The sequence below is a fragment of the Methylobacterium sp. yr668 genome, from assembly GCF_900116245.1.
Lineage (GTDB): Bacteria > Pseudomonadota > Alphaproteobacteria > Rhizobiales > Beijerinckiaceae > Methylobacterium.
In genome coordinates this window covers 178,952-224,613 of record NZ_FOZY01000009.1, presented here as the reverse complement: position 1 = coordinate 224,613, position 45,662 = coordinate 178,952, and the positions used below count along the sequence as shown (strand labels likewise).

General features: G+C 73.0%; 31 protein-coding genes. 11 read left to right on the top strand and 20 right to left on the bottom strand.

Going from position 1 to position 45,662, the window contains the following annotated elements:
* Positions 1 to 2,193: beta strand repeat-containing protein (locus BM419_RS33240; RefSeq protein ID WP_280141964.1), on the bottom strand; the 2,193-nt coding region annotated here is incomplete at its 3' end.
* Between the two features lie 538 nt (positions 2,194 to 2,731).
* Positions 2,732 to 3,537, bottom strand: a protein-coding gene (locus BM419_RS14485; RefSeq protein ID WP_091926816.1) for an IS5 family transposase whose coding sequence is annotated in 2 segments (ribosomal slippage) — positions 2,732 to 3,204 and positions 3,204 to 3,537 — 807 coding nt in all. Because the reading frame shifts where the segments join, the coding sequence is not laid out codon by codon here.
* A gap of 138 nt (positions 3,538 to 3,675) precedes the next feature.
* On the opposite strand from BM419_RS14485, the gene BM419_RS14480 reads away from it, so the two are divergent.
* Complete coding sequence (locus BM419_RS14480; protein ID WP_091926815.1) at positions 3,676 to 5,028, top strand: IS701 family transposase; 1,353 nt, start codon at positions 3,676 to 3,678, stop codon at positions 5,026 to 5,028.
* On the opposite strand, the gene BM419_RS14475 is transcribed toward BM419_RS14480, so the two are convergent.
* Positions 4,948 to 5,460 carry a Ros/MucR family transcriptional regulator gene (locus tag BM419_RS14475; RefSeq protein WP_244540771.1) on the bottom strand — a complete coding sequence of 171 codons (513 nt, stop codon included), beginning with the start codon at positions 5,458 to 5,460 and terminating at the stop codon, positions 4,948 to 4,950. The two genes, BM419_RS14480 and BM419_RS14475, sit on opposite strands and share 81 nt — an antisense overlap.
* 1,240 nt (positions 5,461 to 6,700) lie before the next feature.
* On the opposite strand from BM419_RS14475, the gene BM419_RS14470 reads away from it, so the two are divergent.
* Positions 6,701 to 7,231 (top strand): lysozyme inhibitor LprI family protein, encoded by a 531-nt coding sequence (locus BM419_RS14470; RefSeq protein WP_175556307.1) that lies wholly within the window; start codon positions 6,701 to 6,703, stop codon positions 7,229 to 7,231.
* A 147-nt stretch (positions 7,232 to 7,378) separates the two neighbouring features.
* Positions 7,379 to 7,909, top strand: coding sequence for a lysozyme inhibitor LprI family protein (locus BM419_RS14465; protein ID WP_244540775.1), 531 nt, complete (start codon positions 7,379 to 7,381; stop codon positions 7,907 to 7,909).
* Positions 7,910 to 7,998: 89 nt separating this feature from the next.
* Here the strand turns inward: BM419_RS14465 and BM419_RS14460 are convergent.
* Positions 7,999 to 9,095, bottom strand: a protein-coding gene (locus tag BM419_RS14460; protein WP_091926811.1) for an IS630 family transposase whose coding sequence is annotated in 2 segments (ribosomal slippage) — positions 7,999 to 8,564 and positions 8,564 to 9,095 — 1,098 coding nt in all. Because the reading frame shifts where the segments join, the coding sequence is not laid out codon by codon here.
* Between the two features lie 129 nt (positions 9,096 to 9,224).
* Between BM419_RS14460 and BM419_RS14455 the strand changes: the two genes are divergently transcribed.
* The 3 genes from BM419_RS14455 (at position 9,225) to BM419_RS14445 (ending at position 14,010) form a co-directional block, all read left to right on the top strand.
* Positions 9,225 to 11,177, top strand: coding sequence for an FAD-binding monooxygenase (locus BM419_RS14455; protein ID WP_091926810.1), 1,953 nt, complete (start codon positions 9,225 to 9,227; stop codon positions 11,175 to 11,177).
* Positions 11,178 to 11,191: 14 nt separating this feature from the next.
* Positions 11,192 to 12,118, top strand: coding sequence for an alpha/beta hydrolase (locus tag BM419_RS14450; protein WP_091926809.1), 927 nt, complete (start codon positions 11,192 to 11,194; stop codon positions 12,116 to 12,118).
* Between the two features lie 791 nt (positions 12,119 to 12,909).
* Complete coding sequence (locus BM419_RS14445) at positions 12,910 to 14,010, top strand: adenylate/guanylate cyclase domain-containing protein (protein ID WP_091926808.1); 1,101 nt, start codon at positions 12,910 to 12,912, stop codon at positions 14,008 to 14,010.
* A 32-nt stretch (positions 14,011 to 14,042) separates the two neighbouring features.
* Here the strand turns inward: BM419_RS14445 and BM419_RS14440 are convergent, their stop codons facing one another.
* The 11 genes from BM419_RS14440 to BM419_RS14390 form a co-directional block, all read right to left on the bottom strand.
* On the bottom strand, positions 14,043 to 14,441 hold the full coding sequence (locus tag BM419_RS14440) for a hypothetical protein (RefSeq protein WP_091926807.1): 399 nt from the start codon (positions 14,439 to 14,441) through the stop codon (positions 14,043 to 14,045).
* Entirely contained in the window at positions 14,438 to 15,178 is a 741-nt protein-coding gene (locus tag BM419_RS14435) for a hypothetical protein (protein ID WP_091926806.1), read from the bottom strand. Before BM419_RS14435 ends, BM419_RS14440 begins: the two co-directional genes overlap by 4 nt.
* A complete protein-coding gene (locus tag BM419_RS14430) occupies positions 15,175 to 17,025 on the bottom strand; it encodes a reverse transcriptase family protein (RefSeq protein ID WP_091926805.1) in 1,851 nt (616 codons plus the stop codon). The genes BM419_RS14435 and BM419_RS14430 overlap by 4 nt, the downstream gene beginning before the upstream one ends.
* A gap of 310 nt (positions 17,026 to 17,335) precedes the next feature.
* Entirely contained in the window at positions 17,336 to 19,000 is a 1,665-nt protein-coding gene (locus tag BM419_RS14425) for a hypothetical protein (protein WP_091926804.1), read from the bottom strand.
* Positions 19,000 to 22,119 (bottom strand): hypothetical protein, encoded by a 3,120-nt coding sequence (locus tag BM419_RS14420; protein ID WP_091926803.1) that lies wholly within the window; start codon positions 22,117 to 22,119, stop codon positions 19,000 to 19,002. Before BM419_RS14420 ends, BM419_RS14425 begins: the two co-directional genes overlap by 1 nt.
* A gap of 196 nt (positions 22,120 to 22,315) precedes the next feature.
* Positions 22,316 to 24,301, bottom strand: coding sequence for an SWIM zinc finger family protein (locus BM419_RS14415; RefSeq protein ID WP_056530662.1), 1,986 nt, complete (start codon positions 24,299 to 24,301; stop codon positions 22,316 to 22,318).
* Positions 24,302 to 24,310: 9 nt separating this feature from the next.
* Positions 24,311 to 25,441, bottom strand: coding sequence for a VWA domain-containing protein (locus BM419_RS14410; RefSeq protein WP_056530666.1), 1,131 nt, complete (start codon positions 25,439 to 25,441; stop codon positions 24,311 to 24,313).
* Positions 25,438 to 29,316: a DUF4132 domain-containing protein gene (locus tag BM419_RS14405; RefSeq protein WP_056530668.1), complete on the bottom strand. Its 3,879-nt coding sequence runs from the start codon at positions 29,314 to 29,316 to the stop codon at positions 25,438 to 25,440. Before BM419_RS14405 ends, BM419_RS14410 begins: the two co-directional genes overlap by 4 nt.
* A gap of 14 nt (positions 29,317 to 29,330) precedes the next feature.
* Positions 29,331 to 33,206: a DUF4132 domain-containing protein gene (locus tag BM419_RS14400; RefSeq protein ID WP_056530671.1), complete on the bottom strand. Its 3,876-nt coding sequence runs from the start codon at positions 33,204 to 33,206 to the stop codon at positions 29,331 to 29,333.
* Positions 33,207 to 33,253: 47 nt separating this feature from the next.
* Positions 33,254 to 35,509 (bottom strand): DUF5682 family protein, encoded by a 2,256-nt coding sequence (locus tag BM419_RS14395; RefSeq protein ID WP_244540770.1) that lies wholly within the window; start codon positions 35,507 to 35,509, stop codon positions 33,254 to 33,256.
* A 53-nt stretch (positions 35,510 to 35,562) separates the two neighbouring features.
* Positions 35,563 to 36,672: an ATP-binding protein gene (locus tag BM419_RS14390; protein WP_056530677.1), complete on the bottom strand. Its 1,110-nt coding sequence runs from the start codon at positions 36,670 to 36,672 to the stop codon at positions 35,563 to 35,565.
* Positions 36,673 to 37,286: 614 nt separating this feature from the next.
* Here BM419_RS14390 and BM419_RS14385 point away from each other — a divergent pair.
* From BM419_RS14385 to BM419_RS32400, 3 genes are all read left to right on the top strand, one after another.
* Complete coding sequence (locus BM419_RS14385) at positions 37,287 to 37,583, top strand: hypothetical protein (RefSeq protein ID WP_056530680.1); 297 nt, start codon at positions 37,287 to 37,289, stop codon at positions 37,581 to 37,583.
* Positions 37,584 to 37,723: 140 nt separating this feature from the next.
* Entirely contained in the window at positions 37,724 to 37,936 is a 213-nt protein-coding gene (locus tag BM419_RS14380) for a TOBE domain-containing protein (protein WP_020095100.1), read from the top strand.
* A 105-nt stretch (positions 37,937 to 38,041) separates the two neighbouring features.
* A complete protein-coding gene (locus BM419_RS32400; protein WP_020095101.1) occupies positions 38,042 to 38,185 on the top strand; it encodes a hypothetical protein in 144 nt (47 codons plus the stop codon).
* A gap of 45 nt (positions 38,186 to 38,230) precedes the next feature.
* On the opposite strand, the gene BM419_RS14375 is transcribed toward BM419_RS32400, so the two are convergent.
* The 5 genes from BM419_RS14375 to BM419_RS14355 form a co-directional block, all read right to left on the bottom strand.
* Positions 38,231 to 41,470 (bottom strand): efflux RND transporter permease subunit, encoded by a 3,240-nt coding sequence (locus tag BM419_RS14375; protein ID WP_056530683.1) that lies wholly within the window; start codon positions 41,468 to 41,470, stop codon positions 38,231 to 38,233.
* An 11-nt stretch (positions 41,471 to 41,481) separates the two neighbouring features.
* Entirely contained in the window at positions 41,482 to 42,855 is a 1,374-nt protein-coding gene (locus BM419_RS14370) for an efflux RND transporter periplasmic adaptor subunit (protein WP_056530686.1), read from the bottom strand.
* Between the two features lie 134 nt (positions 42,856 to 42,989).
* A complete protein-coding gene (locus tag BM419_RS14365) occupies positions 42,990 to 43,361 on the bottom strand; it encodes a hypothetical protein (RefSeq protein ID WP_020095104.1) in 372 nt (123 codons plus the stop codon).
* 63 nt (positions 43,362 to 43,424) lie between these two features.
* A complete protein-coding gene (locus BM419_RS14360) occupies positions 43,425 to 44,465 on the bottom strand; it encodes an AraC-like ligand-binding domain-containing protein (protein WP_056530689.1) in 1,041 nt (346 codons plus the stop codon).
* A gap of 254 nt (positions 44,466 to 44,719) precedes the next feature.
* On the bottom strand, positions 44,720 to 44,899 hold the full coding sequence (locus BM419_RS14355) for a hypothetical protein (RefSeq protein WP_020095106.1): 180 nt from the start codon (positions 44,897 to 44,899) through the stop codon (positions 44,720 to 44,722).
* A 208-nt stretch (positions 44,900 to 45,107) separates the two neighbouring features.
* On the opposite strand from BM419_RS14355, the gene BM419_RS32395 reads away from it, so the two are divergent.
* Both BM419_RS32395 and BM419_RS14350 read left to right on the top strand, forming a co-directional pair.
* Positions 45,108 to 45,284, top strand: a complete 177-nt coding sequence (locus BM419_RS32395) for a hypothetical protein (protein ID WP_020095107.1) — start codon at positions 45,108 to 45,110, stop codon at positions 45,282 to 45,284.
* A gap of 36 nt (positions 45,285 to 45,320) precedes the next feature.
* Positions 45,321 to 45,563, top strand: coding sequence for a hypothetical protein (locus BM419_RS14350; protein ID WP_056530693.1), 243 nt, complete (start codon positions 45,321 to 45,323; stop codon positions 45,561 to 45,563).
* The last annotated feature ends 99 nt before the right edge of the window (positions 45,564 to 45,662 follow it).

Below are 45,662 nucleotides of genomic sequence, written 5' to 3'. Positions count from 1 at the left end.
CAGGAGCGTGCCGGGGCCGGCCTTGGTCAGGCTGGTCGGGCTCGCGGTCTCCAGGATGGCGCCGGCGTAGGTGGAGGCGGCCGCGCTGGCGACCGTGAGGGCGCCGTTGCCCAGGACGGCGGAGGCCGGTCCGGCGAGGTCGGTGAGCGTGAGGGCGGTGCCGCCGAGGTCGAGGGCGCCGGTGTTGGTCAGGCCGGTCAGCCCGGCGAGCGGGCCGGTGATCTGCACGAGGCCGGTGTTGGTGAGCGTGCCGTTGAACTGCCCGGACAGGCGGGCGACGCCGGTGTTGGTCAGGTCGGCGGTGAGGGTGCCGTCGCTGGCGACGAGGCCGGCGTTGCTGAGGCCGCCGGAGGCGGTGAGGCTGGCGCTCTGGGCGACGGCGACGAGGCCGGCATTGGCGAGGGGGCCGGCGAGGCTGTAGCTGCCGCCCGTGGTGACGGCGAGCGTCGCGCCGGCGGCGTTGGCGAAGGGGCCGGTGCCGGCCACGGATCCGGCGACGGCGAGCAGGCCGGCATTGTTGGCGATGGGGCCGTCGATGCGGCCGGCGCTGGCGAGCACGGTGCCGGCATTGGTCAGGCCGCCGCTGATCGTGCCGCTGGTGGCGAGGAGGCCGGTGTTGGCCACGCCGCCGCCGATGGTGCCGGCGTTGCTCAGGCTGCCGCTGCTGATGACGCCGCCGGCGATCGCGCCGGTGTTGAGGGCGGTGCCGGTGTTGGTCAGACCGCCCGCGAGGGTGCCGGCGTTGACCAGGCTGCCGCTGTTGGTCGTGCCGCCGGCGATGGTACCGGCGTTGACGGCCATACCGGCATTGGCGATCGCGCCATTAATGGTACCGCTGTTGGCGAGCACGCCGAAGTTGCCGACGCTGCCGGCGACGAGGCCGGCATTGAGAAAGCTCGCACCTGCACCGACGAGGACCGGTGCGATGAGGCTGCCGGTGGCAGTCAGGGCGAGAGTGCCGGCGCTGATGACAGCGCCGCCGGTAAATGTGTTGGCGGCCGACAGCACGGCGGTCCCGGAGCCGGACTTGATCAGCACGCCCGGCTGGCTGCCGTCGGCAATCGGCCCCGCGAAGGTGGCGGTGCCGACGTCGATCTGCAGGGTGCCGGGGCCGGCGAGCGTGATCGGGCGGGCGGTGGCGAAGCCGTCGGCGAGGACCTCGAGGGTGCCACCGCCGAGGGTCAGGCCGGTACCGGCGGCGCCGAGATTAGCGTCGCGGGAAACGGCCAGGGTGCCGCCGAGGATGGTGGTGCCGCCGGCATAGGTGTTGGTGCCGGCAAGTTCGAGGGTGCCGAGCCCAACCTTAATCAGGCCGCCAGGCCCGGAGACGTCGCCGCCGAGGCTCGCAACATCGAGCGGGTTCAGCGCCGTCGTACTCATCAGGAAGACGGGAAGGCCGGTCGTGAATTGCGAGGCCAAGCTCAAGCTTCCCTGCAGTGCGATCATCGGCTGGGCAATGAGATCTGCACTTTCGGGGGCAATGCGCTGGTAACCCGCGAACCCGCTATCGGCGTCATAGATGAGATTGAAGCCGCGGAGGATCGTGATCGTCGTGTTGATATAGGTTGCGCCGGTATCAGGCACCGGCGTGCTCTCCGCATAGACCTCGCCCACCGGCGCAAGCGGATTGCGCGTGTCACCAACGCTGAAGCTGTAAAGCGCTACAGGCGGGCTCGTACGACCCGGCATGTAAACTGTTACGAGAGTTCCCTTGGGGATCCTCGCATGGGGTGTGAGGCTGCTGCCATCCGGGAGGATGATGTAGGAGTCGTAGAGGCCCGTATCAGGCAGAACAGTTCCGGAGCCGATGGCGCCCCCAGCCTGCAGGTCGCCCGGCGTCATCTGCCATTCGATGGCGTTCCCCGATTTCGGGCCGGCAGTTAACCTAAGGAACGTCGTCCCTTGTGTATTTGCGGCGGTAAGTCCAAGTTGTATTCCGTCCTTAGTTATAATGTAGCCACGCACAAGCTTGGATGCGTCGCCAGTGGCGATATAGTTGATATTGAGCAACGGATTTGCATCGGGTGTCCCATTCGGGAAACCCTTTGCCTCACGGCCGAAGCCGACACCAAACATCTGTGTCTTAATTTCGCCGGTTACGGCAACGCCGCCCACTGTTTCCGCCGTCACCTGCAGTATGGGTACGCGCGCGGCAGCGACAGGTTTTTTCGTTGCCGGGTCGTAAAGCTGCACGGTGGTCTCGTAGAGCTGACCTGTTAAGACACGCTGGCTGCTAGAATATGTGATCTGTCCCGGTCCGATCGGCGCTTGGCCAGGAGCAGGTTGCCAAACTTTAGAGTCTTTTCCGATGGCTATACCCGTCGAACCAGTATCGAGCATGAAATTGCTTGGGCTCATGCCGTCGATACCGACACTCAGCGTTGCTCCGGGGCTATTGTTGCCAAATTCGTCCTTTGCCTTCCAGATAATTGGAGACGCAAATGGGATAGCAATACTGGTAGATTTGTCCGAATATAAGCCCCACGGCAGTCCCTCAGCGCTCCCGGCCGTGGCGGGCATCGAGAACGCCATACCCGCGAGCAGCGCAGCACGATAACGATAGGCGTCTGTCAAAATCATCCAATAAGACTTCTAAATATACGATCGGGAAGATTCAGAAAAGAAACGGAAACATTAACAATCGGTAAACCGTCTCTTAGGGAGTCATCCTCGTTTGTCGATCCGGAAGCTTTGCGCGTCCCAAAACGGCATTTCTCGACCGGTATAAGAGTCAGGGACAAAACCGGTTGATCTGTGCCCTGCAGATGAGGACACAGGCGAGGGTCGTGAATGCGAGATGCAGGTCGACGCGTCGCTCGTATCGGATGGTCAGTCGGCGGAAGCGGGCGAGCCAAGCCAAGGTGCGCTCCACGATCCAGCGATGGCGGCCGAGGTGCTGGCTGCTCTCGATGCCCCGTCGCGCGATCCGTGGTGTGATGCTGCGGGCCCGGCACTCGCGCCGGCAGCGACGGTGATCGTAACCCTTGTCGGCGTGCAGCTTGTCCGGTCTGCGTCGCGGGCGACCACGCCGGCCGGTGCGCACGCCTGGCACCGCGTCGAGGGTCGCCGCCAGCATACGGCTGTCGTTGCAGTTGGCCCCGGTCAGCGTCAGACCGAGCGGCGTGCCGTTGGCGTCCACGACAAGGTGGCGCTTCGTCCCCGGCTTGCCCCGGTCCGTCGGGTTCGGGCCTGTCGCGGAGCCCCCTTTTTCGCTGACAGGCTCGCACTGTCGAGGGCCGCGCGCGACCAGTTGAGCGCATCGGCGTCCTGAAGTTGCTCCAGCATCACGCGGTGCAGGGCGGCCCAAACACCGGCTGCCTGCCACGTGCCGAGCCGCCGCCAACTCGTTTTGCCGCTGCATCCCACCTCAGAACGCGGCAGGTGCTTCCACTGCATGCCCGTACGCAGAACCAGGATGATGCCAGCCAGCGCCGCCCGATCCGAGGCACGCGGCCGACCGCCTTTCGGCTTCTCAGGCTCAAACGGCAGAAGCGGCTCGATCACCGCCCACAGGTCGTCGGGTACGAGAGCGTCCATGCCCACCCAACCCGCTACCTGCGGTTTTGTCCCGCGCTCTAAGCTCGACTTTGGCCATTTGCGGCGCGTCGAGTGGGCGGAGGTGACGAAGCGGGCGTGACGGATAGGCTGGTGGCGTCCCCGCCAAGAGACACCGCCATGCTGCCCCTGCCCGCCCGCTTCGCCGGGATCATCCTGGCGTTCGCACCGCTGTTCGTCCACCGCTCGTGGCGACACGCTCAGAACCTGCTAATCGGCGCGATCCTGACGCCGGGGCGGCGCACGGTGACGAGCGTCCTGCGCATCATGGGCCGCGCGCAGGAGCGGCGGTTCGTGAACGTCCACCGCATCCTCAACCGGGCGGCGTGGTGCCCGCGCTCCGGCAGCCGTATCCTGCTCGGGCTCCTCGTCGATGCGTTCGCGCAACGTGGCCCCGTGGTCCTGGGATTGGACGACACGATCGAGCGCCGCCGCGGCAAGCGGATCGCGGCCAAGGGCATCTACCGTGATCCAGTTCGCTCCTCCGACAGCCATTTCGTCAAGGCGAGCGGGCTGCGCTGGATGAGCCTGATGGTGCTCGCCCCGATCCCCTGGGCGGGGCGCGTCTGGGCGTTGCCGTTTCTGACCGCGCTGGTGCCATCAGAGCGCGCCTGTCGCGAACGGGGCCGTCGGCACAAGCCTCTGCTCGACGTCGGACGCCAACTCGCTCTCCAGGCTCGCCGCTGGCTGCGCGCACGCGACCTCGTGGTGGTGGGCGACAGCGGCTTCTCGGCCTTGGTGTTCCTCGACGCGATGCGCCGCGCCCGCATCACGGCGATCACCCGCCTGCGGCTGGATGCTGCTCTCTACGAGCCGGCCCCACCGCGGCCGCCCGGCACGATCGGACGCCCGCGGACCAAAGGCGCGCGGCTGCCGACGCTCGCCGCGATCCTTGCAGCCAAGGACACGCGCTGGCACGCAGTCGTGGTGCCTGGCTGGTACGGGGCGGGCGAGCGCACCCTTGAGATCGCCTCCGGGACCGCCGTGTGGCGGCACGGCGGTCTGCCGGTCGTGCCGATCCGATGGGTGCTGGTGCGCGATCCCGAGAGCCGCTTTGCACCGCAGGCCCTGCTCTGCACCGAACCGGTGCGCGAGCCCGCGCAGATCGTCGGATGGTTCGTACGTCGCTGGACTGTTGAGGTCACCTTCCAGGAAGCGCGCGCCCATCTCGGTGTCGAGACGCAGCGGCAGTGGTCGGACAAGGCCATCGCCCGCACAACGCCCTGCCTGCTCGCCCTGTTCTCGATCGTCACGCTGCTGGCTGCACGGCTCCCGGTCCACCAACGGCAACGGATCGCGGCCGCCGCGTGGTACCCCAAACCGCGCCCGACTTTCGCCGATGCTCTGGCCGCCGTGCGCTATGCGATCTGGCGGGAGCGGACTTTGGCAATATCACCGCGCCGACGCGCCCGAACAAAACCCCGCCTCCGTTTGCCAGCGCCCTGGGCCTATGCCCTCTGCCACGCCGCATGAGTGGCCAAAGTCGAGCTTAGTGCTCGGCGTCGTTGACGATGCTGCTGCTCGCCTGCCAGCCGCCTGGGCGCCGTGCACGCCTAGCCCGATCGCCTTCGCGAGCGCCGAGTGCTTTGCAGCATAGCCGGCGACGACCATGGGATAGTCGTGGGGCAGGCTGAAGCGTGCGCGGTAGCTGTCCGGTGTCAGACCGTAGGCCGTGAGGTGCCGCTTCAGCGTCCTGTATTCGCAGCCGTTGATGAAGCTGATCAGCCTGTCCGGGTGGACGGACTTGCGGATCTGGGCGGGCGTCGGGGCGGGGCGGTCGGGCTCCGGCTCGGCGACGATCGGCGGGCCCGCATCGCCCAGCGCGAGCAGGCCGTCGCGGACGGTGCGCATCAGGCCGGGCAGATCGGCCGCGGCCACCGCTTGGCGGCTGACGAAGGCCGCCACGATGCCGGTAGTGGGCTGAGGAGGTCGTCGGGGGAATCGGACATGGGGCTCTCCTGATCAGAGGGTCGATCGCGAGGACCGGGCAGATGAGGAGCGGCCACGATCAGGCCGCGGAGGTTGCCGTGGGCGGCAGCGGGCTCCCAAAGCGCCAGCCGTCCTGGCCGCCGATGTGGATGGGGGTTCATCATCGGCCTGCCGAGGCGCCGGTAGTTTGCGGCCCACGCTTCCCATCCGGGCGAGTCGTCGCGGACGAAGACGCGGCTGTGCGGCGCCCTGGGCTGGGCAGCGGGGCGAAGTCGGTCTGGCGCAACCACGTCTGCGACGCGAAGGCGTAGCCCGGCTTGCGCTGAGCGTGTGCCGCGTAGGCCCGTGCCGCGGCGATCGCCGCGAGTTGCTCGGATTCGGACAGCGCCTCGAAGACGGCGCGGGCATCCCGGGCCCGGCTCCCGACGAGGCCATCCGGCCAGACCGTGACGAGATGCTCGAATCGTACGGCGACCGGATCGAGCTGGCCGCCGGCGGCTGGTCTTCCGCCGGTCCGTGACCCTGCAACTCCGAAGCTACCACCGTCGCTGCCAAGTATTTTGAATACGGGCTCCTTGCCGCTGCTGTGAGAGAGATGCTCTTCAGCGCGGAGGCCGAATGAGGCGCCGCAGCTGACGTGTTCTGAAGCACCTAAGCTCTCCGAGGTCGGAGATATGTACTCCCGCAGCGAACCGGCAAAATCAACCGGATCGCCCCAGATCAAATTAGATCTGTTCAATGCGCCATCTGTTAACGAAAGCAGCAATCCATGAAGTCTATTGTTGTTGCCGCAGCCATTTCGATCGCCTCGATCGGCGCGGCGAATGCGGGACCTATCATCGCCCTGGATAAGGCATTCACAACCTCCGATCAGCCCCTCGTGTCCAACGTCGCTTGGCTCAGCCGCTACGGCAAACTCTGCTATCACGGCACGAGGTGGATCCCCGCTTGCCATGCCACCAATCGGCCGGTTGGCTACATGAGAGGTCACTGGAACGCGACCCGTACTCGCTTCATTCCAGGGCGTTACTATTGAGGCGCCGGAAACCAAGTGATCCAACCTGCGCCTCCTGTGAGGCGCGGTCCGGCCATGTGGCAATTGCCGCAAGCGCAGCTCGTGCTTCAAGATTACAAATGCTACGCGATCAACACAACTCAAAATTACGGCCGGAAATCTGTGGCTTGTTGCAGTATTACAGTCAGATCAGGTAGCAGTATGAGCAAGGCCGCTCTTCGCACCCTTGCCGGTGCATTTGCTGGCGCAGTGGCCAGCGTGACTTTGGTGCCCATGGCCCTTGCAGCGCCAAGTGCGCCCGCCGCTGAGACATGTGACTCGGACGACCCAACCATATGTCTGAGCCGCCATGGCGAAGCGGCTGTGAATATGTTGTCTAAGGCTTACGCCGACGCATCCAAAAAGGTCGCTCCGATGTGCTTCGAGGTGATCGGCCCGGCCATCGGCGATTGCTTGGAGCGTGCTCAACGAGTCGCGGACAAGGAGCTCAATGAGACCTACGCCCGTGCGATGAAGTCGATAGGCAGCGACGATGACGCAGCCCGCAAATGGCGCGAAAAACTCAAGCTCGCACAACAGGCTTGGCTTCGATTTCGGGATGCCGACTGCGGCGATGTCATATCATTCGAGTGGATGGACGGTACAGGCGCCGGTCCACCGGGATCAACCTGTCTGGTCGCGCATACCATAGAGCGAGCAGCAGAACTTAAGCGGCGCTACGACCGCGAATAGATTTGAGACGCGGACTTTGGGCCCCTCCTGGCCTTAACGCCCCCGTTTCTAGCCCTCGATGGATTTAGTTTGAGATGGATATACACCGCGCCGGACGAATAGGCGCATACGCTAAGGCAGCACCCGCGGAATATAAAGGTGTCGACGATGAAGGCTCTCGCTCTCTCTATTATTTTATCTGCCGGCTTTCTTAGCGCGGCATACGCTGCGCCGAATGATGCGACGCCATCAGCCTCGAAAGAACCGCCGCCCTTGGCCTGCATGGATGACAATACAATAGACGCCTGCCTGAACCGTCATGGTGAGGATGCAGCGAAGGCGCTGTCGAAGGCCTACGGAGATGTTGCGGGCAAACTTGATGCTGCCTGTTCTGAGGTAATCAACCCAGGGATGACCGCCTGCCTGGGTCGAGCCCAGGAAATCGCAGATAAGAAATTGAACGCGATTTACGCACGCGCCATGAAATCGATCAGCAGCGAGGATAACGGTAAGAAGTGGCAGGAGGAGCTCAGACTTGCTCAACAGTCTTGGATGCGATTCCGCAATGCCGACTGCGGCGATCTCATCACCGATGAGTGGCATGGCGGTACAGGGACTTATCCAGCTATCGCCACCTGCTTACTCGGACATACGGAAGCGCGAACCGCGGAGCTTAAGCGGCGCTATGACCGCTGGTAAACGCTAGCGTTCTTCTCCCGGTGATACCTCTAGAAGGGCCGCGAGACTGTCGTTGTCGCTACGAATGTGTTTATACCAACTCTCACTGATCAGAACCCATGAGCCCAGGCCCGCAGGCCGATGGACATGATGCGCCAGGGCTGATCGATGAGCTTGTTCCAGGCGTCGCAGCACTGATCGAGGATGGCCTCGTATGACGCAAAGATCCGGTTGCCGAGCCAGTTCTCACGGATGAACTGCCAGAGGTTCTCGACCGGGTTCAGTTCGGGCGAGCGCGCTGGCAGCGGCAGCAGCGTGATGTTGGCCGGCACGATAAGCTTCTGGGTCATGTGCCAGCCAGCCTGATCGAGCAGCAGCACGGCGTGCGCACCAGCGGTGACGGCCCTGGCGATCTCGGCCAGATGCAGGTTCATCGCCTCGGTGGTACAGCGGGGCATGACGAGCCCGGCTCCCGTGCCACGAGCCGGGCAGATCGCGCCGAAGAGATAGGCGGAGGCGGTGCGCTGGTCCTTTGAGGCTGCGGGCCGTGTGCCGCGGCGGGCCCAACGACGTGTGATGGAGTTCTTTTGACCGACCCGAGCCTCGTCGGAAAACCAGATCTCTATCGGCTTGCCTCCGACAGCCTGCGCGACCTCTGCCAAGCGAACCGGGAAGGCTTTTTAAAAGCCGGGATGACGTCCTGATCCTGAGCATGATGGCGCGGACGGGCTGAGAGCTTCCGGTAGCCCATGCTCCGCAGAACCCGGCTCAGCGTCTGCTCGGAGACCGAGACGCCGTGGTCCTCGAACAGGATCTGAGCCAGATCGACCAAACGCCAGCGCACCACCCCGTGCGCGGCTGGCACCGGGCCTTGCTCGACCAGGGCCTTCAGCGCGGCACGCAGATCCGCATTCAACCGTGGGCGGGCACCGGGAGCCTTGCCGCCGATCAGCCCATGTGGCCCCTCAGCGTTGAAGGCGAGCACCCAGTCCCGCACGGTCTGAAGCCCAACCCCGCCGAGAGCGGCCGCCTCGGAGCGCGGACTGCCCGCGTAGATCGCCGACAAAGCCAGAAGGCGGCGGGTCTGATCCGGATCGCGCGAGCTCTTGGCCAGAGTTCGCAGGGCCGCGGCATCAAAGTCTGGCCGCAGCGGCACAGGAGCGGCCATCCCATCCTCCTCAGGCTCCAAACCAGAGGACAGAATCACAACCCGCTCGCCACCGCTACCCAGCGTGAGTCCTGCTCAACGAGACTTGGTATTAGATGAATGTGCCGAAACGGATCTGACGCTATAGACCGTTTGAGGCCCCCGATAGCAGGCCGAGAATTTGCGCGGATGCAGTTCCATCTCAACGGCTACAAGTCCGGGGATCCAGCGATCGCCGAACCACCAGCGGTAGGAGGAAATCCACACTTAAAGGGCGCATCGCCGGATCTGGTCGATGTCCTAATAATCGGTTGCGGACCGACCGGCCTCACACTCGCCGCGCAACTCGCGGCCTTCCCCAACATCACAACTCGGATCATCGATCGGAAGCGCGGCCGCCTCCTCGTCGGTCAAGCCGATGGGATCGCATGCCGGACGATGGAGATGTTCGAGGCATTCGGCTTCAGCGAGCGTGTCCTCAAGGAGGCGTACTGGGTCAACGAAACCTGCTTTTGGAACCCCGATCCCAGCCAGTCGAACGTGATTACCCGCACTGGCCGCATCGTGGATACGGAGGAGGGATTGTCCGAGTTCCCGCACGTCATCATGAACCAGGCGCGGGTCCACGACTTCTTCCTCGCAACGATGCAGAACGCGCCCACTCGCCTGGAGCCGAGCTACGGACGCAACTTCCTCGATCTGGCTCTCACGGACGCCGAAACGGGCGACGGCATCGAGCCATCCAGCGACTTCGACTATCCGGTCAACGTCAGGCTTGAGCGGATCGACGATTCGCAGACGTCTGCCGTCGAGACCGTACGCGCGCGCTACATCGTCGGGTGCGATGGGGCCCACAGCGTCGTGCGTGGCGCTTTGGGCCTTACGGTGCACGGTGACTCCGCCAATCAGGCGTGGGGCGTCATGGATGTACTTGCCGTGACTGACTTCCCGGACATCCGCCTGAAGTCCGCCATCCACTCCGCCAAAGAGGGTAGCCTCCTAATCATCCCGCGCGAAGGTGGTTACCTCGTGCGCATGTACATCGAACTCGACAAGCTCGACGCGAATCGGCGCCTGGCAAGGGACGCGGTGACGGTCGATCACCTGATCGCGGCGGCGCGGCGCATCCTGCACCCCTACACGCTGGAGGTGAAGGAAGTCCCATGGTGGTCGGTCTACGAGATTGGGCAGAGGCTCTGCGAAGCCTTCGATGATGGCTGCCTTGCGCACCGTGAACATCGTTCGCCCCGGATCTTCATCGCTGGCGATGCCTGCCACACGCACAGCCCGAAAGCGGGCCAGGGCATGAACGTCTCGATGCAGGACGCCTTCAACCTCGGCTGGAAACTCGCCGCCGTGGTCCGCGGGCAGTGTACACCGCAGATTCTCCAGACCTACTCGATGGAGCGTCGCGCCGTCGCCCAGGAACTCATCGACTTCGACCGTGCGTTCGCCCGCATGTTCAGCGCCCCGCCCAGGCCATCCGACGTGACGGGCGGCGACGGCGTCGATCCGGCCGAGTTCGAGCGGTACTTCGTCAAGCATGGCCGCTTCACCGCCGGTACCGAGACCTGCTATCCGCCGTCCCTCATCACCGGCCAGTCCACGCATCAGAACCTCGCCGAGGGCTTCAGGATCGGGACACGCTTTCATTCGGCGCCGGTGATCCGGCTGGCCGATGCTAAGCCACTTCAGCTCGGCCACACCGTCAAGGCAGATGGCCGCTGGCGCTTGTTCCTGTTCGCGGATCCGGAGTCGCCCGACGCGCGATCCTCGCGATTGCGCGCCGTGTGCACGTACCTGGCCGAAGCGGACGACGCGCCCATCCGGCGGTTCACACCCGCGGGCGCCGACATCGACTCCGTCATCGACGTGCGGGCGATCCTGCAGCAGGGCCACCGGCAGTTCGTTCTAGGAGCGATGCCACCGCTGCTGCGACCGCCGAAGGGGCGTTATAACCTCGTCGACTGCGAGAAGGTCTTCTGCCCGGACCCGAAGGCCGGCGATATCTTCGCACTGCGCGGCATTTGGCGGGCGGACGGTTGCATCGTCGTCGTGCGGCCGGACCAGCACGTCGCGCATGTGCTGCCCCTGGACGCCCATGCCGAACTCGCGGCCTTCTTCGATCGATTCATGCTGTAGCGGGTGGAAACGCGATGCGCAGCGAGATCGACGCGATCCGGGCCTTCCTGCAGGCGCAGCCGCGGCCGGCGGATCTCGTCGCACGGCGCGCCCGGCTCGACAGCTTCGGCCGCCGCGACGCGCTTCCGCCCGGCACCCGCGTCACCCCTGTCGATGCCGGCGGCGTGCCGGGTGAGTGGACCCTCTGCCCTGGTGGCGATCCCGAGCGCGTCCTCATTTTCCTCCACGGCGGCGGGTACATGGCTGGATCCCTCGACAGCCATCGCCACGTCGTTGCGCGCGCGGGGCAGGACGCCGGCGTCCGCACCCTCGCACTCGCCTACCGGCTCGCCCCTGAGCACCCTTTCCCCGCCGCCCTCGACGACGCGGTGGCGGGCTATAGGTTCGTGCTGGAGCAGGGGATCTCGCCCGAACAGATCGCCTTGTGCGGCGAGAGCGCGGGCGGTGGCCTCGCCGTCGCCGCCGCGCTGCGCCTGCGAGAGGCGGGCGACCCGCTGCCCGGATGTCTCTGGCTCTCCTCACCCTGGATCGACTTGGCCTTGCGCGGCAACAGCTTCAGGACGAAGGCAGCGGTGGATCCCATGATCCAGCGCCTCTACCTCTCCGAACTTGCGGCGGCCTACCTGAGCGGCGCGGATCCTCAGAACCCTTTGGCCTCACCCCTCTACGCCGATTTAAGAGGCTTGCCCCCGACGCTGATCCAAGTCGGCTCGGACGAGACGCTCCTCGATGATGCGGTGTGTCTGGCCGGCGCGGCCGGCAGCGCGGGCATGAACGTCACGCTTCGGATCTGGCCCGCGATGATCCACGCTTGGCATCTGTTCTTCCCGAACCTTGCGGAGGGGCGCGCAGCTCTCTCGGAGGCCGGCACCTTCGTGGATGGCCACCTCAAGCCGAGAAATATGGAGCCTAATATGCGAACTGAGGCTGCGTCCGTATAGCCAGTCAAACGATCCTACCCGCGCATGACTATCGGCTGATGAGCGCAATCCCGACATGAAATTTAATAAAATTTTCATTCCGACTTCGTTCTTTGGAGATTTTAAGCCTAAATAGATAAGCTGGAAATGAACCGCCTCTGCAATCGCGGCAGACTTTCGTAAATCTCATCAGTGTGTCGGGAGGCGGATTGCCTGCCTATCCGGCCAACGATCTCGGAGTAGGTCCAGATTCTTTTGGCCAGACCGTGTTATTCCGCTGCTCGATTGCAATCTTGAGAGCTGCCTCTTGATGAAACGTGCGAGCACGCTGCAGTTCAGCTCTGATTGAAGAGACATGATCACGCAGCCAGCAATGCCAAGAGTTTGGATGAAGGACCGGCCGCGCTGCGGTCACCTTCAAACGAAACTGCCAGCGCTACGTCTTGCAGTCCTCGCACAAAGTGCTAACCATTACCCGTAGACGTTCGTTAGGCTGCTGGCGGAAATAGCCTTTTTGGGTTGCAGGTTCGAGTCCTGCCGGGACCACCAGCCTCCCGCGATCGCGGGATCCGCCGGGGGGGCAGGTCCCAACCTCCCGGATCGAACGCGCCCCCACCTGTGGCCGCGCGGCGACACCGGCCGACGACGTCGGGTGGACGGCGTAAATCGCTCCGGATCGGTCACGGGCGACCGGCCAGCCCGAGGGCGCCGGCCCGACCCACCCCTCGCGGCGCCCCCCCTCTCGCCTTCGCCCCCCGCCATCGCGTAGGTCCAACCGTGCTCACCGCCACGCTCGACCCCGCCGACCGCCCATGCTCCCACAGTACCGCTGGCTCTGGGCCCTGACCCTCCTCCTCGCCTCCGGCGGGGCGGGCCTCCTCTACAACCTGCTCTTCGTCGGCGGGGCCTCGATGCTCGCCGGCCTGGTCTACGCCCTGGCGGTGGGCGGGACGGTGCTGGCCTTCGTGCCCGGCCTGGCCCTGTCGGGCGTCCAGACGCGGCTGCGCCGCCTGCCGGCGCTGGTCTACATGCTGGCTGCCGAACTGCTCTACGTGGTGCTGATCACGCTCGGCTGCGCGCTCGGAGGCTTGGTCGTCTGGACCTTCGGCCTCACCGCCGACAGCCTGTCCACGGCGGTGCGGATCACGCCGCGGTTCCTCACCTACTCGCTGGCCGTGTCGGCCCTGCTGGTCTTCGTCATGCGCATGCGCGACCTGATCGGCGGCGAGGTGTTCGTGAACTTCATGATCGGCCGCTACCATAAGCCGGTGCAGGAGGAGCGGATCTTCCTGTTCCTCGACGTGGTCGGCTCGACGGCCTTCGCGGAGACCCACGGCGACCTGCGCGCGCAGGACTATCTCAGCGCCGTGTTCGCGACGCTCGCCGAGCCGGTGCGGCGCAACGCCGGCTCCACGGACGACTTCATCGGCGACCTCGCGATGATCACGTGGCCGATGAAGCGCGGCCTCAAGGACGCGCGCTGCGTCACCTGCGTATTCGCGGTGCTCGACCGGATCGAGGCCGACGCCGCGGCCTGGACCGCCCGGTTCGGGACGGTCCCGCGGCTCCGGGCGGCGCTGCACGGCGGTCCGGTGGTCACGGCCGAAGTCGGGGTCGACCGCCACAAGATCGCGTATTTCGGCGACGCCGTGAACGTGACGGCGCGGATCGAGGCCCTGTGCCGCCCGCTGGGCGTCGACATCCTGATCTCGCAGGATCTCCTCGACCGGCTGGACCGGCTGCCCGACGGCGTCCGCGCCCGCCCGCTGGGGACGCACGCCCTGCGCGGCCGCGGCGCGCCCCTGGCGGTCGCCACCCTCGAGCGCGGCGCGGCGCCGGACCGGCTGATCCCGGAGCAGAGGCCGGCGCCGCCGGTGCTGGACCGCGCCGAGGCCGTCGCGGAACCGCGCTAGGCTCCCCGTCGGGGCCGCGTGTCGGTCGCGTCTCAGCGGCGGCGGACCCAGCGCTCCCACCAGCGCTCCCACCCGTGCGCCCAGAAGCGCCGGCCCCGCGCGCGCGCCGCGCGCCGCGGGGCCGCGGCCGGGCCGGCCCAGTCGGAGGTTGCCCCGAGCGCCGCCGGCAGGGTGGCGACGAGCGCCGCCGGCCCCTCGATGTCCCAGCCGATCACGCAGCAGCCGCAGCCGGTGCTGCGCACGCGGGTGAGCCGGCCGGCATGGGCCAGCATCCAGCGCTCGGCGGCGGCGACGTCGTCCCCGTCGCCCACGTCCACGCACAGGGAGGCGCGGGCGTGGCCCGGCGCCGGCGGCCCCTCGGGCATTGGGTCGACCCGCCCGTAGAGGGCCCGCAGGGCGTCGGAAGCCGGTCCGGCGTCGCCGGCGCTCACGGCGCGCCCATCTCGGCCAGCTGCCGTTTGGCGAAGGTGCAGGCTGCGAAGTCCGGGTTGATCGTGCAGGCCATGTCGAACGCCGCCCGGGCCCGGGACGCCTCGGCGGCGACGCCCTCGCCGAGGCGATAGGCCTGGCCGAGCATGGCGCAGCCCCAGGCGCCGCGCCGGTCGCAATCGAGACGGAAGCTCCGGGCGAGGCAGGCATCCGTGTCGGCGCGCGGCGCGGCGCGGAAGGGATCCTCCGCGTAGCCGCCGTTCCGGATCCCGGCCGCCCGGTTGGTGCAGCCCGCCGGGAACCCGCCCGCGCAGGCGAGGGCGTAGAGCCGCTCCTTGTCGAGGATGTCGGCGACGTCGAGGGAGTGGTGTTCCAAGGCGAGGGCGAGGTCGAAGCAGGCCGGCGCGTTCGACCACCGGGTGCAGAGCGCGTAGCAGGAAGCGGGCTCGCGCGCGCAGCGGCGCTCGGTGGGCCGGCGGGGCGCGAACGCCCACCGCCAGAACGGGCGCTCCCGCGCGAAGGTGTCGGCCGGGCAGGTGCCGAAGCTGCGCAGCAAGGCCGGGTCCTGCCGCAGCGCCGCCGCGATCTCCGCGGCCTCGGCCTTGTTGAAGACGGGTGCGGCGGGCGCCTCGTCGGCCCGGGACGCCCCCGGTCCGAGCGAGAGGACCGGGGCCAGGGCGAAGAGCGCGGCGAGGCTGGTCCGGAGGTGCCCGGCCGGGAGGCTCCGGGCCAGGCTCATCGGCGCCGGCGCCAGCGGCGCAGCAGGCGTCGCAGGCCGAGGAGCAGGGCGACCGCGAGGACGAGCAGCCCCAGCGCCGGGTGCAGCAGGGCGGCCGCCTGGAACAGGACGAAGATCCCCAGGACGACCTTCCAGGGCTTCATCGGGGCGTCGTCGGGCTCGGCGCCCGCGTCCGGCGCGGCCACCGCGCGGGCGGCCGGTTCCGGGGCGCCGAGGCGCGGGCGCCCCGAGGCCGGCACGCCGCTGCGGCCCGGCACCGGCGCGGCCGCGCGGGCCGCGACCTCGGCCGCCTCCCGGGCGGCGGCCGCCTCGGCCTCGGCCAGGATCGGGTCCGGCTCGGGCGCGGGGCGGGGGGCCGGCACCCACCAGCGGGCGAGGGGCACCTCGCCCCGCGCGGACCGGGCGCGGAAGTCCGGCTGCCGGGGCGCCGTCACCGGGGCCGAATGGCGGTCCGCGAGGGCGCGGGCCTGCGCGACAAGCGGCGCGCCGGTCTCCGGCGTGACCATCCGGACGAACTGCGCGAAGCCGACCGCGGCGCGGAGCACGCCCGCCTCGCCGGCCGCGCCCCAGCGGCACCCGGCCGGCCCGTGCCGCTCGAGCCCGTGCAGGAGGGCGCGGAAGCGGCGCAGGGTCTCGCGGGGCACGCCGACCCGCTCGTTGACGGTGAGCCCGGTCACCTCCTGGTGCCGGCCGCGGCGCATCACCCGGGTCTTGTCCGGATGGACGGTGAAGCCCTCCCCGGCGACGATGGCGTGGACGTATTTGAGCAGCGCGCCGACCTTCCCGGCGGCCTCGCCGGAGGCCGAGAAGGTCAGGTCGTCTGCGTAGCGCGTGTAGGTGAAACCGAGGCTGCCGGCGAGGCCGGCGAGCCGGGCGTCGAGCCGGGTGCAGACGAGGTTGGTGAGCGCGGGGCTCGTCGGCGCGCCCTGCGGCAATCGGCGGGGCCCCCGGGCGGCGTAGAGGCGGGCGCCGTCGATCTCGACCGCGTCCACGTCCGGCTCGGTGCAGAGCAGCGCCAGCACGATCGCCACCGGTTCGGCGTAGCCCAGGCCCCGGAACTTCCCCTTGATCCGCCGGTAGTCGAGGCTCGGGAAGAAATCCTTGAGGTCGAGATTGACCACGACGTCCCGCCCGACATGGGCGGCGGCGTTGGTGACGATCGAGCGGCCGGGCACGAAGCCGTGGGCCGCCGCGTGCACGGGGACGTGGGCGAGGAGCGCGTCGAGGATCCAGTACTGCGCCCGCTTCAGGCGCGGCATCGGCGCCGAGATACGGCGCAGGCCGCCGGCCTTCTTGGGGATGGTGAAGCGCCGGTAATGGCTCACCGCGCTGAGCGCCCGGTCGTAGGCGAGGAAGCGCAGCTCGCCGAGGCCGATCCCCATGGCCTCGGCCAGCGCCTTCGGGCTCGCCAAGGGCGGGAGACCGGGGGCGGGCCCCCGCCCCGGAGCGTCCGCGTGCGCGAGGCCGGCCGAGACCCCGTCGCCGAGATGGAGGATCTCCGCCTCCCGGCGCGCGTGCCATGCCTGCGCCCGCGCGTGGCGGTCGCGGGCGTTGCGCAGCCGCGTCTCGCGCCGCCGCTCCAGCGCCGCCTTCTTGCGGCGGCGATGCATCTCCTTGAGGGCGGCCTCCGGGTCGCGCCACGCCGCCTCCCGCCGGTGCAGGTCGGCGAGGGCGCGGGCGATCTCGCCGCGGCGGCGGATCAGGTCGTCCGGCGGGTTAGGCTGCGCTTCCCCGTCCGGCCAGAAGCCGAGCCGGATCATCTCCTCGAGGATGACCTCGTCCTTCGAGCTCTCGCGGATCCGGTCGTAGAGCTGCTGGCGGGTCAGGCTGCCGGGCTGCTGGCTCATCGGCGACCTCCGGCGCAGGCAGGAGGCGTGACGGGGGACGTCGGCCGGGATGCCTTCGTCAAGTCTCGGGACTGGCCCGGTCCACTCGACGCCGGCACGACCACCGGTGCGCGTTTGGGTTCAGCGAACCCAAACCGCGAACGCGCACCGGTGGTCAGTGCCGGCCCAGTGAAGAGCGGGCCAGTGACGCTTTGCCGGGCAGGGTGCAGGGACGGCGAATCGCCGCCCGAAATGCAAGGTCCGCCCCGGCCGACGCCCCTCGTCGCGGGGAGGATAGGCCAGGCGCGCGGCCGCATCAATCGGGTCCGTCTCACGCCTGCCACCGCACCGGCTTGCCCTCGACCTGGGCGTGGACGAGGCGGCGCACGGCCAGCATGTGCTCGCAGGGGCCCCGGGTCAGCCGGTTGTGGGTGTAGAACCCGCACTGGCAGCTGCCGCCGACCATGCGGTCGTCGGAATCGAGCTCCACCGCGGGCGTCAGGCTCCGGCCGTCGTCCAGCACGGTCCCGCTCAGGCGCCGCCTGTCGCCGGCCTGCTCGACGGGCCCGAGGGTGACCAGTCCGGCCGCCAGGAACCGGTCGGCCTTGGCCTCCTGCTCGGAGGCGAAGCGCAGGGCGCCCGGCGCCAGCGGCTCCCGGGTCAGCTCCCGCAGGCGGTAGACCCGCTTGTCGAGGTCGAACATGGCGCGGCCCGCCTGCACGTAGCCGCCGAGCGCCGCCTCCACGGTCGACCGGTCGAGGCCGGTCTCGGCGGCGAGCTGGCCGGTGTCGGCGGCGTGGTGGCGCCGGAGCGCCGCGAAGACCCGGGCGGCGGTGTCGGCGTCGACGTCGGCCCGTGGCGCGAGCAGGTCGAACTGCCCGGCCCGGGACCAGTCGTTGGCGGTCCAGCCCGACAGGCCGAGGGTGAAGCGCAGGCCGCCGAAATCCACCACCGCGAAGCTCGGCAGACCGGTGCCGAGGAGGTGCAGCCGCACCGACCGGGCGAGCGGCAGGGTCCGGGCCAGGATCGCGAGGCGGCGCCGGCCCCACAGGCGGATCTCCGCGGCCTCGGCCCCGCGGTAGATCGAGCGCCGGAAGGTCAGCCGCTCGTTCCAGGGCTCGATCAGCACGCTGACCGGCCGGCCGGGCTCGAGCAGGAACCGCAGGGAGCGCGGGCCGTGGCGCTCGCGGCGCGCGGCGAGGCGGGTCAAGATCGCGTGCATGTCGACCGGGTGCAGGTCCACCACGTGGGCGGGCTGCGCCATGGCGCTCGACACCTGCAGGAAGCCCCGCATCCAGGAATCGGGCAGGTCGATCTTGTCCTCGCGGTAGGCGGCCTCGCCGGAGGTCTGGACCGCGAAGCCGGTCGGGTCGATCGCCAGCTCGGTGTCGCGGTAGCTGCGGATCTTCTGGAACTCGTCGTAGAGGGCGTGGCTGTAGTCGATGTTGGTCGTGCCGCAGGCCATGTCGCCGATCCGCGCGAACGTGTCGTGGTCGCAGGACAGGCGCCCGTAGCTCGACTCGTCGAGGCTGAAGGCCTCGAAAAAGATCTCGTCCGGATGGACGGTGATGACCGGGTCGAGCACGATCCAGGCGTCGAGGTTCTCCCGGTAGAGATAGTCGAAGTACCGCTTCCGCGCGTCGTAGAACGACCGCATCACCGCGTCGGAGCGGGCCGCGATGTCCCGGGACTCGGCGCGCAGCGCCTCGATCTCGGCGCGCAGGCTGTCCTTCTCGGCGAGGGCCTCGGCCAGGAGTTCCTGCTCGTGGGCCTGGAGCCACGCGAAGTAGGCGGTGCGGTCCTTCGGCTTGAAGCGCAGGTCCGACACGACGACGTGGTGCAGGGCGGAGATCGCCTCCCGGAACGGCAGGTGCCGCGCCACCGTCCCGGCGAAGTAGGTCGGCTCGCGCAGGGTGTCGGGAACGAAGCCGAGCCGGGTCGCGTCCGCGTCCGAGACGGCCCGGCTCTCGCCGAGGTAGCGATGGACGAAGTTCATCAGGCCTCTTCCGAGACGGAGACGGGTCCCCGCGCCTCCGGCGGGCGCCGGACGAGGGGCACGGCGAGATCGGGATGCGCGTCGGCGACGTCGCGCAGGGCCAGGATCGCGGCGCTGCGGTCCCGGGCCGTGCCACTCAGGGTCAGGTCGGCGAAGAGCGGCAGCAGCGCCGCGGCGCGGGCGCGGCTGCGCAGGGCCTCGGCCCGGAGGAAGGCGGCCATCCGGTCCTTGGCGACCCGGCCGCGCAGCACCTGCAGCATCACGATGCGGGCGAGGGGGATCAGCCGCGCGAAGGCCGCCTCGCTCGCCACGGCCTGCTCGGTGAGGAGTTCGGTGAGCAGGAGGTGCATCGACGGGGCGGGGTGCTCCAGGAGGCGCAGGACCTGCGCCTCCGCGTCCTCGGGCCGGAGCCGGCTGCGCAGGAGGTGGCGGGCGAGGGCCAGGACCTCCGGCTTGACGCTGTCGGTGACGACGGCGAGCGCCTCGGGCGTCCAGGCGGTCTCCGGCCACGCGTCGAACAGGCCGCGGGCGAAGGCGAGGGTGTCGGGCCAGTCGCTCTCGACCAGGAGGACGGCCTCGGCCGCCGCGGCCTGGAACCGGGTCGGGTCGGCCGCGAAGGCCGCCATCGCCCAGTCCCGCACCGATCGGTAGGGGTGGCCGCCGAGGCGGGCGATCTGGCGGACGCTGAGGGCCTCGGCGCGCCGGTCGGGCAGGAGGGCGGCGCCGAGGCGGCGGGCGCCGTCCGCGCGCGCCTGCAGCAGGCGCCACAGGGTGCCGTCGTCGAGGGCGGCGCATTCCCCAGGCAGGGCCTCGCGCAGCAGGGCCACGGTGTCGGCCGCGTAGGCGTCGTCGGGCGCCGCGCGGAACAGGCTGCCGATCAGCTCCCGGGCGAGGCGGGGAGCGAGGCCCGGATCCGCCGCCGCGAGGCGCGCCACAAGGGGCCGGGCAGCCCGCCGGACGGCGCTGTCGGGCCCGCTGGCGAAGGCGACGATCCGGTCCGCGTAGAGCCCGAGCCGCGCGTCGTCGAGGCGCGCCAGCAGGACGAGGGCGGCGATCCGGATGTCCTCGGATTCCGCGCCGATCAGCGCGTCCCAGCTCTCCGGCGGCAGGCCGGCGGCCCCGGCCTCGGACTGCGCCAGGAGGGCGAGGCCGGCGGACCGGACCGCGGCGGACGGGTGGGCGATCAGGGCGGCGGCGGTCTCGGACGTGACCGGCAGGTCGCGGTCCGGCCACAGGAAGGGCAGGGCGGCGCGCAGACCCCGGATCGCGGCCGTCGCGGCCGCGTCGGGCTCCGGCGGCATCGCCCGCAGCCACGCCACCAGCCGCGCCACCAGGGGCGCCGCGAGCCCGGTGGGCAGCGCCCGCGCCCCGGCGAGGCCGGGGAGGGCCGCCTGGACGTCCGGCTCCGGGCTCGTGAGCAGCGCGGCGGCGAGGTCGGGATCCGACCAGACGATCGGCGCCTCCGCCTCGAGGCGCCGCAGGGCCAGCGCCCGCGCCTCCGGCTCCGGGCTCGCGAGCAGCGCCGCCACCAGGGCGGCGAGTTCGGCAGGCTCGGCGATCCCGGCGGCGAGACGCGCCTGGGCGGTCCGGAACGCGAAGGTCCGCACGGCGTCGTGCGGGGCGGCCAGCAGGCGCCCGATCTCGCTGGCCGTCAGGGCCGCGCAGGCCCGCGGGTCCGCGCGCAGCACCCGCAGGCCCAGCCGCGCCACCGGCTCGATCCGCCCCTCCGCGGCGAGGCGGAGCGCCAGGTCCGGGCGGGCGCTCCAGAGGTCGGGGAAGGCCTCGTCGCGCCGGTCGGGATCGACGGCGCCGGTCTCCAGGAAAGTCAGCGAACCCGTCCGCGGCCGGGCCTCCGGGGCGTGACGGTACAGGAGCTGGCTCGCCGTCCAGTTGCGGCCGAGCGGTCCCCGCGCCCGCGCCTGCCGGCCCCAGGTCCCGTCCGGCTTCCGCCCCCAGGCGGTCCAGCGGGTCGGGGGATCGAGATCCTCCGGCCCGAGCGCCAGCAGGAAGTCCGCCGCCAGCGCCGCGAAGGCCGGGTCCCCGACGGCGCCGCGCTTGCGCAGGGCGCGCCAGATCCGCCGCTTCATGTAGGCGCGGGTGGCGGTGGACAGGCCGAGCCGCGCCTCAGGCCCCTGGCGCGCCGCGTCCACCGCGACGTAGCGCCGGAGGTCGGGGACGTAGGCGTGGCTCCGGCCGGCCTGATACATCGCCTGCGCGGTCTCGAAGCGCTGGGCGGTGGCGCCGAACAGGGCGGCATCGTCGGCCATCTCGGCGTGCTTGAAGAGGCGCCGCAGGCCGATCAGGTAGGGCGGCCGCGCCGGCAGCCGGAGCAGGGCGGCGCAGAGCGTCGCGTGCAGGCCGGGCGCCGCCTGCGCCCGGCGGCCGAGCGCCACCAGGGCCGGCCCGACCCGGCCCGGATCGTGCCGGGCAAGGCCGTCCAGCGCCCCGCACAACCCGTCGACGTCGCCCGCCTCGGCCGGCCGGGCGACCATGCCGGGCAGGTCCGGCTCGGCCTCCGGCGGCCGGTAGGGCCCGGTGAGCGGGGCGGTGAGCGCGAAGCGGGCGAGGTCGCGGACCACGCTGCCGGGCGCCTCGGCGGCGATCGCCGCGAGCGCCGGACCGGCCTGTGCGCCCGCCGCCCGGGCGAGCGCCCAGACCAGGGCGTAGCTCGCCCGCGCCGGGCCGAGGCCCCGCGCGAGGGCGATCAGATCCGGGGCGGTCGCGGCCAGCCGCAACTCGCCGATGCGCCAGAGCAGGCGGTCGCGGTCACGCTCGGCCCAGCTCTCGCTTAGGCAGGCGGAGAGCCGCGCCCGCAGCACGCCATCGCGCCCGTCGGGCGTCGCCTCGGGTGCGGCGGTCTCCGGGCCGTCGACCCGCCGGTAGCCGCCGTTGATCTTGGAGACGACCACGCTGTCGAACACCCGGGCGGCCGCCTCGGCGGTCACGGGCTGGGGCGTCTTGGAGCCCTCGCGCAGGGTCGCGCCGCGCCGGCCGTAGCGCGTGTTGACGAAGTAGCGCTCGGGCGTCCCGAGGGCCTCGTTCTCGATCAGGTCGACGTCGTAGACCTTGTCGGAGGTGGCGTCCCGCAGGTGGAGGCGCGCCGCGCGGACGACCCTCATGCCACCGCGCCGGCCCGCGCGGCCGGGCAGGGATGCGTCGCGCGCGCGCGACGGTCGACGGGTCCTCGCATCCGGGCTCCTCGCGAAACGACCGGGACGGGCCGGCCGGCGAATCGCGGCGCCCGAAGCCGCGGCAACCTGCCCCAGCGGGACCGAGGGGGCAACTGCGCGCGCACGATTCCGTGATCGGGCCTCATCAGGCCTCTTCCGGCCCGGGATCGTCGCGCATGGCGGCGACCCAGAGGGCGGCCCGGGCGAAGGGCTCGGACTGCGCGCCCGGAGCCGCCAGGGTGGCGGAGAGGAAGGCGGAGAGCCGCGCGGCGGTGGCCGGATAGCCGGTCGCGGCGAGGCGTGCGACCAAGTCGGCCCCGCCGGCGCGGGCGCTGGCCGCGAAGGCCCGCCGCCCCGCATGGAGGGCGTTCGCCAGGAGCGCGGCCGCCTCGTCGAGGAGCGTGGCCGGCCCCAGGTCCGGCGCCGGCGGGATCGGGTGGCCGGCGCCGTCGTGGACGGCGAGGTCGGGCACGACGAGCCGGTCGACCGACACCGACCAGGGATCGCAGACCAGGGCGCCGTCCGCGATCCGCACCGGGCCGGCGACCTGCCGCACGGGTCCCCAGCGCCCCGCGCAGGCGCCCGCGAGGGCGTCCAGGGCGTGCGGCGCGGCGGGGTCGTAGGCGCGGGCGAGATGCAGCGTGCCGCCCGCCCCTGGCAGCGCGACGGCGGCCTGCCACATCTGGGCGCCGGGCGCCCAGGCCTGTCCCAGGACCGCCTCGACGGGGAAGACGTGGAAGGCCTCCAGCCGGTCGCGCGGGCGCAGGAAGACGGGCGGCCGGTCGGCGAGGCGGCGCAGGATCGACGGGACGTCCCGCGCCGCCAGGGGGGCCGGCAGGGCCACCAGGGCGTCCCGCGGCAGCAGCGCCGTGCGGCCCCGCGCGCCCTGGCCGAGGGCGAGGAGCCCGTCGGCCCGGCGCCGCGCGACGCTGGTCAGGATCTGGCCCTGGCCGGTGCCCGAGACGGACAGGCCCGGGCTCAGGAGGCGCCCGGGCAGGCCGGCCGCGATATCCGCCTCGGCCTCGCCCGGCGCGAACGCGCGCTCCAGCGCCAGGAGCGCGCCGGTATCGGTGTCGGCCAGCGCCACCCGGGCGGTGGCGCCGCGCCCGCGGGCGAGGAGCCGGGCGCCCAGGGAGACGAGGCGGGTCTTGCCCATGGCGGTCTCGTAGGGCTGGCCGAGGCCGAGGGCGGCCTCCCCGCCCCGGACGCGGCCGAGGAGCTCCGTGGCGAGCGCCAGGACGACGGCCGCGTCGTAGGCGGCGTAGCGCCCGGCATAGGCCGCGACCTGCCCGTCGAGGTCCGCCTCCGCCAGCAGGAGCTGCGTGGCGCCCCACCTCTCGGCCGCCCGCCGGAGCCGGACGAGGGCCGCGCCGTGCGCCTCCGGTCCAGACACGACCCCGGCCTCCAGCAGGCCGGCGACCACCCGGTCGGCGGCCTCCGCGAGGTCCGTCTCCGCCGGCTTCGCCTCCGCTCCGGCCGGGGCCGCGCCGCCGAGGCGGATCTCGGGGGCGCCCGCGGAATCCCGGAAGGCGCGGATCGCCAGGGCGACGTGGGCGCAGCCGCCCCCGGCCGCGCAGTCGCAACGGGCGTAGCCGACGGCGTCGGGCACGAGGAAGCGCACCGTCGCGGTCGGGAGCCGCGCGGCCGGCACGGCGCCCCGCTCCAGCCCGACCGTGATCCCACCCGCCAGGAGGCGGCGCAGCTCCGCCGCCGCCGCGCCGCCGAGCCCCGCCTCGAAGGCGGCGCCGTCGAGGCTGCCGGGATCCCAGGCGACCGGCGCCGCGGCCGGCACCGCCGCACCCTCGGGATCTCCATCGCCGGCCCCATCGCCGGTCCCGTCGGCCGGCCCGTCCGCGACCGGGGCGGCCCGGTAGGCGACGACGAGGGCGACCCGGTGCCGGCACATCCCGCTCGCCGGGCAGGTGCAGCTGGCCTCGCCGGGAGGCCGGCCGGGGCCGAGCCGCGTGACCGTGCCGTCGGCGAAGCGCGCCTCGACGGTGCCGTCCCCGGCCTCCGCGAGGTCCGGCCCCTGGCCGGCGGCCACCTCGCGCAGCGCCCGCTTCACCAGCCCGGCATTGGCGAGCTGGATCAGGCCGTCATCCGTGAGGGCGCGGAGGTCGGGGCGGGCCATCGGCGCCGCTCAGGCCCGGATCGCGGCGGCGAGCCAGCCGGCGAGTTCGCCGGGCGTCATCGCGCCGATCTCGGCGCCGGCCGCTACGAGCCGCTGGGCCATCGCCCGGTCGTAGGCGGGCCGCGCCTCCGAATCGAGGGCCGCAAGGCCCAGCACGCGGGTCCGCTGGCCGGAGAGCGCCCGCACCTGCTCGACCAGGGCGGCCTCGCTCGCGCCCTCGTAGAAGTCGGAGACCAGGACCACGATCGCCCGCTCCGGCGCGGTGATCAGGCCGGCCGCGTAGCGCACGGCGCCCCCGATATCGGTGCCGCCGCCGAGCTGGACCTTCATGAGCAGCTCGCAGGCGTCGTCGCAGTCGCGGGTCAGGTCCACCACCGCCGTGTCGAAGGCGACGAGATGGGTGCGGATGCCGGGGAGCTTCCACAGGCAGGCGGCCATCACCGAGGCGTGGATCACCGAATCGAGCATCGACCCGCTCTGGTCGACGAGCAGGATCACCTGCCAGGGCCGCATCTGGCGCCGGTTCCGGGCGAAGAAGTGCAGCCGCTCGACGGTGATCCGCCGGCTCTCGGGATCGTAGTGGCGCAGGTTGTCGCGGATCGTCCGGTTCAGGTCGAGGTCGCGGGCGCCGGGCAGGCGTGTGTGGCGCCGCCGGTCGAGCACCCCCGAGAACGCCACCGCGAGGTCCCGCGCCAGCCGCTCCATCAGCTGCCGCACCACCTCCTGCACGAGCTTGCGGGCCATCACCAGCACGTCGGGCGCCATCAGGTGCTTGGTGCGCAGGACCGCCTTCAGCAGCGTCTCGTTCGGCTCGACCCGGGACAGCACCTCGGGGTTCGTGACCACGTCGTCGATGGCGTAGAGCTCGATCGCGTCGCGCTCCAGCCGCTCGATCGTCTCGCGGGGGAAGAGCGTGTGGACCGCGTTGATCCAGCCCGGCACCGTCAGGGTCGAGCCCTCGCGGCCGCCCTGGCGGCGCTCCCCCCGCGACGCGCCCTCGGCGTCGCGGCCGTAGAGCCAGTCGAGCGCCTGATCCATGGCGGCCGCATCGCCCGAGAGGGCGCAGCCGGCCCCCGCGCAGGCGGAATCCGCTGCCTCGCCCAGGATGAGCCGCCAGCGCGTGACCGGGTCGAGGCTCACCGCAGCCGCGTCCCGGCGAGGAGGCTCGGTCCGCGCAGGAGCTCGCTCGCCGTCACCGGCGCGAGCTCGCCGAAGGCGCGCTGGCCCGGATCCGACCGGCTGCTCCAGGGCGAGCCGAGGGTCAGGTCGCCGAGGGTCTGCTCCCGGTCCTCAAACTCCACCGCGCCGGTGAACAGGCCCTCCGAGAAAGTCAGCGACGCTTGGCCGGCCGCGCCGCCCGGGAAGGTCACGGCGCGCTCGATCCACCACACCACCCCGGCATCCTGGGGCGCCCCGAGGGGCCAGCCCCGGGCGGCCATGCCGCGCAGGCGGTTGGCCTCCACGACGGTCCCGGCGAAGCGGCTCGTGGTCGATGCGGCAGCCTCGGCCTCCGTGAAGGCGTAGGTCTCGCGGGCGAGCTGCGGGAAGGGCTGGACGATCTCGTAGTCGCCGAACAGCGCCCCCCAGGCCGCCAGCGCCCCGGCGTCGAGCTGCAGGGGATGGACGAGGCCGATCAGGCCCGGGGCCGCCCCGGTCAGGTCGAGGTCGAGCGGCGCGTCGTCGGCATCCGTGAAGGTCAGGTCCTCAGCCACCCGGAAGGTCAGGCCCGGACCGGTCCGCGGGTCGGCATCCGCGAAGGTGGCCCAGACGAGGCGCTGGGCGAGGTGGCGCACGAGCGGGTGCGCGGCGAAGCAGGGGCCGAACACCGTCGGCTGGACCCGGCGGGCGCCGGCGAGCATCGCCTCCAGGCGGGCCACCTGCAGGCTCGCCACGGCCCGCGCGTCCTTTTTCAGGGCGCCCCAGCGGGCCGCCGCCGCCGCGGCCTTGCCGGCCTCGTCGGCCTTGGCGGGCTTGGGCAGGTCCTTGAGCCTCTGGCCGGCGGCGTCCCGGACCCAGGGCTTGAGGGTCTCGTCGAACCCGACCCGGAACCCGCGGGGGCCGAAATCGAGGTCGAGGCCGCCGCGCTCGTCGAGGTCGAGGTCGGGGGCGAGCCGGTCTGCCAGTTCCTCGGGGGTGAGGCCGCGGGCCTCGGCGAGCTGGGCGATCTTCTGGCGGGCCTTCTCCTGGAGCCCCTTGAACTTCAGCTTCTCGGCGATGCCGTTGAGGTTCATCAGCGCGACGTCGGTGCCGATGTCGACCAGCACGTCGAGTCCGGTGACCGCGCGGGCGTGGGCGGCCTCGCCGGGCCAGCGGCGGATCAGGCGGGTCAGGTCGCGGGCCGTGGCGTCGGTGCCGAACCAGCCCAGCGCGCGCAGGGCCCAGCCGTCCTTGGAGGGCGTCCCGGCGGCGATCCAGGCGGAGAACAGGTCCCACGCGAAGGCCGCGAGGCTCGCCTCGGTGCAGGCCTCGCGGACCATCGGCACGCCGGCATAGACGGCGTCCGGGTCGGTGAAGGACAGCATCTCGCACAGGGTCAGGATCGCCGCGTCCGGCAGGGCGGTCCCGTCCCGCAGACGCGGCCGGGTCAGCATGGACGGCACGACCCAGGCGGGCGGCTTGCCGACCTTGGCGGGGACGCGGGCGAAGGGATCGCGGTCGAGCACCTGCGCGACCGCCTCGGTCACGTCCGGTGCCTGGTCCGCGTAGCGCGCGACCACGGAAGCGATGATGGCGCGGCCGTCCGCCCGGTCCTGCGCCAGCACGCGCAGGGCGTGCTCGCCGGCGTCGCGCAGCGCCCCGGGCCGGCCCACGGCGTCGGGCAAGAGGCGGGTGAGGGCGGTCTCGGGATGGCGGCGCAGCCAGGCCAGGGCCGGCTCGCGGGCCTTCTTGAGCTTCGTGAGGGCGCGGGCGGCGGGCCCGGCGAGGCGGGCATCGTCCACCGCCAGGACCGCCGGCAGGAGCCCGACCGGATCGGCCTCGACCAGCCCGACGAGGCCCGGCATCGCCCGCTCGCCGAACCGCGACAGCATCGCCCACACGATCTCCGGCCACTGCGAGACGTGGAAGCATCCCGCAACGACGCGCGACTGGGCCCAGAGGGCGAGCGCCAGGGGCTCGGGCTGCCGCTCCAGGCTGCCGACCAGCTGGCGATAGGGCGAGTTCGCCCAGTAATGGCAGGCCTCGTCGATCTGGGCGACGCGGCCGGCGACCCAGGCGATCAGGGCCGGCGGATCGTCGCGCGGCGGCTCGGAGAGCGGGGGCGGGATCCGGCTCCAGCCCTGCGTCGGATGGGAAAGCTCGGCGGCCGCCACGAAGGCCCGCAGCGCCTCCGGGCCGTCGAGGGTGACGGCGTTCCGCGCGCGCCAGTAGCTCGGCGCGACCTCGGGCACCGCGTGGGCGAACGGCGTCGGCAGCGGCGCGAGGGCGAGGACGAGGTCGTCCCGGGTCCGGGCCTTGGCCCGCCAGGGCGGGTCGCGCAGCACCCGCGGCCAGGCGGCGGGCTCCGCGAGGGGCACCGCGCGGGCTTCCGCCAGGGCGTCGAGGATGCCGGCCCCGCGCCCGCCCGACGCCGCGAGCCAGCCGCGGACCGTGTCGAGCCCGTGGGCGTCGAGCGCCCGGTTCACCCGGGCGCGCAGGGCGGGCTCGGACCGGCCGCCCGCGAGGGCCGCGAGACAGCGGGGCAGGATCGCGGCGGGATCGGCCTCCAGCGCCGCGTCGAGGGCGGCCGCGACGGGCTTCTCGTGGAGGTGGGGCAGCAGGGCCGGGAGCGCCCCGGCCTCGCCCGTCGACAGGACCGCCAGGGCGACCGTGCGACGCTGCTCGTCGAGGGCGTAGTGCAGCAGCCAGTCGAGGGCCGGCAGGGCCGGCTGCCCGGCGGCGCGGGCCACCGCCAGCAGGGTCGCGGCCGCCTCGGCCGCGTCGAGGGCGCAGTAGACGAAGTAGAGGTGGTAGCTGCGCTTGGCGCGCCAGCGCGCGACCGCTTCCGGCGGCGCGTCGGCCAGCAGCGGCAGGTAGGCCGTATCGGCCGTGACGTCGATCCCCGCCGACGCGGCGGCCTCGACCACCGCGACGGGCTGGAGCGGGTGCGGGGCGGCCCGGTCGTCGGCCAGGATGAACGCGAAGGCGCAGGCCGCCGGCCAGTCGTGGTCCTCGGCGATCCGGGCGTTCAGGAGCGCGACCGCGGCGTCGTAATCGGCCTCCGGGGCGTGCACGAGGGCGGCCCGCAGGGCGAGGTGGAGCGGCTCGGCCCAGGACAGGCGCTGGTAGGCGCGCGGCGTCTTCGGGGTCGGGCGGCGGCGATCGGCCAGCCGGGCGACGGTCTCCGTCCCGCCCTCGGCCACGGCGTAGCGCAGGACCGCCTCCAGTGCCCCTCGAAGGACGGCGTCGCCGGTGGCGGCCCGGGACGGATTCCCCTGTCGGCGCGCCTCCGCGGCGTCGACGATCGCGTCCAGCCAGGCGGCGAGGCCGTCCCGGTCCGGCGGCGCTCCGGCGAGGCGCGCGGCCTCGGCATCGCCGAGCGCGGCCGCCAGCGGCGCCGCGATCGCCCGCCAGGCCTCCGCCGCGTCCGGGCGCGGACCGGGGCGCAGGCGGGTCGGCAGCGGCACCGCCGCGAAGACCGCGGCCGGGGCGGGGGGCGGGACGTGCTCCGGCGGGGCCTCGGCCGGCGGCGGGGCGGCCGCCGGCTCCGCGGCGGGCTCGACAACCGTCTCGCCGACCGGCCCGGACGCCTGCGCAGGGGCCGGCTTCGAGGTGGCGGCGGCGGTCGGTGCCGGGGTGGGGGCCGCGGCCGGCGCCGGGGCGAGAGCCGCGCCGTCGGCGCGGACGTAGCCCTTGGCGGTCTTCTCGCGGACGAGCTTGTCCTTCTCCTTCACGGCCGCGGCCGCATCGGCGCAGGTCTTGTCCTTGCTCTGGCCCTGGGTGCCGAGGCGCCCGAAGCGGACGGTGAGCGTCGGGCCGGAGACGCCGACCTCCCAGAACTTGGCCGCGCTGCCCTCGACCAGCTCGTAGCGTTCCATGGCCTGTCTCCCTCTCACGCGTCGCCGGCGGCGGCGAGCAGGCTCGGCGTCCGCAGGACCTCGCTCGCGGTCACCGGGTCGAGGTCGCCGAACCGGTGGGTCGCCGCGGCGCGCCAGCCGGTCTCCGACAGGGTCAGGGTCCGCAGCGTCTGGATCCCGTCGCCCTCCGGGCCGGGCCGGTGCCAGAACCCGTCCTCGAATCGGAGGACCGCGACGAGGCGGGTGCCGTCGGGCAGCGCGACCGGACGCTGCACCGCATGGACGTGCTCGCTCCCCGTGTCGGTCGACCAGCCCTGGGGCCGCAGCCCCCGCAGGCGGCGGCCGCCCACCCGGACCCCGTCGAAGCGGTGGGTCTCGGCGGCGCCCCGCTCGGCCTCGGTGAACGCGAAGGTCTCGCGGGCGATCTGCGGGAACGGCTGGGCGATCTCGTAATCGGCGAACAGGCCGCTCCAGGCGGTCCGTTCCTCCGGGTCGAGGTGGAGGGGGTGGACGAGGCCGACCACGCCCTCGGCCGCCGCGACGTCGAGGGCGAGGGCGTGGTCCGCGGCGTCGGTCGGCGAGAGATCCTCCGCGAGGCGGAAGATGTGCCCCGGCGGCGTCGCGGGCGCGGCGTCCGGGTAGAGGCCCCAGACGAGCCGCCCGGCGAGGTGGCGGATCAGCGGGTGGGCGGCGAAGAACGGCCAGAACACCCCCGGGGCGACGCGGCGCTGAGACGCCAGCATGGCCTCGAGCCGGGTGATCTGCAGGCCGGCCGCGGCCTCCGCGTCCTTGCGCAGGGCCGCCCAGTGCCGGGACGCCGCCTTGGCGGATTCGGGATCGTCCGCCTTGGTCGGGCGGGGCAGGGCGGCGAGCCGCCGGCCCTCGGCGTCGCGCAGGACGGGCTTCAGGGTCTCGTCGAAGCCGACCCGGAACCGGCGCTCCCCGAAGGACAGGTCCAGCCCGCCGCGCGCGTCGAGGCCGAGATCGGGGGAGAGCCGGTCGGCGAGGTCGACCTCGTCGAGGCCGCGAACCTCGGCGGCGTCGACGATGGCGGCGCGGGCGGCCTCGCGCAGTTGCAGCAGCGGGCTCTTCTCGGCGATGGCGCTGAGGTTCATCAGCGCCACGTCGGTGCCGATCCCGGCGAGCACGGCGATGCCGGCCTTGCCGCGCGGCTTGAGGCCGGCCTGCCCCCAGGCGCGGATCTGCCGGGTGAGGTCGCGGGCGGCGTGGTCGCCCCCGATCAGGGCGAGCGCCTGCATCGCCCACTCTCCCGTCGCCTTGGCGCCGGCGGCGATCCAGGACTGGAACAGCGCGACCGCGAAGGCGTCGAGGCTCTCCGGCGTGCAGGCGGCGCGGACCTGCGCGACGCCCGCGTAGGGCGCGAGCGGGTCGGAGAAGGCGAGCATCTCGCACAGGGCGGTGACGGCGGCGTCGGGCAGGGCGCCGCCGCTCCGCAGGACCGGGCGGGGCAGGGCGGCGGGGACCACCCAGTCGGGGAGCTTCGGTGGCTTGGACGGCACCTGCTCCAGCGGGTCGCTGTCGACGCCGGCGGCCACCGCCCCGCGCACGCCGGGATCCCGCTCCGCGTAGGCCGCGACGGCGGCGTCGAGGGCGGCGCGCCCCGCGGGCTCGGCGGCGAGGAAGCGCAGGGCCGCGTCGGCCGCGTCGCGGTCCGGGCCGGCGGCCCCGAGGGTCTCGGGCAGGAGCCGCAGCGCGGCGGTGCGGGGATGGGCGCGCAGCCAAGCGGCCGCGGCCGGCCGGAGCTTGCGGGTGCGGTGGAAGGCCCGAGCGGCGACCGGGGCGAGGTCGGCGGCGTCCACCGGCTCGACCTCCGGCAGGAGCAGCGCCGGGTCCGCCGCGACGAGGCGGACGAGGCCGGGCACGGCCCGCGCGCCGAAGCGCGACAGCATCACCGCGATGGTGCGCCGCCACGCGACGTAGTGGGCGCGCTGCGGCCCGGTCTTCTCCCACAGCATCAGCGCCAGGGGCTCGGGCTGCCACCCGACCATCCGGAACCAGGGCCCGTAGTTGAAGTAGAAGAAGCCGGTGAACGCGTCGCGGTCCAGGTCGAGCCGGCGGTCGAGCCAGGCCAGGGCGGTGACCGGATCCGCGTCGGCGGCGGGCACGGGCTCGGCCGGCGGCGGGATCGGCATGTCGTAGAGGGCCTCCGCCTCGGTGGCGCGGATCCGCGCCGCGAGGTCCGTCATGGACTCCACCAGCGTCCCGGCCTCGAAGTAGAAGGTGCTGCGGTCGAGGGCCTCGTCGGGGTCGAAGCCGTGCGCGAAGGGCGTCGGGATCGGCGCCACCGCCCGTTCCGACCGGGCGCGCGCGGCCCCGCGCCGCCGCCAGGGCGGGTCCCGCAGCACCGGCGGCAGGGCCTCCGGCGCCGCCTGAGGCGCGCTGCCGGCGGCGAGCAGCCGGTCCAGGCGCCCCGCGGCCCGGCCTCCCTCGGCCGCCGCCCAGGCGCGGGCGGTCTCGTGCCCGTGGCGCGCGGCGAGCGTCACGGCCCGGGGGCCGTAGGCGGGCTCCCCCTTGCCCTGGAGCGCGCCGAGATAGGCCCGCAGCATCCAGTCGGGGAAGGCCGCGTCGGCGGCGTCGAGGGCGTCGCGGACCAGCTTGGTGCCCACGAAGGGCAGGAGCGCGTCGAGGGCGTCGGCGGCGCGGGTCTCCAGCAGGGCCCGGGCGACGATCGTGCGCTCGGGGCCGACCGCCCCCTCCAGGAGCCAGACGAGGCCGGGGGTGGCCGGCTCGCCGACCGCGTCGGCGACGGCGATCACCGTCGCGGCGGCCTCCTCGGCCCCGACATCGCAGGTCGCCAGCGTCGCCCGGTGATACGGCGCGGCGTACCAGGGCGCGGCCTGCGCGGGCGGCAGGTCGACGATCAGCGGCAGGGCGACGTGGGAATTGCCGTAGGCCTTGGGATCGGGCGGGTCGCAGCGCGCCAGCACCGCGCGGGCGGAGAGGGCGTGGTCGGCGCCGGGCCGGTCGTCCGCGAAGATCACCGCGAGCCAGCGGGCGAGGGTGGGCTCCGGGTCCGAAGCGGCGAGCCGGAGGGCCGCGTCCAGGGCCTCCGCGTACGCCGCCTCGGGGGCGGCGACCAGGGCCGCCCGGAGACCCAAGGTGGTGGGGATGTCCCAGGCCGAGACCGGGAGCGAGCCGTAGCGGCCGGAGGGACGGGGCCGCAGCCGGTCGAGCAGGGCCACGAGCGTCCCCCCGGTGCCGGAGCGGGCCACGAGCCAGCGGGCGAGATGCGTGAACGCCGCCCGGGCCGCCGGCCCCTGCGGTCCGGGCTTGGCGCCCCAGGGGCGCTGGCTCAGCGCCGGGCAGGCCGCCTCGAGTTGCTCCAGCCAGGCGCGGACCTCGTCCGGGTCGAGGGCCGGCGGCGACCCGTCGAGCCGGGCGGCGAGGGCCTCGGCCGGCGCGCGCGCCTCGTCCGGGGCGGCCGCCAGCAGCGGGCGGATCCGCGCCGCGAAGGCGGCCCAGTCGGCGGCGGCGTCGAGGGGCGCGCCGGGCCGGCCGCGGGTGGGCAGGGGCGTACCGGTGAAGATCGGGACGCGGCGCGCCTCCGCGCCGGCGGCGGGGGCGGGCGACGTCCCGGCGGCCCCGGTCTCGGCGGACCGGGCCTCGGCCGCCGGGGATGCGGCGGCGTTGCCCGTCGCCGCGGCGCCCGCTCCGGAGGCCGGATCCGGTCCGGCCGGCGCGGCCTCACCCGCCGGGCGATAGCCCTTGCCGGTCTTCTCCCGCACCAGCCGGTCGAGTTCGACCCGGGCCGCCTGCGCGCTCGGGAAGCTCTTCGTCTTGGACTGCCCCTGCGTGCCGATCCGGCCGAATCTCACGATGAGAACGCTGTCCTCGGCTCCGGCCTCCCAGAACTTCGCCGATGTTCCCGCCGTCAGCTCGTAACGCTGCATGCAGTCCTCTCCCCGTGGCGCGGCGGTAAAATTTTCCTTGTCGCGGCTCAGGTCAACCCGTGGCGGGCGAGCCGCGCGGCGACCCGCGCCTCGCGGGCCAGGGCCTCGGCCTGATCGGCCGGGCGGGCGCGCTGGCGCATCCAGGCCAGGGCCTCGACCTCGGCCCGGGCCTCGCCGAGGCCGCTCCGGCGCAGGATCGCGACGGCGATGCGCTCGCGCTCCCGGGGCGGGAACCACGCGAAGGCCATCCGCAGGGACGGCAGCGCGCGCAGGAAGTCGTCGTCGCCCCAGGCGGCCACCAGACCCTCGACGGAGGCGAGGGTCGCGTCGGCGGCGATCTCCTCGCGGGCGAGGGCGAACAGGCCGGCGAGGAAGTCGCCGAGCGTCGCGGGCAGGCCGAAGCGGCGCAGCCAGGCCAGGGCGGCCTCCGGGTCCGATCCGGCATCGCCGCAGGCGACCCGGAAGCCGAGCGCCGCCCCCGCGAGGGCCGGCGGCGTCTCCGGATCGGCGAGGCGGCGGCCGAGCATGGCGGAGAACGGCGCGCGCAGATCATCGAGGCCCGGGATCTCCGCGCCGACCTCGCGGAACAGGTCGCGGCAGGCGAGGACCAGCGGGATGGCGCCGAGCCCCGCGCGCGGGTCCCGGACGGCCTCGACGACGAAGAGCGCCCGGGCCGCCAGGACGGCGCAGAGGCGGGCGAGGGCCGGCCGCGCCGGCGCGAAGGCGTCGCCGAACCGGTACAGCCGCACGATCCCGGCCCCGGCGGCGCCCAGGGCGGCGGCGTCGTGCGCCGCCGCGATGCCCGCGCTCAGGCGGGCGAGCAGTTCGCCCTCCAGGGTGAGGCCGGCGAACAGCGCGTCGGACAGGGCCCCGGCGAGGATTCCGAGGGAATCGGGCGCCGCCTCGACCCGGGCGGTGATCCGGGCGGAGGCGGCCATCTCCAGGGTCCCGCCCCAGAGCGAGGCCTCGATCAGGGCGCCGAGCCAGTGCGGGTGGCGCGCGAGCGTGAAGCGCTCCCGCGGCAGGCCGGGCCCGGCGCGGTCCGGGCCCTCGCGGGCGATCCCCGGCAATCCGAGCAGGACCAGCCGGTGGAGCAGGTGCGCCCGCGCCCGGTCACCGGGCTCGGCCCAGTCGAGGTCGACGCTGCGGCGGGCCGGCCCCGGCTCCAGGTCGGCGGCGCGCAGGCGCTCGGCGACGTCGGCCACGAGGGGCGGCTGCCGGGTGCCGGGGGCGAGGCGTCCCTCGCGCGGGCCGGTGAGCGCCCGCAGCATCGCGGCGAGCGCCGGGTGGCCGGGCGCGGCGCGGCCGGCCGCCCAGGCGGGCGGGCGGTCGAGGGCATCCTTCACCAGGGCCGCGAGGGCCGCGTCGATCAGGTCGGCGCGCAGGATCGCGGGATGGGCGCGCAGCCGGGCGAGGGCCTCGGCGTGGACCCGCCAGGCGACGCGGTCGGCGGTGGAGACGACCTGCCCGGCCTCGCGCAGGGCCGCGGTGATCGCCGTCATCGCCCAGTCGGCCGCGGGGGCGAGGCCCGACGCGGCGACGCGCTCATAGTAGCCCGGGGCCGGCATGCCGGCCGCGTAGCCCGAGAACCGGTCGAGCCGGGGATAGGCGTAGGGCACCACGTAGCTGCCGGTGCGCAGGTCCGGCTCCGGCGGCGCCGGCTCGGGCCGGGTCCCGTCGGCCCGCGCGGCGTGGCGCCGGACGGCGTCCGCGTGCCAGCCGCCGCAGACGAGGACGACCGGCCGGTCGCCGGCCGCCCGCAGGGCGTGGGCCGCGTAGGCGCCCATGAAGCGCTCGCGGGCCTCCTCGGCGGGATCGTCCGTGCCGGGCGGGCGCAGCAGGGCGAAGTAGCGGTCGAGCCGGGCCGGCAGCTCCGCCTCGGGCGCCGCCTCGGCGAGGACGTCCCAGAGGGCGTCCTGGTCGGCGACGCCGAGGGCGGCGGCCAGCGCCCGCTCGGCCGCCTCGGCGCGCGCCCCGTGCGGGTCGGCGTAGCGGTTGGCGCGGCGCCCGAAGGCCGGGTCCCAGGCCGGCAGGTCGCAGAACAGCGTCTCGGCACCCACCGCCCGGCCCGCCTCCAGGGCCTGCCATTCCGGCGAGAAGGCGCAGAACGGCGTGTAGGAGGCGGCGCTGCCCGCCGCGTCGGCCCGGAACGAGAAGATCGCCACCGGCAGGTCGTGGCCGAGGGCGAGGTCGGGCAGGTGCGGGTTGAAGTCGACCGGCCCCTCGATCAGCACGCAGGCCGGCCGCAGCGCCGCGATCGTGCGCCGGACGAGCCCGGCGCAGGCCGGGGAATGGTGGCGCACGCCGATGACGGTCAGGCGGCCGGGATCCGGCGCGGGACCACTCGTTGCGGGGTTCATTGCGGGGTGAGGAGGTGCCGCGCCGCGTAGAACTCCCGCCACGCCGCGCCGGAGCGGCGGCTGACGCGCTGGTCGAGGTAGCGGCGCAGGCGGGCGAGGTCCTCGGCGTCGTCCTTGGCGGCGGTGCCGGCGAGGCAGGCGACGATGTCCTCCGGCCGGCCGGCATCGCCGCGCAGGAAATGGCCCTTCACGCCGATGGCGTGGGCGACGCTGACCGCCTCCGCGGTGCTCATCACGGACGAGAGCCGCTCCATGCCGGTGCCCTCGGTGTCCACGGCCTCGCGCAGCTCCCGGAAGCAGGTCACGAGGAGTTCGAGCACCTCCGGATCCGGGGCGCGGGGCACGCCGGAGCGGGCCAGCAGGGCGGTCGCCTCGCGCTGCACCAGGGCGAGCTCGGCGTCGAGATCGGCGATCGGGAAGACGGTCTCGAAGCCGAACCGGCGCTTGAGGGCCGCCGACATCTCGTTGACGCCCCGGTCGCGGGTATTGGCCGTGGCGATCAGGTTGAACCCCTCCCGGGCGTAGACCATCCCGTCCGCGCCGGTGAGTTCGGGCACCGCGAGCACCCGGTCGGACAGGACCGAGAGCAGGCTGTCCTGCACCTCCAGCGGGCAGCGGGTCAGCTCCTCGAAGCGGACGATCCGCCCCTCGCTGAGGCCGGTATGGAGGGCGCCCGGCACCAGGGCGCGCGGGCTCGGCCCCTCGGCGACGAGCAGCGCGTAGTTCCAGCCGTAGCGGATCTGGTCCTCGGTCAGCGACGCGCCGCCCTGGATCGTCAGGGTCGAGCGCCCGCTGATCGCGGCGGCGAGGAGTTCCGAGAGCAGGCTCTTGGCGGTCCCGGGCTCGCCGATCAGCAGCAGGGCGCGGGAGGTCGCCAGGGTGACCATGGCCCGCTCCACGAGCGCCGGGGCGCAGACCACCTTGGCGGGGGTCGCGCCGTCGCCGCAGATGAAGCGCCGGACGGCCTGGAGCGAGAGCTGCCAGCCGGGCGGCCGCGGCGCCGGATCCTCGGCGCGCAGGCGCGCGAGTTCCGCGGCGTGGACGTCCTCGGACGGGGGTCTCTGACGCGCCTCGCGATCGCCGCCCGCCCGCACCGCCTTCGCCATGCACCCGTCCCCTGCCGTCGCGCCGACCCTGTCGGCGACTCCTGCGATCGGCAGAGCATGCCCCGGCACGCGCGGGTTTCTCAAGCGTCTCCGCGCATCTCCAAGCATCGGCCACCCGGCCGGGGATCCGGCACCGCCCGGGGCGTGGCGGATCGGGCGTAGTCCCGAAGAAAGCCTACATCGACACCAAGCACAGCATCAGGATCGCGATCTCGAAGACGATCCAGCTGCCGAAGACGACGACCAGCTCCCAGTCGGTTCTCTCTCTGGTCTTGGCCAAAGCGTACATGTTTGACCTCCTCGCGGAGCCCGATAGGCCGCAAGCGAATTCAGTCACCACGATGGAATGCAACGCGTCCGAATATTCAAACAGATTCTGCCGCGGATTGCAATTGTGCCCGGCGGCTCAACTCCGTACATAAATCAATACATTGCCTCGCGGAACGGGCTCGCGCCCCGTCTTCGATGCAGAAATATCGCATCGCAGCAAGTATTGTCCCGCAACCCCGGCGCCCGCGCCGGTCCGGTCGCGGCGGCGTGAACGGGATCCGTCCGGCCGCGTTGCCCCGGTACGTCCGGAGAGGCGGCCTGGGGAAGCGCTTGAGGATTCGCACATGAAGACGCTGATCAGCCTGACCGTCGCCGGCCTCCTGGCGACAGGCGCGGCCGCCACGGCCGCGGAGAGTACCGGGACCCGCATGCAGGGTTCGCCCAACGCGGCCGGCTACACGGGCCAGGGCGCGGCGGGCCAGGGCGCGACGGGCAAAGGCGAGACGACGGGCACGACGACCGGATCTCCGGGCTCGGAGATGCCGAAGCAGGACGGCCGGATGAAGGGGCCGCCGAACGCGGCCGGATTCCAGCCGGGCGGCAGCGATGGCGGCTCGGCCGGAGCCTCCGGCCGTCGCTGATCCGGCCCTGCCCCGGGCCGCTCCGCGGCGGTTTCCCGGAGGTTTCCCGATCGCGGTCCCGGCGTCGTGATTGATGCCGGGGCCGCGGCCGCGATAGGCCTCGATGGCGGCCGAACCGGCTGCGCAACCCGGAAGCTCCCATGAAACACGGCGCGCGCAACGACATCCCCGCCACGGTGACGGCGATCAAGCGCGGGGACGTGATGGCCCAGGTCGAGGTGGAGCTGGTCGGCACCGCCTACCGCATGGCCTCGGTCATGACGGTCGACTCGCTGGAGGAGCTGGGCCTCAAGGAAGGCGACACCGTCCACGTGCTCGCCAAGGCGGTGAACGTGCTGCTGGTGAAGCCGTAGCGGCCTGCGCGGCCGGCATACCGCCGTCATCCCGTTGTCATCCCGTCGTCATCCGGCCGGCCTAGGGCGGCGCCTCCCGCCCACCCGACCGGCTGCGCTCACCCGATGGATTGGTTCGACCTGCCCGAAGACCCCCAGCCGCCGTCGGCCGCCGACGAGAGCCGGATGCGGCTCTACATCGCCGTGGGGCTGATCGGCATCGGCGCCCTCGGCATGGTCGGCGGGATGCTGCACATCCTCCCCGCCTGACGACCGTCCCGCCCGGCGACGGGCGCGGCCGCGGCGCGGGCGCCGTCAGGCGGCGCGATCCGCCACCGGCTCCGCCGTGGGCGCGGCGCGGTCGGCCGAACAGGGGCGCGCGAACCGCGCGTAGAGCGCCGGCAGCACCACCAGGGTCAGCAGGGTCGCGCTGATCAGGCCGCCGATCACCACGGTCGCCAGCGGCCGCTGCACCTCGGCCCCGGTGCCGGTGGCGAGCGCCATCGGCACGAAACCCAGGGAGGCGACCAGCGCGGTCATCGCCACCGGCCGCAGCCGGGTGAGGGCGCCCTCGCGGATCGCCGCCCGCAGCGGCCGGCCCGCGGCGACGAGCTGCTTGATGAAGGTCAGCATCACGAGGCCGTTGAGCACCGCCACCCCCGAGAGCGCGATGAACCCGACCGCGGCCGGCACCGACAGCGGCATCCCCCGCAGCCACAGGGCCGCGATGCCGCCGGTGAGCGCCAGCGGCACCGCGCTGAACACCAGGAGCGCGTCCCGCGCGCTGCCGAGCGCCGAGGTGAGCAGCAGGAAGATCAGGAAGAAGCACACCGGCACCACCACGGTGAGCCGCGCCTGAGCCGAGGCGAGGTTCTCGAACTGGCCGCCCCAGGTGACGTACGAGCCCGCCGGCAGGGTCACCTGCGCGGCGACCTTCGCCTGCGCCTCCGCCACCAGCGAGCCGATGTCGCGCCCGCGGACATTGGCGGTGACCACGACCCGGCGCCGGCCGTTCTCGCGGCTGATCTGGTTCGGCCCCTCGCTCACCGAGAACTGCGCCACCTGCCGCAGGAGCACGGAGGCGGCCCGGCCGTTCGCGCCCGGGGGCAGGGGGACCGGCAGGTTCTCCAGGGCCTCCCGGTCCTCGCGGACCTGATCGGTCAGGCGCACGACGATCGGCACGCGCCGGTCGCCCTCGAACACGACCCCGGCGTCCCGGCCGCCCATGGCGGCGCCGATCACGTCCTGGATCGCCCCGGTGCTGAGGCCGAGCCGGGCCGCCTCGGTCCGGTCGATCCTGATCTCGAAGACCGGCAGGCCGGTGATCTGCTCGACCTTCACGTCGTCGGCGCCCGGGATCCCGCGCAGGATCGCGGCGATCCGGTTGGCGGTCTCCAGCATCGGCTCGAAGGCGTCGCCGAACACCTTCACGGCGAGGTCGCCCCGTGTCCCGGCGAGCAGCTCGTTGAAGCGCAGCTGGATCGGCTGGGAGAACTCGTAGACGTTGCCGGCGAGCTCGCCCAAGGACGCCTCGATCCGCTCCTGCAGCGCGGCCTTCGACAGGCCCGGGTCGGGCCAGTCCGGCTGCGGCTTGAGCATCACGAAGGTGTCGGAGGAATTCGGCGGCATCGGGTCGGTGGCGACCTCGGCGGTACCGGTCTTCGAGAACACGTAGGCGACCTGCGGGAACTTGGCGATCGCCCGCTCCACCTTGAGCTGCATCGCCTGCGACTGGGTGAGAGAGGTGGACGGGATCCGTGTGGCGTTGAGGGCGATGCTCTTCTCGTCGAGCTGCGGGATGAACTCGGTCCCGAGCCGGGTGGCGAGCAGCCCTGCGCCCGCGAGGAGGAGCAGCGCCGTCCCGACGAACGGGGCGGGCGCCCGGATCGCCGCCGCGAGGACGGGCCGGTAGAGCGCCTTCAGGCCCCGGACGAGAGGGTTCTCGGCCTCGGTGACCCGGCCGGTCAGCGCGATGGCGATCAGGGCCGGCACGAAGGTCAGCGACAGCACGAAGGCCGCCGCCAGGGCGAGGATGACGGTCAGCGCCATCGGCTGGAACATCTTGCCCTCGACCCCCGTGAAGGTCAGGAGCGGGACGTAGACCAGCATAATGATCGCCTGCCCGTAGAGGGACGGCGCGATCATCTCCTCGGCCGAGTCCCGCACCGTCTCCAGGCGCTCCTCCAGCACGAGTGGCCGCCCGAGAGCGTGCTGCCGCTCGGCGAGGTGGCGCAGCGCGTTCTCGGTGATGATCACCGCCCCGTCGACGATGAGCCCGAAATCCAGCGCCCCGAGGCTCATCAGGTTCGCCGAGATCCTCCCCTCGACCATGCCGGTCACGGTCATCAGCATGGCGGCCGGGATGACCAGCGCGGCGATCAGCGCCGCCCGGATGTTGCCGAGCAGCAGGAACAGGACGACGATCACGAGGGCCGCGCCCTCGGCGAGGTTCCTGCCCACCGTGCGGATCGTGGCCTCGACGAGCTGCGTCCGGTCGAGGACGGTCTGGACGACGATGCCGGGGGGCAGGGCCCGCCGGATCTGGTCCATGCGGGCATCGACGGCGGCCGCCACCGTGCGGCTGTTCTCGCCGATCCGCATCAGGGCGGTGCCGATGACGGTCTCCTGCCCGTTCTCGCTCGCCGAGCCGGTGCGCAGGTCGCGCCCGATCCGCACCGTGGCGACGTCGCGGATCCGCACCGGCACGCCGCCGCGGCTCGCCACGACGACGTCGGCGATCGCCTCCGGACTCTCCAGGCGGCCGGCGGCGCGCACCACGTAGCTCTCGCCGTTATCCTCCAGGTAGCGGGCGCCCTGGTTCGCGTTGTTGGCCTGGAGCGCCCGGGCGACGTCCGCGAAGGACAGGTCGAGGGCGGTGAGCTTCGTGGGGTCCGGCTGGACGTGGTACTGCTTCTCGAAGCCGCCGATCCCGTCGACGCCGGCGACGCCCGGGACGGACTTGATCTGCGGCCGCACGATCCAGTCCTGCACCGTGCGCAGGTAGGCGACCTGCTCCAGTTCCGTCCTGAGCGCCTGGCCCTCCGGGGTCCGGTAGCTCCCGTCCGGCTGCCAGCCCGGCCGGCCCGCCGGCACGGCCGCGCGCTCAGGCAGCGGCGCGTACTGGACCGACCACATGTAGATCTCGCCGAGCCCCGTGGAGATCGGGCCCATCCGCGGCTCGACCCCGGAGGGCAGGTCCTCCCGCACCTGGGCGATGCGCTCGGCGACCTGCTGGCGGGCGAAGTAGATGTCGAGGGACTCGGCGAAGACCGCGGTGATCTGCGAGAAGCCGTTGCGCGAGAGCGAGCGGGTGTACTCGAGGCCCTTGATGCCGGCGAGCGCCGTCTCGACCGGGTAGGTGACCTGCCGCTCGACGTCGGCCGGCGACAGGGACGGGGCCAGGGTGTTGATCTGGACCTGGTTGTTGGTGATGTCGGGCACGGCGTCGATGGGCAGCCGCGTGAGCGCGGCGGCGCCGAAGGCCGAGGCCAGCAGCACGAGGAGCAGCACCAGCCAGCGCTGGCGGACCGAGACGGCGAGGATGCGGCTGATCATCGTCCGTCTCCTCAGTGGGCGTGGCCGGCGTCGGCCTTGCCGAGCTCGGCCTTCAGCAGGAACGCGTTGCCGACCGCGATCTCGGCACCGGGCTCGAGCCCGGCGGTGACCTCGTAGGCCTCGTCGTCGGAGCGGCCGAGGGTGACCGGCCGCTTCTCGAACCCCTCGGCCGTGCGCGCGAAGACGACGCTCCGGCCCTCGACGGTCTGGACCGCCGCCTTGGGGATCCGGACCGGGACCGCGTCCTGCGCGATCTCGACCTCGGCGGTCACGAAGGTGCCGGGCCGCCACGCGAGGTCGGGGTTCGGCAGGGCGACCACCACCCGGGCCGAGCGCGTGTCGGGGTTGAGGAAGGGGCTGACGAAGATCACGCGGCCCTCCGCCCGGCGCTCCGTCTCGCCCGTCCGGCCGGGCGTGACCGTCACGCGGGCGCCTTCCCGCACCTGGGCGAGGTCGACGGTCGGCACCGACAGCTCGATCCAGACCGTGGAGAGGTCCGCCACCGTGTAGAGGTCGGCCGGATCGCCCTCCTTGCCGACCGCCGTGCCGACATCGACCTTGCGCTCGACGATGCGTCCGGCGAGGGGCGACCGCAGGGGGTAGCGGCGCAGCGTCGACTGGTTCGGCGTCGCCTCGTCGCGCTTCTGGGCGGCCGCCACCTCGGCGGCGTCGAGGCCGAGCGCCGACAGCTTCTGGCGGGCGAGGTCGACCCGGAGCCGGTTCTCCAGATAGGCGGCCCGGGCGGTCTCGAACGCGGCCTCGGAGGCGCTGCGCGAGGCGAGCAGCTTCTGCTGGCGCTCGAAGTTGATCGTCTGCAGCTCGGCCTGGACCTGGGCGGTGAGGTACTCGCTCTTGGCGTCGGCGACCTCGCGGCTGTCGAGGATGGCGACGACCTCGTTCGCCTGCACGGCGTCGCCGAGGCGCTTGCGCATCTCGGCCACGGTCCCGACCACCCGGGCCGGGACCCGGGCGATCCGGTCGGTGTCGGGCGTGATCGTGCCGGGGACGAGGAGGTGGCGCGCCAGCGTGCCGCCCTCCACACTGCGCGTGACGATGTCCTGGCCGGCGACCTGATCGGGCCGCATCCGGATCGTGCCCGCCTCGTGAGGCTCGTCGGCGCCGTGCGCGTGGCCGTGCGCGTGGTCGTGGTCGTGGCCGGCGTGATCGTCGCCCGCGTGCGGGTCGGGCGCGGCTTTGGGCCGGTCCGGTACGGCCGCCGCGTAGCGCTGATCGTGGTCGTCGGCCGGGGCTCGGGCGAGCCCGACGGACGCGAGGGTCTGCCGGAGACGGTCGGGCAGGGTCGGGGCGCCGGGGGCGGCGGCGCCGAGGGCGAAGCCGGCGGCCAGGAGTGCCGCGGCGGCGGCCACGGACAGGATGATGCGCATGGGGAAGCTGCTCGGCCGGGAGGGCGGGGTGCCGCGCGCGGCGGTCCCGGAGGGTCCCGTTCAGGTGTCGCGTGGGGGTGAACCCGGAGCCGGTTCGGCATCCGGGCGGAGCGCCGCCCGCGGGCGGCGTCAGCTCACGCGCGCGGAGGCCGCGGCAGGCGGTCGGGACTGACGGAGGGGCGGCCCTGGGCGAGGGCGCCCGGCAGCACCCGGCCCGGAGCGGCCGGGGGCGCGATCTCGGTCGCCTCCAGGCGGGCCGCCTGATGGCAGCCGCAATGGAGGTGCTCCGAGAGGCCGGGATCGACGGTCGCGGGCGCCGCCGGCGCGTCGAGGGCCGGGCCCTGGCCCCGGTCGTGGTGGCCGCCCGCGTGGAAGGCGAGATCCGCCGCGAGGCCGACGCCCGGAGCGGCGACGGTCAGCGCCAGGACGAGCGCGAGCGCGCGGGCGGCGAGCGCCCACCAGCCCCGCGCCCCGGCCGGGCGCCTATGCCGAACCCCGAAGGTCATCGCGGCCCTTATGAGCCATCCGAGGCCGGGGGCACAAGGTCCGGGGTGCCGGCCCCGGCCCCCTCAGGCCGCCAGCTTGAGGACCCACTGGTAGAAGTCGGCCCAGGTCTCGGCCTGGGCCGGCGGCTCCGCGGCCGGGGACCGGGCGGGCTCGGCCGCGGCCCGGTCGCGGACGTCCCGGGGGGCGCAGCCGAACTCCGCGCGGAAGGCCTGGGTGAAATGCGCGGGGCTCTCGAAGCGCCAGCGATACGCCACCTCGGAGATGCGGGCGAAGCGCCCGTCGCCGGTGGCGAGGTCGCGGTAGGCGCGGGCGAGCCGGCGCTGCCGGACGTAGCCGGAGACCCCCCCGAGGGGGACGAACAGCCGGTAGAGGGCGCTCCGCGAGACGCCGAACCGCCGCCCGATCGTCTCGGCGGACAGGTCCGCGGAGGCCAGCTCGGCCTCGATGAAGCGCCGGATCGCGACGAGCAGAGGCGCCCGCTCGGGCGGCTGCGTGCCCCCTCCGTCCTCCGGCAGGCCCAGGGTCGCCGCGCCGAGCAGCGCGGCGGTGGCCTCGGCCGCCGCCGCGGCCTCCGGCTCCGAGAACCCGGTCGCGTGCGCGCTCAGGGAGTGCAGGTGGTCGCTGAGCATCCGGCCGAACGGGGTCGCGCCCCGGATCACCGAACCGTGCAGGGCGTCGAGGCCGCTCTGCCGGGATCCGAAGAGCGGGCGCGGCAGCACCACCGTGATGGCCTCGTAGTCCGTGGAGGCGGCGGAGAGCGGCTGCGACAGGTCGAACAGGCAGATGTCGCCGGGGGCGCAGTCCCGCTCCCGGCCGCCGATCGTGACCCGGGACTGCCCGGAGACGCGCATGTGGGCGACGATGTGGTCGACGCCCATCCGGGCGGTCAGGGCCCGCGCGCGCACGAACCGGAGCCCGGAGGCGCGGGCGCTGCAGACGATCGCGGTGCCGAGGTGACGGACCCGGGACTGTCCGCGGAAATCGGGCAGGTCCTCCCGGCGGATCGTGAAATCCCAGAACGGCGCGACGGCGTCGCGCCAGTCGTCGGCCTGACGATGACCCGGGCTCTCGCCCCTGAGCTGCAGGATCGGTTTCGGTCGCATCGCCCGTGTTAGTCCTGACCGAGCGCGGCCCGGTCACGCCGACAATATGGCGATTCTGTCTGCCCAGAAAAGTGGCACTCCGTTCCAATCACCGGACTCCGCGCCGTGCTCCGTCCCGGCGCGGTCGGCGAGAGGCCGGCAAGGGGCCGGCAAGGGGCCGTGAAACAGAACGTCCCGCAGGCCGGGTGGCCGCGGGACGGTGAGTTGCACGGTTGTGAGGATCGAGGGCTTCGACCCTTATGGTTAACCTGCGGTTACCGGCCGCTCGGGGCCGCGCCGCTGCCGGTGGCGCCGTTGCCGGTGCTGTTGTCGCCCGCGGGGGCGCCGGGAGACGAGGTGTTGCCGTTGGGCGTGCTCTGCGCGGCGGCCATCCCGGCGCTGCCGGCAACGAGGGCGAGGGCGAGCAGGGCGGACTGAACGGTGCGGCTGGTCATGGCTCTCCTTGGATCCCGAGCGGGGTCTCGACGCGGGTCGTCACCGTGCCGGCTTGTGCCGACGTCGGTTGGAGAACCGCATCCCGGCGGCGCCCGTTCCCGCCGGGGCCGGGCCGGCGCGAATCGGCCGCAGCGCGCCCGCCACGGTTCGTCGGGAACACCCGCGAGTCCCCCCGGCTTGTCCGAGGGTCGAGACCGGGAGCGTGGCGTGAAGGTGTTCCGGATCATGCAGGCGGCGACGGGCGCGATTCTCTGGAGCGGTGCGGCGCTCGATCCGATGGCCGCCCTCGACGCGATGGCGCGCGCCGCCGGCTTCCGCGACCGCACGCGGATCCCGAACCATCTGCGGGCCGGCGGCCTCCACGTCGAGGAACTGCAGGCCTGATCCCGCCGCGCCGGCGGACGAGTCCGGAGGGAGACCATGACCAAGCTGTTCATCGCGCAGGTGCGCGACGCGGGCGGCGAGCGGCCGCTCGTGACGGTCCGGGCCGAGGCCGAGGGCGAGGCGCGCCTGTTCCTGGCGGCCGCCTATCCGGACGCCGAGATCGCCCACGTCGCCGAGCCCGGCGACTGGACGAGCGACGCCGATACCGGATCCCGGGCGGGTGACATCCGCGAGCATCCCGGCGTCGCGTGGCAGGCCCCGTCCAGCCTGGCGGACTGAGGCGCGTCCGCCGGGCCGCGGTGCCCGTCCCGGCCGCCGGGGCCGGTGCGTACCGGGAGAACCTGAGGAGAACATGGAGAGAACCTGGGAATAGCCTGG

Coding starts and splice junctions, on each gene's coding strand:
- BM419_RS14480 (WP_091926815.1), top strand. CDS start 3,676: ATGCTGCCCCTGCCCGCCCGCTTCGCCGGGATCATCCTGGCGTTCGCA.
- BM419_RS14470 (WP_175556307.1), top strand. CDS start 6,701: ATGAGCAAGGCCGCTCTTCGCACCCTTGCCGGTGCATTTGCTGGCGCA.
- BM419_RS14465 (WP_244540775.1), top strand. CDS start 7,379: ATGAAGGCTCTCGCTCTCTCTATTATTTTATCTGCCGGCTTTCTTAGC.
- BM419_RS14455 (WP_091926810.1), top strand. CDS start 9,225: ATGCAGTTCCATCTCAACGGCTACAAGTCCGGGGATCCAGCGATCGCC.
- BM419_RS14450 (WP_091926809.1), top strand. CDS start 11,192: ATGCGCAGCGAGATCGACGCGATCCGGGCCTTCCTGCAGGCGCAGCCG.
- BM419_RS14445 (WP_091926808.1), top strand. CDS start 12,910: ATGCTCCCACAGTACCGCTGGCTCTGGGCCCTGACCCTCCTCCTCGCC.
- BM419_RS14435 (WP_091926806.1), bottom strand. CDS start 15,178: ATGAGCCTGGCCCGGAGCCTCCCGGCCGGGCACCTCCGGACCAGCCTC.
- BM419_RS14430 (WP_091926805.1), bottom strand. CDS start 17,025: ATGAGCCAGCAGCCCGGCAGCCTGACCCGCCAGCAGCTCTACGACCGG.
- BM419_RS14425 (WP_091926804.1), bottom strand. CDS start 19,000: ATGAACTTCGTCCATCGCTACCTCGGCGAGAGCCGGGCCGTCTCGGAC.
- BM419_RS14420 (WP_091926803.1), bottom strand. CDS start 22,119: ATGAGGGTCGTCCGCGCGGCGCGCCTCCACCTGCGGGACGCCACCTCC.
- BM419_RS14415 (WP_056530662.1), bottom strand. CDS start 24,301: ATGGCCCGCCCCGACCTCCGCGCCCTCACGGATGACGGCCTGATCCAG.
- BM419_RS14405 (WP_056530668.1), bottom strand. CDS start 29,316: ATGGAACGCTACGAGCTGGTCGAGGGCAGCGCGGCCAAGTTCTGGGAG.
- BM419_RS14400 (WP_056530671.1), bottom strand. CDS start 33,206: ATGCAGCGTTACGAGCTGACGGCGGGAACATCGGCGAAGTTCTGGGAG.
- BM419_RS14390 (WP_056530677.1), bottom strand. CDS start 36,672: ATGGCGAAGGCGGTGCGGGCGGGCGGCGATCGCGAGGCGCGTCAGAGA.
- BM419_RS14385 (WP_056530680.1), top strand. CDS start 37,287: ATGAAGACGCTGATCAGCCTGACCGTCGCCGGCCTCCTGGCGACAGGC.
- BM419_RS14380 (WP_020095100.1), top strand. CDS start 37,724: ATGAAACACGGCGCGCGCAACGACATCCCCGCCACGGTGACGGCGATC.
- BM419_RS32400 (WP_020095101.1), top strand. CDS start 38,042: ATGGATTGGTTCGACCTGCCCGAAGACCCCCAGCCGCCGTCGGCCGCC.
- BM419_RS14375 (WP_056530683.1), bottom strand. CDS start 41,470: ATGATCAGCCGCATCCTCGCCGTCTCGGTCCGCCAGCGCTGGCTGGTG.
- BM419_RS14370 (WP_056530686.1), bottom strand. CDS start 42,855: ATGCGCATCATCCTGTCCGTGGCCGCCGCCGCGGCACTCCTGGCCGCC.
- BM419_RS14365 (WP_020095104.1), bottom strand. CDS start 43,361: ATGACCTTCGGGGTTCGGCATAGGCGCCCGGCCGGGGCGCGGGGCTGG.
- BM419_RS14360 (WP_056530689.1), bottom strand. CDS start 44,465: ATGCGACCGAAACCGATCCTGCAGCTCAGGGGCGAGAGCCCGGGTCAT.
- BM419_RS14355 (WP_020095106.1), bottom strand. CDS start 44,899: ATGACCAGCCGCACCGTTCAGTCCGCCCTGCTCGCCCTCGCCCTCGTT.
- BM419_RS14350 (WP_056530693.1), top strand. CDS start 45,321: ATGACCAAGCTGTTCATCGCGCAGGTGCGCGACGCGGGCGGCGAGCGG.